Genomic DNA, 56,395 nt, shown 5'->3' on the forward strand with positions numbered 1-56,395 from the left:
AAAATGGATGCTTCTTCCTCCCATATCGAGAGTTGTCATGCAGAGTAAAAAGCCCGACGCGGCAAGACTGGACAAGATCGTGGCCGAAGCGCGCCGCGCCGCCGACCAGCGCGAGAGCGGCTACCGCGAGCGCTCGCTGAAGATGTATCCGTGGGTCTGCGGCCGCTGCATGCGCGAATTTACGCGTGCCAACGTGCAGCAACTGACGGTGCACCACCGCGACCACAATCACGACAACAATCCGCCCGACGGCAGCAACTGGGAGTTGCTGTGCCTGTATTGCCACGACAATGAGCACTCGCGCTACCTGGAAGCGGACCGTGGCGCCGGCCTGCTGTCGGCCGAGGTGGCGCCCGCCACGCACAATCCGTTTGCCGCGCTGGCCGGCCTGATCAAGAAGAAGGACTGAGCGGACCGCGCCGCTTCCTCATGCGCATCCTGCTGACCGAAGACGACCCGCAGCTGGGCCGCGCCACGCAGATCGGCCTGGAACAGGGCGGCCATGCCGTCGACTGGGTCACGAGCGCCGAACAGGCGCACACGGCCGTGCGCCTGCACGACTACGGCTGCATCCTGCTCGACCTGGGTTTGCCGGGGCAGGACGGCATGCAGGCGCTGGGCGCGCTGCGCGACAATGGTTACGGCGGCGCCGTGCTGGTCGTCACGGCGCGCGACCAGGTGGGCGAGCGCATCGCCGGCCTGGACGCGGGTGCCGACGACTTCATCGTCAAACCGTTCGACCTCGACGAACTGGCCGCGCGCATCCGCAGCGCCTGCCGCCGCGCTGCGGGCCGCTTGCGCGAGTACCTCGTGCATGGCGACCTGGCGCTCGATATCGCGGACCGGCAGGTGACGCAAGGGGGCGTGCCCGTGACCTTGACGATGAAGGAGTTCCGCATCCTGCAACTGCTGCTGGAGCATGGCGGCCGCGTGCTGAGCCGGGAACAGCTGGAGAAAAACCTGTACAGCTGGGGCGATGAGGTGGAAAGCAATGCCGTGCAAGTGCATATCCACCACCTGCGCAAGAAGCTGGGGCGGGACTTGATACGCACCGTGCATGCGGTCGGTTATTGCATCGACAAGCCCAAAGCGGGCTGAGGAAGGCGACCGGGAGGCCGCCCCCTTGATCAGAAATCGACGGTGGCCGACAGCCACAGGCGGCGTCCATCGAGGCTGTTGACATAGCGGTTAGCGTAGGTCAATGCCGGGCCTGATCCCGTACGGTAAGGCTGGTAGTCGATGAAGTCCTTGTTGAGCAGGTTGTACACGGCCGCATTCAGGGTCACGCGCTTGCTCAGCTGGTAGCTGGTTCCCAAGTGCAGCATGGTGTAGCCCTGGTAGTCGCCCAGCGCGGCCTTGGCGGCGCGCGTGGCGGTCGAGGTGCCCGGATCGCGGAAGCGCTCGCTGCGGTATTCGGCGCGCAGCCAGCCGTTCCATTCGCGCGAGATATCCCACGACAGGCGCGCGTTGACGGCGTGCTTGGGCGTGTCGCTCAGCGGCTTGCCCGCATTGCTGCCGCTCTTCTGTTCGCTTTCCGTGTACGTGTAGTTGGCGCTGGCCGACAAGGTCTTGCCCAGCGGGAAGCGCGTGTTCAGCTCGACGCCGCGCGTAACGGCCTCATCCACGTTGACGGACTGGCCAAACGCATCGACGTTGGGCCAGTTGCCGAAGCTGACGCAGCCGGGACGGTTCGGCGATGGACGATAATCGCAGTTGACGAGTCCGGTGCCCGTCGTGATCTTGTCCTTGAATGCATTGTTGAACAGCGAACCGCTGGCGGTCCAGCCCGCCAGGTTGTCGAAGTAGGCACCGATTTCCGTCGTCGTGCTCGTTTCCGGCTTCAGGTCCGGGCTGCCGACGAGGGGGATCGTGCCCTGGCCGCCGAAACCGTTGATGCCTGGCGACAATTGTTCCACGCGCGGCGTCTTGTAGCCCTTGCTGACGCCGCCCTTGACGGTCCAGCTCGGCGTCGCGTTCCACACGGCATAGGCGCGGGGACTGGTCTGGCCGCCGAAGATGCTGTGGTCGTCATAACGGGCGCCGAAGGTCAGCGCGACGTTCTCCAGCACCTGCCATTCGTCTTCCACGAACAGGGCTTTTTGCGTGAATTCGAATTTCTTTGGCGCCACGCCGTCCGTCATGTCCGCTTTCCACCATTGCGCGCCGACGGTGGCCATGTGCTTGCCCAGCGGCATGACCAATTTGGTGTCGAAGACCTGGCTTTCCACTTCCAGGGTGCGCGCGCTGCCGGCCACGGCGCCTGGCGTGCCCGGCGGAATCGTGCGGCCCAGGGTTTCCGTCTTGTTCACCATGTAGCTGCTGTCGAGGGTGCCGAAGCCGAAGCGGCCCGTGTGCGACAGGGTCCACTGGTCGCGCTGGTATTTCTGCTTGGGACCGTAGCCTCCCTGCAAACCGACGGTGCCCAGCTGCTGTTTCGAATTGTCGTAGGTCTGGCGGCCCGCGTCCGCGTCGAGGATGACGGTGTGGTGGCGGTTTGGCGTAAAGGCCAGGCGCGCGCCGAAGTTGGCTATGTCCGCGCGCACGGGATTGGCGCCCATGTTCGGGGTGACCTCCGTACCGGCCGCGTTGCTGTAGCGGATGTCGGCCGCATCGCGGCGCTGCTTGCTGCCGCGCAGGGACAAGCCCAGCAGGTCGGCGGCGATGGGCCCGCTCAGGTAGAAGCGGCCGCTTTTCACGTCGCCGAAGTCCGATTCCTGCTGCACGGTGTAGTCGGCCGAGACGGAACCCATCCACTGCTTGCCCACCTTGCGCGTGATGATGTTGATCACGCCGCCCATGGCGTCCGAGCCGTACAGGGTCGACATGGGGCCGCGGATGATCTCGATGCGCTCGATGGCGGCCAGCGGCGGCATGAAGCTCGTCTGCGTGCCGCCGAAACCGTTCGGCGTGACATTGCCGGCCGCGTTCTGGCGCCGCCCGTCGATCAGCACCAGGGTGTAGTCGCTGGGCATGCCACGGATACTGATGTTCATGCCGCCCGTCTTGTCGCCGGCCGCGCCCACGTCGATGCCTTCCACGCTTTCCAGCGCCTGCGTCAGGTTGCCGAAACGCTCCTTCGACAACTCTTCGCGCGTGAGCACGGTGATCGACGCGGGCGCCTGTTTGATGTCCTGCTCGAAACCGGAGGCGGAGACCACCACTTCCGGCATGCTGGCCGGCGTGCCTGTCTGGGCGTGAGCCGGCAGGCAGGACAGGGCGGCGAGCGCCAGGGCCAGGGTGGTGGGACGCGGCAGGGGCGCGCGGCGGGTGCTGTTGGACATGCAAACTCCTGGGATGAGTTAATTATTGGCTTGTGTTTTCGAGGGAATGGGAATCATGAGGACAATAAGAATCATTTACAATTGCGGTCATGGCTACCCAGAAAATATTTCGCTTCGGATCTTGCGCAGAAGTTCTTAAGAGATTCTTAACGGCAGGCGGCGGCGTGCAAACCTGGTCGCTGCGGCGCACTCTGCTGACGGTCCTGCTGGGCCTGACCCTGGCCTTGTGGGTGGGCAGCGCCGCCATCGTGTACGTGGAAGCGCGCCGCGAAAGCCAGGAATTGTTCGACCAGTCGCTGACCGAGACGGGACATCTGCTGCTGTCGCTGGTGGCAAAGGAGGCGCGCGAACACGGCTTGACGGGGCCCATCGACCTGCCGTTGCGCGGCCAGCCGAATCCCCACCATTATTTGCTGTTCAAGGTGCGCGACGCGCAGCAGCGCGTGCTGTACCGTAACGATGCAGCGTCCGACATCGCCCTGTCGCGCAGCGCGCCCGATGGCCTGTCGTGGACCACGATAGCGGGCCAGCGCTGGCGTCTGTTTTCGCTGTGGGACCCGCAGCGCAGCCTGCAGCTGCTGGTGGCCGAGCCGACCAGCCACCGCGACGACATCAGCCGCGGCTTCTTTTACCGTATCGCGCTGTTCGGCCTGCTGCTGGTGGCGCTGGCCACCCTCGCCATCTGGTGGAGCATCCACCGCGTGTTTCGCGTGCTGCAGGCGTCGGCCGATGAAGTGTCGGCGCGCACGCCCGATGAACTGGCCGACGTCAGGCTGGCTGGCGCGCCGGACGAACTGCATCCACTGCTGCTGGAAATTAACCGCCTGTTCGGCAGGGTGCGGCACAGCCGCGACAACGAGCAGCGCTTCACGGCCGATGCGGCGCACGAACTGCGCACGCCGCTGGCCGCCATCAAGACGAATCTGCAAGTGCTGCAGCGGGCGCGCAGCGCGGACGAGCGCGAGGAATTCATCGCCGCCCTGGGCGCCAGCGTGGAGCGCGCCACGCGGCTCGTCAACCAGTTGCTGGCGCTGGCCCGGCTCGACCCGCAGGCCCAGGAGACGGCGCTGGCGCCGGGCGACCTTGCGCAGCTGCTGGCGCAGCAGGCCGCGCAGTGGCAGGCGCTGGCCGCGCCGTACCGGCTGTCGCTGGCCGTGAACGTGGCCCTGGCGCCGTGCGCGCTGCATGCGGACAGCCTGCAGATGCTGCTGCGTAACCTGGTCGAGAATGCGCTGCGCTACACGCCGGCACCGGGCGCCGTCGAGATCAGCTGCGGCGTGGAAGCGGGACGCAGCTACCTTTGCGTGGCCGATACGGGACCGGGTATCGCCGAGGAATGGCACGAACGCGTGTTCGAGCGCTTTGTACGCCTGGTGCGCCTGGACGGCGCGCAGCTGCCCGGCAGCGGGCTGGGACTGTCCATCGTGCGCCGCATCGCCGAGCGGCATGGTGCGGACATTGTCCTGGGCGCCGGCTTGCAGGGCAGGGGGCTGGCGGTGACGCTGGTGTTTCCCGCCGCGTAGCGTGGCTGCCGGCTGCGCGATCCGATAGCGATAAAACGCACAAGGCGCGTCCGGAATGCGGTATCTTTCTGTTATGCACAGACCTGACAAACACCCGCCTTCCGACCTCCCCCCGCTATCGCTGGCCGCCGCGCGCGCCCTGCACCTGGCCGCGCAAGGCTTGCTGCAGGCGCGGCGTAAAAAAGCCGTGAAGGCCGACGTGCTGGCCGCCATCCGCCAGATGGGCGTGCTGCAGATCGACACCATCCACGTGGTGGCGCGCAGCCCCTACCTGGTGCTGTGGAGCCGGCTGGGCGACTATCCGCAGCCGTGGCTGGAGCAGTTGCTGGCCGAGGGCGCGCTGTTCGAATACTGGGCGCATGAAGCCTGCTTCGTGCCCATCGAAGACTATGGCTTGTACCGCCACCGCATGCTGGACCCGGCCGCCATGGGCTGGAAGTATTCAGTCAAATGGATGGCCGAGCAGGGCGAGGCCGTCGCTTCGGTGCTCGACCATATCCGCGCCAACGGCGCCGCGCGCTCGGCCGACTTCGAGCGCACGGATGGTCAGGCGGGCGGCTGGTGGAGCTGGAAGCCGGAAAAGCGCTCGCTCGAAGTGCTGTTTACATCGGGCGTGCTGATGATCGCCAGGCGGCACAATTTCCAGCGTTATTACGACCTGGCCGAACGGGTGCTGCCGGGCTGGCACGACGGCTTGCTGCCGCCCGAAGACCAGGTGCGCCGCCGCCTGCTGCTGGCCAGCGTGAAGGCGCTGGGCCTGGCGCGGGCCAGCTGGATCAGCGATTATTTTCGCACCAAACAGCCGCGCGCCAGCCTGACGCACGATCTGCAGGCGCTGGTGGACGAGGGCGCGCTGCTGCGCTGCGCGGTGGCCGGCTGGATGGACGCCGTCTACGTGCATGCGGAGCATGGGGAGTTGCTGCGCGCGGCGGCCGCCGGCAAGCTGGCGCCCACCTTGACGACGATATTGTCGCCGTTCGACCCCGTCGTCTGGGACCGGCGCCGCGCGCTGGAACTGTTCGATTTCGACTACCGGCTCGAGTGCTACACGCCCGCCGAGAAGCGCCGCTATGGCTATTTCACGCTGCCGATCCTGCGGCGCGGCGCGCTCGTGGGACGGCTGGACGCCAAGGCGCACCGCGCACAGGGGCGCTTCGAAATCAAGTCGCTGGCGCTGGAAGAGGGCGTGCGCGTCAGCCCCCGCCTGGTGCAGGACGTGGCCGGCGCCGTGCGGCGCCTGGCCGGCTGGCATGCGTGCCCGGATATTGATATTGCGCAAGCGCAACCGGCAGCCTTCGGTGCGCAGCTGGCCGAGGCGCTGCAGGACGGTGCTCACGGGGAAAGGCGGGCCGCATGACGCTGCCACCGGCCCCATCCGCGCTGCTCGACGCCGACGGCCAACCCCGTTTCGGCCGCTACACGGGGCAGCTGGACGCTTACGACTGGGCCGCGCTGGCGCCGCCCTACGCGCGCGGCGCCCTCTGGCGCCTGTTCCACCACAAGCGCTGGCATTACGTGGCCCTGTCGACACCGGCCGTATTCTGCGGCGTGGCCATCGTCGACCTGGGCTGGACCAGCACCGCGTTCGCGTATGCCTTCGACCGCCACAAGGGCAAGATCGTGGCGAGCTTTTCGCAGGATGGCATTCCGGGCCTGTGCGCCACGCTGGCGCCGCATGCGGGTGCTTCCAGCCGTTTCCGTTTTTTGTCGCAGAAAATCAGCATCGAGGCGCAGCCGCAGCAGCGCTACCGCTTGCGGCTCGATTGCGGCCATTTCGGCATCGATGCGGAGTTCGGCCCGCCCGTGGCGCCCACCTTGCTGGCCATCGGCCCCGTGGGCGAGGGCGGCAGCGCGCATGCGACGCAAAAGTCGGGCGGCCTGCCCTTGTGGGGCAGCGTGCGCTGCGGCGCCGTCGGCTACAGCCTGGACGACGGCGTGGCCAGCTTCGATTATTCGAACGGCTTGCTGGCGCGCGAGACGGAATGGCGCTGGGCCTCGGCCCACAGCCTGGACCTCGGTTTCAACCTGCAGGCCGGCTATTTCGGCGCGCATGAAAATGCGCTGTGGCTCGATGGCCAGCTGTATCGGCTGGGCCGCGCGCATTTCGACTTCAATCCCGACAACCCGCTGGCGCCGTGGCACGTGTGGACGGACGACGATTTGCTGGACCTGCACTTCAAGCCGGAAGGGGCGCGGCGCGAGGATAAAAACCTGTGGATCGCCGCCAGCCGCTACATTCAGCCCATCGGCACGTTCAGCGGCTGGGTGCGTACCAGCGCGGACTCGCCCAAGCGCATCGTGGCGCAGCTGGCGGGCGTGACGGAAAGCCACCGTTCGCGCTGGTAGGCGCCCGTTTTTTTGCGAAACGCGCGACAAGGTCAAATTTTTTTGGCAAGGCATCCGATACACTGGGGGAGTACCTTTAGCCACTCCGGCAAACCATGAGGCCAGAACATGAGTATCCGTAATCTCGACAAGCTGTTCAAGCCGGCCTCGGTGGCCCTGATCGGCGCCACGGCGCGCGAACGCAAGCTGGGCGCCATCGCCCTGTACAACCTGCTGGGCGGCGGCTACCAGGGAGACATCTGGCCCGTCAATCCCAAGTACGACGAGCTGATGGGCCTGAAATGCTACCGCAAGCTGGCGCACCTGCCCAAGGCGCCCGACCTGGCCATCATCTGCACGCCGCCCGCCACCATCACGGCGCTGATCCGCGAACTGGGCGCGCTGGGTACGCGCGCCGCCATCGTCATGACCTCGGGCCTGGACCCTGTGCGCGAGCAGTCGCTGCGCCTGGCCATGCTGAAGGCGGCCAAGCCGCATTTGCTGCGCATCCTCGGCCCCAACAGCATGGGGCTGCTGGTGCCCAAACTGGGCTTGAACGCCAGCTTCGCCCATGTCGGCGCGACGAGCGGCAAGATCGCCTTCGTGTCGCAATCGGGCGCGCTGGTGTCGGGTGTGCTCGACTGGGCCAACGCGCATGGCGTGGGCTTTTCCAAGTTCATTTCGCTCGGCGCCAGCTACGACATCGATTTCGGCGACCTGCTCGACTACCTGGCCGGCGACATCGACACGGCCGCCATCCTGCTGTACATGGAAGATATCCAGGCGGCGCGCAAATTCATGTCGGCGGCGCGGGCCGCCGCGCGCAGCAAGCCCGTGATCGTGCTGAAGGCGGGGCGCGAGGCGGAAGGCGCGGCCATGGCGGCCTGGCATACGGGCGCGCTGGCCGGTTCCGACGCCGTCTACGACGCGGCCATCCGCCGCGCCGGCATGCTGCGCGTGTATTCGGCCGAAGAACTGTTCGACGCCGTGGAAACGCTCACGCACATCCGCTCGCAGCGCGGCGAGCGCCTGGCGATCCTGTGCAACGGCGGCGGCCTGGGCGTGATGGCCACCGATGCGCTGGTGGGCAGCGGCGGCAAGCTGGCCGAACTGTCGCCGGACACCGTGATCGCGCTGGAAAAGGCGCTGCCGCGGGGCTGGTCGCACGACAATCCCGTCGGCTTGCCCGGCGACGCGGCCGTGCAGCGCTATGCCGACGCCATCAAGCCGCTGCTCGACGAGCCGCAGGCGGATGCCTTGCTGCTGCTGCACGCGCCCACGGCCATGGTCTCGTCGATCGACATCGCCGAAGCCGTCACGCCGCTGATCAAGGCCACCTCGCGCACGGTGCTGTCGTGCCTGCTGGGCGGCACCACCGTGGCGCCCGCGCGCCAGGTTTTTAATCGCGCCGGCATACCCACCTACGACACGCCGGAAAAGGCCGTGCATGGCTTCATGCAGATCGTGCAGTACCGGCGCAACCAGGAAACCCTGATGCAGGTGCCGGCGCAGCTGCCCATGTCGGCCACGCCGCGTCGCGCGCGCGTGCGCGAAATCGTCGCCGCCGCGCTGGCCGCCGGCCAGACGGTGCTGGGCGAATGCCGCTCGAAGGAGATCCTGGCCGCCTACGGCATTCCCGTCGCCACCACGCGCATGGCGGCCGACGTGGAAGAGGCGCTGGCCGTGGCGGCGGACATCGGCTATCCCGTCGCGCTGAAAATCCATTCGCCCGACATCGCCCACAAATCCGACGTGGGCGGCGTGGCGCTCGACCTCGACACGCCCGACATCCTGCGCACGGCCGCCGCCGCCATGCTCAAGCGCGTGCGCCGCATGCGGCCCGACGCGCTGATCGACGGTTTTACGGTGCAGCAGATGGCGCGCCGGCCGCAATCGCATGAATTGATCGTCGGCGTCACGACCGACGCCGCCTTCGGCCCCGTGATCCTGGTGGGGCAGGGCGGCATCGCCGTGGAAGTAACGGCCGACCATGCGATCGGCCTGCCGCCGCTGAACATGGTGCTGGCGCGCGACATGCTGGCGCGCACGCGCGTGTCGAAGCTGCTGGCCGGCTACCGCAACCAGCCGCCGGCCGACATCGACGCCATCTGCTATACCCTGATCCAGGTGGCCGAACTGGTGGCCGACATCGGCGAGCTGGCCGAACTCGACATCAACCCGCTGGTGGCCGACGCCCACGGCGTGATCGCCCTCGATGCGCGCATCCGTTTGCAGCCGGGCCAGCAGCGCGACCGCCTGGCCATCCGCCCGTATCCGCAGGAACTGGAAGAGCAGGTGACGTGGATGGATCAATCGATCCTGCTGCGCCCCATCCGCCCCGAGGATGCGCCGCAGCACATGGATCTGTTCCACGCGCTGGACCCGGACGACGTGCGCCTGCGCTTTTTTACCTCCATGCGCGAGCTGCCCGTGTCGCAGCTGGCGCGCCTGACGCAGATCGATTACGACCGCGCCATGGCCTTCATCGCCACCCACACGGGGCCGGACGGCAAGCCGGAAACCCTGGGCGTGGTGCGCGCCGTGGCCGACCCGGACAATATCCACGCCGATTTCGCCATCGCCGTGCGCTCGGCCCTGAAGGGCAAGGGACTCGGCCACATCCTCTTCGAGAAGCTGGTCGACTACTTCCGCAGCCGGGGGACGGAAGCGCTGGTGGGCGAGGCGATGGCGCGCAACAAGGGCATGCAGCGGCTGGTGAAAAGCTTTGGCGGCGAGGTCACGCCATCGGAAGAGCCCGGCGTCGTCAACCTGCATATCGGCCTGCGCGCGCCGTAAAAGAAAGCGCGGCTGGCCCGCTGCGGGTTTGTGCAGGATCAAACCCATCGCTGTCGGTAGTCTTTACACTTTCACTTCCAGGATCAGACATCCAGCGCGTTTTCGGGAGTGAGTGCATGCTTACGGCAACATATATATTGGTTTCCCTGTCGGTGGAACAGGCCAGCATCCGCATGAGCCTGCTGGCCTTTCAGAAGTACATGCATGTGCAGCTGCGCCAGCAAAGCAGGCTCAGCCTGGCGCAGCTGCAGTACGCGGGCGACTGGCTGAACCGGTTGTACCAGGGCGGCTACTGGCGCAAGGTGGAAATGTATCTGGTGCCCGCCATCCGCCAGGCCGCACCGCATGCCGACGGTTTGCTCGACGGTTTGCTCAATGAGATCAATGGCTTGAACCACGTGGCGCTGGAAAGCATCAATGTGGTGCAGCAATGCGCGGGCGCCGCCATCGACCATTCCGAATTGCAGGCCGAGCAGCTGTGCGCGGCCATCGACGCCTTTTGCGCAGCCTTGCTGCAGCGCCTCGAAAAAGAGGAGCGCGAACTGTTCGCGCTGGCGCGCAAGGTCATCGTCGGCGAAGCGTGGTTTGCCATCGCCTACCAGTTCCTCGCCCACGATGCGCGCGCACAGGAAGCGCGCCGCGGCAAGGCGCAGGTGCTGCCCTTTGTCTTGCCAGCGCCTGTGCCAACAGCGTTGCCGGCACCCGGCGGCAGCGCTGAAACGGCAGCCGAGGTCGGCACGCCCGCGTTGCCCGTACCGGCACAGCCGCTGCGTGCACAGGCTTGAACGGGTAGCGAGCGCACACCCCGGCAAGCGGAGTCTGCTGGAGGTGCTTTTGTCATGGTGACTGGCCAGCTGTCATAGGGCAAAAATATACGGAAAAGATTCGCTTTATTCATTTGATAACTTGTTCAGTCCTGTCCGATGCAATACCCCGGGCTTTGTTATGATGGTGGTTTTGATCCACGCGAAACCCGTCATGTTCGAATTTCTCTTCAAGCGTTCTGCCAGCAAGACTGCCGTCCCCGATCCTGTCGTGGCAGAACAGGCCGCCGCCTCGGCGCAGAGCGCATCGCGCCGCGCCGAACAGGTTGCGCGTGCCCATGCCGTGGCGGGCGACGAAGCCGCCGCCTGTGAATTCATCCTGTCCAGCGAATTTGCCGATGCCCGCTTGATCGCGGCCGAACACGTCCATAGCTTGCCCCTGCTGGAAAAAATCCACCACGCCATGCGCAACACGGACCGCCGCGTTGCCAAGCTGATGCAGGGCCGCATCGACCTGATCCGTCATCAGGCTGCCGAGACGCAACGCGCCCAGGCCAGCATCGAGACGGCGCAGCGCCTGTTGAACGATGAAAAGCTGAGTCCGAACCAGGTAGCCGAGCTGGACCGCCAATGGCAAGTCATCAAGGCCACGCCCGAGCTGGAGAGCGCCTTTGCCGCCGCGCGCGCCGCGCTGGCCGCCCGCCTGGAAGCGCAAGTGGTGCTGCAGCGCGCCGTGATCGACGCCGTCGCCGCCGCGCGCGCCGTGGCGAGCAATGGCCAGTCCGCCGGCGAGCTGGCGCAGGCGCTGGCCCGCCTGGACGCGGAACATGCGCAGCATGCGCAATCGCCCGAGCGCGCTTCCTTGCCGAAACACCTGGAAAGCGATTTCACGCAGGCGCGCGAGCAGGCGCAGTCCGCCTTGCAGGCGCTGCAGCAGCACCAGGCCGTGTTCGACGCGCGCCAGCTTGCTCTGGCCGCATGGCAGGCGCAGGATGCCGCCACCCTGGACGCCGATGTGCTGAAACGTAGTTGGCAAGCCTTGCCGCGCCTGCCGGAATCGCCATTGTCCGACAGCCTGCAGCAGCAATTTGCGGCCCTGCTGGCCAGCGCGCCAGCGCCGGTCGTCGCTGCCGCAGCCGTGGACACGCCAGCGCATGCGGAACCGGCGCCGCGCAAGCCGCGCCAGGAACACGCGCCCGTGTCGAAGGAAGCGACGGAGCAGTTCTTCAAGACGCTCGACGCCATGGAAGCGGCCCTGCAGGAAGGCTTGTTGCACGTGGCTTCCGAGCACGACAAGACCTTGCGCGATAGCAAGCACGGCCGCTTGACGCCCGCGCAAGCGGACCGCCTGGCCCATGTGCGTGCGCAATTCAAGCAATTGGCCGACTGGGCGCGCTGGGGCGGCAACGTGTCGCGCGAGGAACTGGTCAAGGCGGGCGAGGAATTGCCGGCGCAACAATTGCCGATGGCCGAGCTGGCCAAGAAAGTGGGCAGCTTGCGCGAGCGCTGGAAGTCGCTCGACACCTTGTCCGGCCCCGCACCGAAATCGCTGTGGGAGCGTTTCGACGCCGCCTGCAGCGTGGCGTATGCGCCCGCGGCCCAGCATTTCAAGCAACTGGCGGAAGAGCGCCACGGCAATGCGGCCAAGGCCCAGGAACTGATCGCGGAAACGGCGGCCCTGGCGGCCGAAGAGAGTACCGACTGGAAACATGTTGCTTCCGCCTCGCAGCGTTTGCGCCAGGCGTGGACGCGCCTGGGCACCATCGACCGCAAGGAAAAGAAGCGCCTGGACGCGGAATTCGGCGCCGCGCTGGACGCCCTGTCCAAGCCGCTGGACACGCAGCGCCAGATCGAGACGGCCCGCCGCGAGCAATTGATCGTGGAAGTGGGCTTGCTCAAGCCATCGGAGCGCAACACGGTCGACATGCTCAAAGCCTTGCAGGACAAGTGGCAGGAGCTGGCCAAGGCCCTGCCGCTGGAACGTCGCGCGGAACAGGCGCTGTGGCAGCGTTTCCGCGCCGCCTGCGACGATATCTTCGCCAGGCGCAAGGAAACGGCCCACGCGGCCGACCACGAGCGCCGCGAACACCTGCATGCGCGCGAAGCGCTGTGCGCCGCGCTGGAAACGGCCGTCGTGCCCGAAGGCGACGACAAGGCCCGCACGGCCTTCATCAATCACTTGCTGCGCGACACGCGCGCCGCCTGGAACGCCACGGGTCCCGTGCCGCGCGCCAGCGAAGCGAAGATCGAGCAGCGCTACCAGGCGGCGCTCGCCGGTGTGCAGGCGCAGGCGGATGCCATCGCCGAACGCGCTGGCGCGGCGCAGGCCAACGCCCTGCGCGACAAGTTGCGCCTGGTGCAATCGCTGGAAGCCGCACTGGCCGATGGCGGCGACGGCGCCGACGCGCAAGCGTGGTCCGAACGCTGGAGCGCCTTGCCGCCGCTGGACGCCCAGTACGAACGCAGCCTGCAGCAGCGCTTTGCCGCCGCCCAGGCCGCGCTGGGCGAGGGCGCTGCCTCCTACGTGCGGCAATTGCAGGCCAACCAGGAGCGCTTGCTCGCTGAAGTGTTGCGCCTGGAAATCGTCGCCGGCGTCGACAGCGGCGCCGAATTTGCCCGCGACCGCCTGAAGATGCAGGTGGAAGTGCTGCAATCGTCGCTCAAATCGGGCCAGAAGCCGCTCACGCAAGTGTCGCAGCTGATGCAGCTGTGCGCGATTGCCGCCGCCACCGATGCGCGCACGGCCAGCCGCATCGAAACTCTGCTGCGCCGCATTGGAGGTAACGTCAAATGAGTACCAGCGTCCGCATCCAGCAAGCCGATTTTGACTTGAGTCAAGAAATTGCACAATTGCGTGCAGGCAACCCCAAGGTGGGCGCCGTCGTCGGCTTCGTCGGCACGGTGCGCGACATGAACGAGGGGCTGGACGTGGCCGCCATGGAGCTCGAGCACTATCCGGGCATGACGGAAAAGTCCATTGTAGCCATCATCGAGCAGGCGCGGGCGCGCTGGCCCCTGTCCGGCGCGCTGGTGATCCACCGCGTGGGGCCCTTGCTACCGCAGGAGCAGATCGTGCTGGTGGCGGTCTCGTCCGCCCACCGGGGCGAGGCGTTTGCCGCCTGCGAATTCATCATCGATTACCTGAAGACGGAAGCGCCGTTCTGGAAGAAGGAAGACACGCCAGAAGGGGCGCGCTGGGTCGATGCGCGCGACAGCGACGAGACGGCCCTGGACAAATGGGCGACAAACGCAAGCCCGATTTGAAGCGAACGCGTCCCGCACAGTAGCATTTGCCAAAATGCATCAGTTTTCTGCTTTGTGTATGCTTGAAAAGTACTGCCTCACCCCAATTTGGTTAACAACTAATTAACCGGGAGCGCTTTTCATGCGACAAGATAAACTGACTACCAAGTTACAGGAAGCCCTGGCCGATGCGCAAAGCTTGGCCGTGGGCAACGACAACCCCTATATCGAACCAGTCCACCTGCTGACGGCCCTGTTGAACCAGGACGACGGCGGCGCCCGCTCGCTCTTGCAGCGGGCCGGCGTCAACGTGGGCGGCCTGTCCAAGGCCTTGGGCGCGTCCATCGAACGCTTGCCGAAGGTGTCCGGCACGGGCGGCGACGTGCAGGTGAGCCGCGAATTCGTGGCCTTGCTGAACCTGGCCGACAAGGAATCGCAAAAGGCGGGCGACCAGTTCGTGTCCAGCGAAATGGTCTTGCTGGCCATGACGGACGACAAGTCCGACTGCGGCAAGCTGGCGCGCGAAAACGGCCTGACCCGCAAGGCTTTGGCGTCGGCCATCGACGCAGTTCGCGGCGGCAACAAGGTCGATACACAAGAAGCCGAAGGCCAGCGCGAAGCCTTGAAAAAATACACCTTGGACCTGACGGAGCGGGCGCGCAAGGGCAAGCTCGACCCCGTGATCGGCCGCGACGATGAAATCCGCCGCACCATCCAGATCCTGCAGCGCCGCAGCAAGAACAACCCCGTGCTGATCGGCGAGCCGGGCGTGGGCAAGACGGCCATCGTCGAAGGCCTGGCGCAGCGCATCGTCAATGGCGAAGTGCCCGAGTCGCTGAAAGGCAAGCGCGTGCTGGCGCTGGACATGGCCGCCCTGGTTGCCGGTGCCAAGTTCCGCGGCGAGTTCGAAGAGCGCCTGAAGTCCGTGCTCAAGGAACTGGCCATGGATGAAGGGCAAACCATCGTCTTCATCGACGAGATGCACACCATGGTGGGCGCGGGCAAGGCCGACGGCGCGATGGATGCCGGCAATATGCTCAAACCGGCGCTGGCGCGCGGCGAACTGCACTGCGTGGGGGCCACCACCCTCGACGAGTACCGCAAATACATCGAGAAGGATGCGGCGCTGGAACGCCGCTTCCAGAAAGTGCTCGTCGACGAACCGACCGTGGAGGCGACGATCGCCATCCTGCGCGGCTTGCAGGATAAGTACGCGCTGCACCACAAGGTGGAGATCACGGACGCGGCCATCATCGCGGCCGCCGAGCTGTCGCACCGCTACATCACGGACCGTTTCCTGCCCGACAAGGCGATCGACCTGATCGACGAGGCGGCGGCGAAGATCAAGATCGAGATCGACTCGAAGCCGGAAGTGATGGACAAGCTGGAACGCCGTCTGATCCAGCTGAAAATCGAGCGCGAAGCCGTCAAGAAGGAAAAAGACGAAGCGTCGCTGCGCCGCCTGGGCCTGATCGAGGAAGAAATCCTCAAGCTGCAGCGCGAATACAACGACTTCGAGGAAATCCTGAAGGCGGAAAAAGCCGTGGTGCAGGGCAGCACGCACATCAAGGAAGAAATCGAACAGGTCAAGCTGCAGATGGAGCAGGCCACGCGCGAAAGCAACTGGCAGAAAGTGTCGGAACTGCAGTATGGCAAGCTGCCGCAGCTGGAAGCCCAGCTCAAGCAGGCTGACAGCGGCATCCCGAAACTCGATCCCGACCAGCCGAAATTGCTGCGCACGGAAGTGGGCGCCGAGGAAATCGCCGAAGTGGTGTCGCGCGCGACGGGGATTCCCGTGTCGCGCATGATGCAGGGCGAGCGCGACAAGCTGCTGCACATCGAAGAGAAGCTGCATGAGCGCGTCGTGGGCCAGGATGAAGCCATCACGGCCGTGGCTGACGCCATCCGCCGCTCGCGCGCCGGCCTCTCCGACCCGAACCGTCCCTATGGTTCCTTCATGTTCCTGGGGCCGACGGGCGTGGGTAAGACCGAGCTGAGCAAGGCGCTGGCGACCTTCCTGTTCGATACGGAAGAATCGATGATCCGCATCGACATGAGCGAGTTCATGGAGAAGCATTCCGTGGCCCGTCTGATCGGCGCGCCACCGGGCTACGTGGGCTACGACGAAGGCGGCTACCTGACGGAAGCCGTGCGCCGCAAGCCGTACAGCGTGATCCTGCTCGACGAAGTGGAAAAGGCGCATGCCGACGTCTTCAACGTGCTGCTGCAAGTGCTCGACGACGGACGCATGACGGACGGCCAGGGCCGTACGGTGGATTTCAAGAATACCGTCATCATCATGACCTCGAACCTGGGTTCGCATAAGATCCAGGCGATGGAAAGCGATGATCCCGGTGTCGTGAAGCTGGCCGTGATGGCCGAGGTACGCTCGCACTTCCGTCCCGAGTTCGTCAACCGTATCGACGAAATCGTCGTATTCCACGGCCTCGACGAGAAAAACATCGGCGCGATCGCGAAGATCCAGCTGAAGATCCTCGAAGAACGCCTGGCGCGCATGGACATGCAGCTGAGCTTGACGGACGCCGCACTGCAGCAGATCGCCGAAGCGGGCTACGATCCGGTGTATGGCGCCCGTCCGCTGAAACGGGCGATCCAGCAGCAGATCGAAAATCCGCTGTCGAAGCTGATCCTCGAAGGCCGCTTTGGCCCGAAAGACGAGATCCGCATCGACGCCCAGAACGGCAACCTGGTGTTTACGGGTGCACAGGTGGGGCTGGACAAGGTGTAATGCTGGCAGGTCAGTCCCTGCGGGATTGGAAGCTATTCCATTTGGGGTAGCTTCCCCCGTCGGGTCTGCCCCCAGTTTCACGGCATTTGCTGTGACGACGATTTGCGACGTCTGACAGGGCGGTATCAGGCTAGACCTGATGCCGCCCTTCTTGCTATCATCGTCACTATTTTCTGACTAATTTTCGGAGGCGGTACGATGGCAAACACATGGCAAGCAGGGCGGCGCATTGGACTGGGACTGACCTTGGCGGCGGCCGTGCTGGCCTTGTCTGGCCAAGCGCAGGCTCAGGAAGAGAAGGTCCTGAACATCTATAACTGGTCGGACTATATCGGCGACGATACGATCAAGAATTTTGAGAAGGAAACGGGCATCAAGGTACGCTACGACGTTTTCGACAATAACGAAATCCTCAATGCGAAACTGGTGGCGGGCAAGTCCGGCTACGACATCGTCGTGCCGACGGCCCAGTGGGCGCGTCTGCAGATCGATGCGGGCCTGCTGCGCAAGCTCGACAAGAGCAAGCTGACCAACCTGGGCAACCTCGACCCGAACCTGCAGGCCAAGCTGTCGAAGATCGACCCGAACAACGATTACCTGGTCGACTGGCTGTGGGGCTACACGACGGTGGGCATCAACGTCAACAAGGTCAAGGCCGCGCTGGGCGGCATGCCCATGCCCGACAATGCCTGGGACCTGGTCTTCGACCCGAAATACGCGGCCAAGCTGAAATCGTGCGGCGTATCCTTCCTCGACTCGCCGTCGGAAGTGCTGCCGGCCGCCCTGCAGTACCTGGGCAAGCCCGCGTACTCGAAAACGGCCGCCGACTACCAGGAAGCGGGCAAGGTGCTGCAGGCGATCCGTCCCTACGTAACCCTGTTCAGCTCGTCCGGCTATATCAATGACATGGCCAACGGCTCCGTCTGCGTCGCGCTGGGCTGGTCGGGCGACATCAACATCGCGCGCCAGCGCGCCATCGATGCGAAGAATGGCAATGTGATCCAGGTGCTGGTGCCGAAGACGGCCGCCCTGATGTTCGACACCATGGCCATTCCCGCCGATGCGCCGCACCCGAACAATGCGCACCTGTTCATCAACTACATCCTGCGCCCGCAAGTGCATGCCAGCCTGAGCAACAAGGTCTTCTACGCGAATCCGAATCCGGCCAGCATCAAGTATGTGCGCAAGGACATCGGCGAAAACAAGGCCATCTTCCTGCCGGACGCCGACAAGCAGCGCATGGCGGCGCCAGAAGCGACCACGGCCGATATCCGCCGCCTGATGACGCGCATCTATACGAAGTTCAAGACGGGAGTTTGAGGCTGGAGCGTAAATACAAGGATGGCGCGAGAGACGGGCCGGTAGGCCGTCGCTGGCGCCATGCGATAGTGCCGAGGTGAGCGCTACTCGTGGTAGCGGTCCATCAGCTTGTGGTGGCTGCCGCGCATTTCTTCGACCAGTTCAAAGGCGACAAAGCCGATGATGGCGGCGAAGATGGCGATGAAGAGAAAAACGAGGAAGGTGATTAACATGGTCTTTCAGCCGCCGTTGGACGGCCGTCCGCTGGGTTGCTCAATGTGCGGGAGCAGCGCTCCAGCACGTAGTTGATGCAATTAAACTCTAGCAGATCGGCAGCGCTTTACAAGGCTGCCGAGTTGTAATTCCTACCAGTATTTGTCCCAGCGCACTTTTTGCGCATTTTCTGCTTCAGCCCCCTTATTTCACCACCCTCATTTCACTACCAAGTCATGCGCCATCACGGCTTTTAAGTAGACGCTGATCGGGTCGCCCGGTTCGCGCTGCGAGAACCACCATGCGCTGGCCTTGCGCATTTCCCATTCCTGCTCTTCGCCCGTCAGCAGCAGGGCGGCTGCCTGGCCCAGGGTGGGCTGGTGGCCGACGATGAGCACGGTTTCCTTGCCGCCGGGCCAGTTGGCCGCCTTCAGGATGTCTTCCGCCTCGGCGCCGGGCGCCAGTTCCGGCATCAGCTTGAACTTGCGTCCCAGCGCTTCCGCCGTTTGCAAGGTGCGCAGGGCGGGGCTGACGAGGATGCGGCAATTTTCCGGTAATTGCGAGGCCAGCCATTCCCCCATGCGGCGCGCCTGTTTCTGGCCTTTGACGGTCAGGGCGCGTTCGAGGTCGGGGACGCCCGGCTCGGCTTCTGCGTGTCGCCACAAGATGAGATCCATGCTGTGCTCCTGTGTGTAGAGTTGCCTATTCGCCGACCTCCGCGCCCGGCGTGCCCAGTGTATGCATCAGGTATTGCTGGGCGCTGAACGGCGTCTGCTTGCCGCGCGGCTTGCGGCGCGCGTAATGGCCCGTCGGCTCCAGTTCCCATGCATTAGTATTATCCTTCAAATACGGATTCAAGCCCTCGGCGATCACGCGCCGTTTCAGCGCCCGGTCCAGCACGGGGAAGGCCACTTCCACTCTGCGGAATAGGTTGCGGCTCATCCAGTCGGCGCTGGCCAGGTAGACATCGTGCGCCAGGTCGTTGCGGAAGTAGTAAATGCGGCTGTGTTCGAGGAAACGGCCGATCACGGACCGTACCTTGATGTTTTCCGACAAGCCCGGCACGCCCGGCTTGAGGGTGCAGGCGCCGCGCACGATCAGGTCGATCTTTACGCCATCGGTCGAGGCCGCATACAGGGCGCGGATCACGGATTCGTCGACCAGCGCATTGACTTTCACGATGATGCGACCGCGCCGGCCCGAACGGGCGATCTTCGCCTCGTTGCGGATGGCCTTGATGATTTCGCTTTGCAGGCCGAACGGCGCCAGCCACAAGTGGTTCAGGTTGTGCGGCTTGGTCAGGCTGGTCAGGTGGATGAAGACTTCGTTCACTTCCACGGCCAGGTCCTGGTTCGCCGTCAGCAAACCGAAGTCCGTGTACAGCTTGGTGGTCGTGGGGTGGTAGTTGCCGGTGCCCAAGTGGGCATAGAAGCGCAACGCGCCTTCTTCGCGGCGGATGACGAGCGCCACCTTGGCGTGGGTTTTCAGTCCCACCACGCCGTACACCACCTGTGCACCTGCCTGTTCCAGCTTGTCGGCCCAGTTGATATTGGCTTCTTCGTCGAAACGCGCCATCAATTCCACGATGACGGTCACTTCCTTGCCCATCTTCGCCGCCGTAATGAGCGACTCCATCAGGTCCGAATTCATGCCCGTGCGGTAGATCGTCTGCTTGATGGCGACGACGGACGGATCGTAGGCGGCGCTGCGGATGAAGTCGATCACCGTCTGGAACGATTGATACGGGTGGTGCAGCAGGATGTCGTGCTTGGTCAGCGCGGCAAAGATGTCGTTGCCGATGGCTTTGTGCGCGAGGCCGGGGAAGAACGGCGGGAAGCGCAGCTCGGGCTGCTTGACGTGGTCGATCATTTCCGACAGGCGCACCAGGTTGACGGGGCCGTTGACGCGGTAGAGCCGGCTTTGATCCAGATTAAACTGGTCGAGCAGGAATTGCGACAATTCTGGCGGGCAATTGCGCGCCACTTCCAGGCGCACCGAGGTGCCGAACTGGCGCCCCACGAGTTCGCCTTTTAAGGCCTGGCGCAGATTCTTGACTTCATCCTCATCCACCCACAGGTCGCTGTCGCGCGTGACGCGGAATTGCGAATAGGCAATGACTTCGCGCCCGGCGAACAAATCCGAGATATGCGCATGGATGACGGACGATAACAGGCAGAAGGACACGCCGTCGCCGGAAATGTCGTCCGGCAGCTTGATGACGCGCGGCAAGACACGTGGCGCCTTGACGATGGCGATGGCCGTGCCGCGGCCGAACGCATCCTTGCCGCTCAGCGAGACGATGAAATTGAGACTCTTGTTGACTACCTGCGGGAACGGGTGGGCCGGGTCCAGGCCGATAGGGGTCAGCAGGGGGCGCACTTCGCGGTCGAAATACTGCTTGACCCAGGCGCGCTGCGCATCGTTGCGGTCGTTGTCGCGCAACAGGTGCACGCCCGCTTCGCGCAGGGCCGGCAAGACTTCGCTATTTAATATCTCGTACTGGCGTTCCACCAGCGCGTGGCATTCCTTGCCGATGCGCTCCAGATTGGCCGCCAGGGCAGGGTGGCCGGCCAGCGAACCGCCGATGCTGCCGGCCGCCAGCAGGCTGGCCACGCGCACTTCGAAGAACTCATCCATGTTGCTGCTGACGATGCACAGGTAGCGCAGGCGCTCGAGCAGCGGAATGTTCGGGTCTTCCGCCTGGGCCATCACGCGCCGGTTGAAAGTCAGTTGCGACAGTTCGCGGTCAAGCAGGATGCCCGATTTGGTCACTTCCGTGTGCAGTTCAGGTTTCATATTCTTTTGTCTTTGCAGATAGTTAATTCTAGCCGTATTTCATCATGTATGACGCGTTGTGAGTGTAATCATGAAATATGACGTAAGCGTGACATAAGCTGTCATAAAGCGTCGCCCATCCTGTCATTTTTCGCGTCCAAAAGGGCAATTCCCGGGGCGTAGGCAATTATTTCAGGATTTTTTGACCATGTCATAAAGCTGTCATATTCGCTTGCTAGACTGCGCAGCATTCAACCGGGACTTTGAGCCCTAACAACCCTGAGGACTTGATATGCAAATGAAGCAAATGTTCAAATTTATCGTCGTGGGTGCTTCGGCAGCGATGGCATTTTCTTCCGCTTCCGTCATGGCGGCAGATATGACAGGTGCTGGTGCAACCTTCCCGTACCCGATCTACGCCAAATGGGCTGAGACGTACAAAGCCAACACGGGCAACGGCCTGAACTACCAGTCCGTCGGTTCCGGCGCCGGTATCAAGCAAATCAAGGCCAAGACTGTTGAATTCGGCGCTTCGGACATGCCTTTGAAGGCGGAAGAGCTGGAAGAAGCGGGCCTGATGCAATTCCCGGCCATCATGGGCGGCGTGGTCACCATCGTCAACCTCGACGGCGTGGCCCCGGGCCAGCTGAAAATGACGGGCAAGATCGTCGGCGACATCTACCTGGGCAAGATCACCAAGTGGAGCGCTCCTGAAATCGCCGCCGTGAACCAGGGCGTCAAGCTGCCGGACACGGAAATCACCGTGGTGCACCGCGCCGACGGTTCGGGCACGTCCTTCCTGTTCACCGACTTCCTGTCGAAAACCAACCCGGAATTCAAATCGAAAATCGGCGCTGGCTCGGCTGTGAAATGGGCCGTGGGCGTGGGCGGCAAGGGTAACGAAGGCGTCGCCGCCAACGTACAGCGCATCAAGGGTTCGATCGGCTACGTCGAGTGGGCTTACGCCAAGAAAAACAAGATGTCGCACACCCAGCTGCAAAACAAGGACGGCAACTTCCTGCAGCCTGACGACGACAACTTCAAGGCAGCAGCCGCTTCGGCACCTTGGACGCAAACCCCAGGCTTCGGCGTGGTCCTGACCGACCAGGCTGGCAAGAACAGCTGGCCTATCACGGGCGTGTCGTTCATCCTGATGCACAAAGTCCAGCCTGACGCAGCCAAGGCAAAAGAAGTCCTGAAATTCTTCGACTGGGCCTACAAGAACGGTGGCGCCGCTGCTGCTGAACTGGACTACGTGCCAATGCCGGCATCGGTCGTGAAACTGGTGCAGGAATCGTGGAAAGCTAATTTGAAAGATGCATCGGGCAAAGCCATCTATTAATTTGATAGCCTGACCATGTAAGTACCGATCCTTGTCCCCGCCAGCAGCACGGCGGGGCAGGGAGTTAGCCAGGACCGCCCGCAAGCCCTTGCAGACGGTCCTGGCTAAAGAAGCAACAATAAAACAAGAGTTCAAAATAGCGACACCGGCAGTACCACCCACATCTGGCACAATATGAGCGCACAATCTACCTCCTCCACGATCCCCATGCCAGGCGGCAACATGACCGATTCCATCAGTCACGCGCAAATGCTTTCCACCATGCGCAAGCAGCGCTTCCAGGATTTCCTGTTCCACAAGGTGACGATGCTGTTCGCCCTGTCGGTGCTGATCGTCCTGGTGGGCATCATCATTTCGCTGATCATGGAATCGATACCGGCCTTCAAGACCTTCGGCCTGCATTTCATCGTGTCCGCGGAATGGGACCCCGTCAATGACCAGTACGGCGCCCTGATCCCCATCATCGGCACCCTGGTGACGTCCGTCATCGCCTTGCTGATCGCCTTCCCCGTCAGCTTCGGCATCGCCTTGTTTCTCACGGAAATCTGCCCGGCCTGGCTGCGCCGCCCGCTGGGCACGGCTGTCGAGCTGCTGGCCGGCGTGCCATCGATCATCTACGGCATCTGGGGCCTGTTCGTCTTCGCCCCTCTGTTCGCCGACCACGTCCAGCCCCTGCTGAAAGCCACCCTGGGCAACGTCCCCGTCATCGGCCAGCTGTTCAGCGGCCCCATGATGGGCATCGGCCTGCTGACGGCCGGCCTGGTGCTGGCCATCATGATCATCCCCTTCATCGCTTCCGTGATGCGCGACGTGTTTGAAATCGTCCCTGCCGTGCTGAAGGAATCCGCCTACGGCCTGGGCTGCACGCGCTGGGAAGTGGTGCGCAAGATCGTCTTGCCATACACCAAGACCGGCGTCGTCGGCGGCGTCATGCTGGGCCTGGGCCGCGCGCTCGGCGAAACGATGGCCGTGACCTTCGTCATCGGCAACGCGAATAAACTGTCGTGGTCGCTGTTTGCCGCCGGTAACAGCATCACCTCGCTGCTGGCGAACGAATTCGGCGAAGCGCAATCGGCGCTGCACGTATCGTCGCTGTTCTCGCTGGCCCTGATCCTGTTTGTCATCACCTTTATCGTCTTATCCGCCGCCAAGCTGATGCTGGCTGGCATGTCCCGCAAGGAAGGCACGAAATGAGCCAGCTCAGCCAAGTTAGCACCCTCGACGTTCCGGCCAAGCCGGCCATGAACCCCGTCTACCGCAAGCGTTTGCTGATGCACCGCGTCGGCATCGCCCTGTCGGTGGCCGCCATGGCCCTGGGCCTGGCCGTGCTCGTGTGGATTTTGTTCACCCTGGTGATCAAGGGCTTCGGCGCGCTGTCCATCGACCTGTTCACGCAAACGACGCCGGCTCCCGGCAGCGAAGGCGGCGGCTTGATCAATGCCATCGTCGGCAGCGCCCTGATGGTGGGCCTGGCCACCGTCGTCAGTACCCCGATCGGCATCCTGGCCGGTATCTACCTGGCCGAATACGGCGAAGAAAACAGGTTGGCGCAAGTGACGCGTTTCGTCACCGACATCATGCTGTCGGCCCCATCCATCGTCATCGGCCTGTTCGTGTATGCGCTGTACGTGGCGCACGTCAAACACTTCTCCGGCTACGCGGGCGCCATCGCCCTGTCGCTGATCGCCGTGCCCGTGGTGGTGCGCACGACCGACAATATGCTGCGCCTGGTGCCGAACAGCCTGCTGGAAGCCGCATTTGCCCTGGGCGCGCCGCGCTGGAAGGTCGCCACCCTGGTGCGCTTGCGCGCTGTAAAAGCTGGCGTGATCACCGGCGTCCTGCTGGCCTTGGCCCGCATCGCCGGCGAAACGGCACCGCTGCTGTTCACGGCCCTGAATAACCAGTTCCAAAGCTTTAACATGAATGCGCCGATGGCCAACTTGCCGTCCGTCATCGCATCGTTTGCAATGAGCCCGTACGACAACTGGCGCTCGCTGGCCTGGGGCGGCGCACTGCTGATCACCTTCAGCGTGCTGGCCCTGAATATCCTGTCGCGCACCGTGTTCAGCCAAAAAGTCCCACATTAAACAGATACCGAGCGAAGCGAACCCATATGAATACGCAAATGAATCCAGCCCAAGACTTGGCACCAAAGAAAAAAACCATCGAGATTTCGGGCCTGAACTTTTTTTACGGCAAAACGCAAAGCTTGCATAACGTCAACCTGGACATCCACGAGAAGAAGGTCACGGCCTTCATCGGCCCGTCCGGTTGCGGCAAGTCGACCCTGCTGCGCACCCTGAACCGCATGTACGACCTGTATCCGGGCCAGCGCGCGGAAGGCTCCATCCTGTACCGCGGCCGCAACGTGCTCGACGCCGACCAGGACGTCAACATGCTGCGCGCCAAGGTCGGCATGGTGTTCCAGAAGCCCACGCCGTTCCCCATGTCCGTCTACGACAACATCGCTTTCGGCGTGCGCCTGTATGAAGACCTGTCGAAGGGCGAAATGGACGAGCGCGTCGAGTGGGCTTTGAAAAAGGCCGCGCTGTGGGGCGAAGTCAAGGACAAGCTGACCAAGAGCGGCCTGTCGCTGTCGGGCGGCCAGCAGCAGCGTTTGTGCATCGCGCGCGGCGTGGCCGTGAAGCCGGACGTCTTGCTGCTCGACGAGCCGACCTCTGCGCTGGACCCGATCTCGACCTCGAAGGTGGAAGAGCTGATCAGCGAACTGAAACAGGATTACACGATCGCCATCGTGACGCACAATATGCAGCAGGCGGCGCGCTGCTCCGACTACACGGCGTATATGTATCTGGGCGAGCTGGTGGAATTCGGCGAAACGGACCAGATTTTCATGAATCCGGCCCGCAAGGAAACGCAGGATTACATCACGGGCCGCTTCGGCTGATCCGCCCAGAATAACGATATACAAGACAACTGAATACGGAGAGACAGCATGATAGGCGAACATTCATCCAAGCAATACGACAACGAACTCGAAGCGATCCGCTCGAAAGTGCTCCTGATGGGCGGCATCGTTGAAACCCAGTTCCTCGACGCGATGACATGCTTTCGCATCGGCAACCCGGAACGCGCCGACCGCGTGATGCGCGAAGACGACGTCGTCAACCAGCTGGAAGTGTCGCTGGACGATGCCTGCAGCCATCTGATCGTGCGCCGCCAGCCGGCCGCCAACGATCTGCGCACCATCATGGCCACCATCAAGGTGATTACCGACCTCGAGCGCGTAGGCGACGAGGCGACCAAAATCGCCCGCGTGGCGAAGAACTTGCACAAGCGGGGCAACGCCGTCGTCAACCATTACGAGATGGTGCGCGGCATCGCCAACACGGCCACCGACATGCTGCACGACGCGCTGGACGCCTTCGCGCGCAACGATGGCAAGCAGGCCTTACAATTAATTGCACAAGATGCCATCATCGACCATGAGTTTCGGTCTATCATGCGCAACTTGATCACCTTTATGATGGAAGACCCGCGCACGATTTCGGCGGCGCTCGATACCCTGTGGGTGGCCAAGGCCATCGAACGGATCGGCGACCATGCGAAAAACATCGCCGAATACGTGATTTACGTGGTTGAAGGCAAGGACATCCGCCACACCAAGGTGGCTGCTCCCGCCATTTCCGAGGAGCTCCCTGAGTAAGCTTTATGGCATCTGATAAAACCACGGTATTGATTGTTGAAGATGAGCCGGCCATCGTTGAACTGGTGACCTATTCGCTGCGCGAATCCGGCTGGAATTGCTGTTCCGTACAAAACGTCGCCGATGCCTGGGAATTCATCCAGCACCGCACGCCGCATCTGATCCTGCTGGACTGGATGCTGCCGGACCAGACGGGCTTGCGCCTGCTGTCGCGCATCCGCGCCGACCGCAATTTCGCCGCCATCCCCGTCATCATGCTCACCGCCAAGAGCATGGAAGAAGACAAGCTGGCCGGACTGAACAGCGGGGCCGACGATTACGTCACCAAGCCGTTCTCGCCGCGCGAGCTGCTGGCCCGCGCCAAGGCGCTGTTGCGACGCAAGAGTCCGGAACACGCGCAGGCGCCCATGCGCGCCGGCAACGTGGCCCTGGACCCCGTCAGCTGCACCGTCATGATGGATGAACAGAAGATCGATATCGGCCATGCCGAATACAAGCTGCTGAAATTCCTGCTGGCGCATCCTGAGCGCGTGTTTTCGCGCAGCCAGCTGCTCGACAAGGTGTGGGGCGACCATGTGGTGATCGAGGAACGCACGGTCGATGTCCACGTATTGCGCTTGCGCAAAGCCTTGAAAGAGGCGGAAAGCCTGATCAAGACCGTGCGCAGCGTCGGCTACATGTTGTCTGAAAAGTAAAGCCTCACTCTATGAATCCGAAATTGCTGTTCTGGGTACCGGCCGCCTTGCGCATGGTGCTGGCGCTGCTGGGCGTGGCCGTCGTCTGGTATCTGTTCGGCGCCACGTATGCGCTGGGCATCGCCTTCGTGCTGATGGCCATGATGGTGTTCGTGCAGCTGTCGTATCTGTTCCAGCTGAGTAACTGGCTGGACAATCCGCAAAGCGCCAAGCTGCCCGACGGCTGGGGTGCCTGGACCAGCATTTTCGCGCGCCTGTACCGCATGCGCCGCGACGACGAGAAAAACCAGGCCGAGCTGACGGAATGGCTGGCGCGTTTCCGCCAGGCCATGCATCTGTTGCCCGATGGCGTGGTCATCATGGATGACGTGCTGTTCCTCGAATGGTGCAATCCTGCCGCCGAGAAACACCTGGGCCTCACGCACGAGCGCGACAAAGGCATGCGCGTGACGAATTTGATCCGCAGCCCCGAGTTCATGGATTACATCATCCTGGGCCGCTATGACCAGCCGCTGACGATCACCTTCCGCAACCGCAAGCTGATCGTGCAGATCATTCCGTTCGAGAACCGCCGCCAGATCCTCGTCACGCACGATGTGACGGAGACGGAACGCATCGAAATGATGCGCCGCGACTTCATCGCCAACGCCTCGCACGAATTGCGCACGCCGCTCACCGTCATCGTCGGCTTCCTGGAAATCGCTTCCGCCGAGCTGGACCTCGATGCCTGCACGCGTGCGGCCCACCTCAAGCTGATGACGGAGCAGGGCCACCGCATGCAGCATCTGATCGAGGACATGCTGACCTTGTCGCGCCTGGAATCGGTCGATTATCCGCTGCGCCCCGAGCCCGTGGACATCAAAAAGCTCATGCAGCAAGTCTTGCGCGACGCCAAGGGCTTGTCGGCCGGCAAGCATGAAGTGACCATGGAATGCGACGGGCCCGACGTGCTGGGCAGCTACGATGAACTGTACAGCGCCTTCGGCAACCTGGCCTCGAACGCCGTGCGCTACACGCCGGCGGGCGGCACCATCACCCTGCGCTGGCAGGACGGTCCGGCCGGACCGCAATTCATCGCGCAAGACACGGGCATCGGCATCAGCCCGGAACATATTTCGCGCCTGACGGAACGTTTCTACCGCGTCGACAAGAGCCGCTCGCGCGAAACGCAAGGCACGGGCCTGGGCCTAGCCATCGTCAAGCACGTGCTGCTGCGCCACGGCGGCACCCTGGCCATCCAGTCCGTGGCCGACAAGGGCAGCAGCTTCATCGTCAGCATGCCCAAATCCGTCGTCACGCCGCTGCAGGGCGAGTTGCTGGTCAAGTAGGCGGGGAGGGGAGTATTCCCTTCCTGTTTCCTGTGCGACTAGTGCAAGGTTGGCATAAGTCGTTACAATCTGGCTATGACTTTAATCAACGCCTCTTTTCGCCATGCCGGCGCGCAGCAACTGGCCCAGTCGCTGCAGGCCGCGCGCCAGGATACCCTTTCCCTGTTCGATTGTTACGTCACTGCCGGCCTGGACGTGGTGGCGGGCCTGCCCCGTCATCCGCGCCTCAATCCGCCTTTATGGCAACTGGCGCAGATCGCCTGGTTTGCCGAGTGGTTCATCCTGCGCGAAGCGGCGTCCAGCCATCCGGCCGACGCCATTTATAACTCCCTGCTAACGCGCGGCGACGACTTGTTCGACGCCAACATGGTGGAACACCGCGCGCGCTGGAAGCTGGAACTGCCCAGCCCCGGCGCCGTCAAAACGTATTGCAATGAAGTGCTCGACAGGGTCCTCGATAAACTGTCGCGCGAAGCCAATGTCGACAGCGCCCTGGCGCCGTACCGGCTGGCCCTGGCGCATGAAGACATGTGTGGCGAGGAAATGCTGGCCGGCTTGCAATGGCTGGGCCTGGAAGCGCCGGAATCCCTGGCCGCCAGCCCGGCCTTGCCGCCCGGGGCGGGGCAGATCGCTTTTCCTGGCGGCACCATCGCAATGGGCTCGCCGCGCGGTGCCGGTTTTGCCTTCGACAATGAATCGCCGCCCCATAGCTGCTACGTGGCGCCGTTTTCCATCGATGCCTGCGCCGTATCCAATGCCCAGTTTGCCGATTTTGTCGCCGACGGCGGCTACCAGAACCGCCAGTTCTGGAGCGCGGCCGGCAGCGCCTGGCTGATGCAGCAGGAGCGCTCGTCGCCCCTGTACTGGCTGCGCGAAGCGACGCAGTGGCGCACCATGCGTTTCGGGCAGCGCACGACCTTGCCGCCGAATGAAGCCGTGCGCCACATCAATCTGTATGAAGCGCAGGCGTATTGCGCCTGGGCGGGGCGCCGCCTGGCGACCGAGGCGGAATGGGAGTATGCTGCGCTGTCCGGCCACCCGCGCTTTCACTGGGGCCAGGTGTGGGAGTGGACGGCGACGCCGTTCGAACCGTATCCGGGCTTTGCGGTGGATGCCTGGCGCGAGTATTCGGCGCCATATTTCATGCAGTACCAGGTGCTGCGCGGCGCCGCCTTCGCCACGCCGCCGCGCCTGCATTCGGCCTGCATGCGTGCCTTCCATGCGCCCGAACGGGGCGACATCTTTGCCGGCCTGCGCACCTGCGCCTGGTAGCGCGCCAGAACAGACATCATTTCAGGATACCCTTGAGTACAGATAACGCCCCGCAGTTCATTCCCAAACGCATCACGCCCACGCCGGAGCAGGTCGCCATCCAGACGGCGCAAAAGAAAGTGGTCTTGATCGACGCCAATGCCGGCGCGGCCAAGACGACGACCCTGGCCCTGCGCCTGGCCGAAGCCTTGCACCGGGGCCGCGCGCCCGAACGCATGCTGGCCCTCGTCTTCACGGAAGCGGCGCGCGTGGCCCTGCGCCAGCGCCTGCTGGAAGTGGGCGTGCCGCTCGGTGTCGTCAAGCGCCTGACCGTCGATACCTTCGACGCCTTTGCCGCCAAGGTGCTGTTGCAGCTGGAGAACATGCAGATAGCAATCATGCGCAGCGATGAAGAGCTGCGCCCGATTGCCTGGGAAGCGCTGGAAGTGGTCTCCGAGAAGTATGCCGACCGTTACCCGCTGGAAATCAATACGACGAACGGGGCCATCGCCGAATTCCTGAAGTTGCAGTTGCGCACCAAGGCGCGCCTGGATTTCCAGAATCCTGACTTCGAGAGCAATTCCCTCGATGACAACCTGGAAATGCTGGGCATGTCGCGCACGCATTATCTGTGGCTGCGCGAATACGAGGGCTTGCGCGGCGCCGACACAGGCGATATCCAGTTCCGCGCCCCATTCGACGCCACCTACGACCTCGTGCGCATGCTCGATGGCGACGAGCCCCTGCGCCAGCAATTGCCGGCCTTCCAGATCATCGTGGCCGATGAATTACACGACTTGAACGAAGCGTCGTTCCGCCTGCTGACCATGTTGATACGCCGTGGCAACGCCTTTTTCTGCGGCGCCGGCGACAAGGATCAGGTGATTTACACGTGGTCGGGCGCCGACCACCGCTTCCTGCGCCAGCGCTTCGAACAGGAATTTCCCGCCTTGCAGCGCCTGCCGCTGACGGCATCCTACCGCTACGGCCCGCAGCTGGCGCAGGCCGTGGGCGTGCTGAAGAACAAGGCCAGCGTGTCGGCCCTGTCGCGCGCCACCCACATCGAGCTGCTCGAGTATGACCATGCGCAGCCGCAAGCGTGCAGTGCCCAGTTGATCGCCGCGCTCGAACACGCGCATGCGGGCACGACGGCCATCTTGCTGCGCGACCGCGACCAGGCCATCCGCGTGGAAACGGCGCTGTTCCAGAGCGGCATCGCGTATGGCCTGGTGGACATGAACAGCTATCTGCTGAGCCTGGAAGTGCTGATGCTGCGCGGCATGGTCGCCATCGCCCGCAAGGATTTGCATGCGATCAAGAGCGGCCCGCGCCGCGGCGAGATTCTCGAAGCCCTGGTGGCCTTCGCGGAAATCCCGTTTACGCGCACGGAATTGCAGCAAGCCAAGGCCGATGTGGCCAATTACCCGGATTTGCTGGAAGGCTTCTTGACGAACCAGCTGGCCAAGTCGCACAACCAGGACAAGGCGGCGCTGACCCTGGCCGCCGTCGACTACCTGCGCGCGCTGCCTCCCGACGCCTTGGCCGGCGACGCGCTGCAGCACATCTTTGGCCTGATGCAGCTGGAACAGACGGCGCGCCGCATCTATGTCGATCCGGCCCAGGCGCGGGTCGTCGCCCGTTCCCTGCATGGCTTCATTGCCGTGTGCCGCGAAGCGGGCGTGGCGCTGGGCGGCTTTGCCGGCTGGCTGGGCGAGATGGAAGAGGCCGTGACGGTCTCGACCGGCAAGGCCAAGCTGGTCATCGCCTGTATCGACCAGATCAAGGGCCTCGAGTACAACCACGTGATCCTGCCTTACCTGGCCGTCGACGAATTCCCGCGCAGCAAGACCGACCCGCTGGAAGAAGAGAACCGTTTTTATGTGGCCGCCACGCGCGCGCGCGACAGGCTCACCTTGCTGACGCCCGAAGATCCCGCCTACCGGAGCCGCTACATCGCCGCCCTGCAGCTGAAAAACAAGACTGTTGCGCCCAAGTCATAGATCTTTTGCCGTGCGGCCGCTTTTTGCGAAAGACGAAAGCGGGCATACTGAGTTGGTGTGATTGACAGCAATCTAACCAGACAGGGAGCAAGATATGAAGGTGTTTTTGACAGGTGCGGCAGGTTTCATCGGCAGTTCCATCGCGGCGGGCCTCGTGCGTGCCGGCCATCAGGTGACGGGCCTCGTGCGCAAGCCGGAGCAGGTGGCCGAGCTGGCCACTATCGGCGTGCAGGGCATCGTCGGCACCTTGAATGACCGCGAGCTGATCATCGAACAGGCGAAGGCGGCGGATGCCGTCATCAATGCCGCCAGCAGCGACCACCGGGGCGCCGTGGAAGCCATCATTGAAGCGCTGGCCGGCAGCAACAAGCCTTTCCTCCACACCAGCGGCTCGTCCATCGTGGGCGACGCCTCGGGCGGCGAGGGCACCGAGCAGGTTTATTACGAAGACAAGCTGCCGGCGCCGACGGCCGACAAGGCGGCACGGGTCGCCATCGATGAGCTGGTGCTGGCGAGCGCAGGCCAGGGCGTGCGCGCCAGCGTGCTGTGCAACACCTTGATCTACGGCCACGGTGCCTTGCCGCGCGACAGCGTGCAATTGCCCCGTTTATTGAAACAGGCGCGCAAGAGCGGCATCGTGCGCCACGTGGGTCCGGGCCGCAATATCTGGTCCAACGTGCACATCGACGACGTCGTCAGCCTGTATCTGCTGGCGCTGGAAAAGTCGCCTCCCGGCACGTTTTATTTTGTCGAATCGGGCGAAGCGGCCTTCCGCGACATGACGGCCGCCATCGCCCAGGCACTGGACCTGGGGCCCGCGCAGGACTGGCCGCTGCCGGAAGCCATTGCCGAATGGGGCTACGAGATGGCGTCGTACGGCCTCGGGTCCAACAGCCGCGTGCGCGGGGAACGGTCGCGCAAGCTGCTGGGCTGGCAGCCGCAGGGGCCGTCCGTACTGGCATGGATCGAGAACGACATGCTGCGTTCGCCGCACGCCACGGCTGTTTGATGCAGCTCAGTAAAGCAGCATCTGTGTGCGCTAGCGAACGGTGCTTTTGCCCGAACGGGAGTATGATGGCTTTGCTTGGTTGAGACGCACTGCCGTGAAGTTGGCGGCATGTTCGATCTTCCAGCAGGTCAGCCGGTCGCCTCAAGGATCGGCACCAGATTTACGCTGCCTGCGCGCTTGCGCCAGGCGGCTGTGCACTGCAACTCCAGGTCGCGGTGTGTACTGCGAACCCCTTCAAGGCCGGCGCTAGCCGGTCTTTTTTTGCCTGTCGTTCCTTCCGCTGCGCCATTCACCGCCACCTGTCCGCCATTCGCCGAAGCGCAGTTTTCGTGCGGCCCAAATCCGCGTATCTTTACGATCAATTCACTTCAAGGGACGACCGTGAAACCTGAACCCGCTTATTACCGCCGTACCCAGCTGCTGTGGGGCGTGCTGCTGATCGCCATCGGCGCCGTCATCCTGCTGGACCGGCTCGATGTGATCTATCTCCATGATTACTATGCACTATGGCATTATTGGCCCCTGATACTGGTCGTCTTCGGCCTCAACAAGCTGGTCGCGCCTGTGTCCGCCAAGCAGGTATTGAGCGGCTTGTGGCTGATCTTTTTTGCCGCCTGGTGGTATGTATCGTATGAAGAACTGTGGAACTTGAATTTCTACAATAGCTGGCCAGCCTTGCTGATCGCCTGGGGCGTGGGCCTCGTGCTGGAACCGCTGCTGAACAAACATTTTATTGCCTATCGGGAGTCCGAGCATGAAAAATAGACCGCCGCTGCACTCGCCATCGCAGATCGTGCTGGGCGTCATCGTCATCGGCCTGGGGCTGCTGTTCCTGCTCGATAACCTAGGCTTCATCAACGTGCGCTACACCTTCCGCTTCTGGCCCACCATCCTCATCATTTTCGGCTTGCTGAAGATATCGCAAAGCCATAACCGCTCCGGCTACATTCTCGGCGGCGTGATGGTCTTGCTGGGCCTGAGCTGGACCCTGAAAGCCATGGGCTTGTTCTATATTAACTGGAGCATGCTGTGGCCGCTGCTCATCATCGCTGCCGGCGTGGCCGTGGTGTCGAAATCCTTGCCTGGCGGACAGCAGCGGCAGCGCCGCCGGCACTTTGCCGCGCCGCCCGATGGCAGCGCTGCGCCCGACGCCTTCGGCCAGGCCAGGAATGGCGCCGTATCGCTCGACAAGGAACCCGCCGATGCCACTGCAGCGCCTGGCGCCAGCGCCCAGGCGGACGACGACAGCATCATCGAAGTGACGGCCATTCTCGGCGGCTACGTGCGGCGCGTGTCGTCGCAGCGCTTCAGGGGCGGCGATATCAACGTCATCATGGCCGGCTGCGAAATCGACTTGCGCCAGGCCTCGATCGAAGGCGAAGCCGTGCTCAACGTGTTCGCCCTGTGCGGCGGCGTCACGATCAAGATTCCGCCCGACTGGAGCGTCGTGCTGCAAGGCACGCCCATCCTCGGCGGCTTCGAGGAAAAGACCATCGTGCCGCCGAACCAGAACAAGCGCCTGTACGTGACGGGTTACGCCATCATGGGCGGCCTGGAAATCCGCAACTAGACGCGCATGTCCGGACCCTTGTCGAAGCGGCGCGGCGCCGTGGTGGTGTTCCTGGTGTGCATTGCGCTGGGCCTGGCCCTGGCCTCCATCCTGGCCAGGGTGGCCCATGCGCCGTGGCTCAATGCGACCCTGCTGGTGGTGCCCGCCACGCTCGTGTATGCGATCGGCTCGGGGTTTTCCGCGTTTTACCTGTGCCGCGCCTACCCCTTGCACGCGCGCCATCCGCTCGCCATTGCCGGCGTGATGGGCGTGGCGGCCCTGTTCGCGGGCTTGCTGTGGGCCACCCTGCTGCAATTTCTGAACAGCGTCAGTCTGTTGCTGGAGCAGCACTGGCTGGGCGTGGACCTGACGCCATCGCTGCTGGCCCTGTTCTTCGGCCTGGGCGTGCTGCTGTATTGCCTGGCCGCCGCCGTGCATTATCTGCTGCTGGAATTCGTGCGCGCCAGGATGGCCGAGCAGCGGGGCCTGGAAGCGCAGCTGATGGCGCAGGAAGCGCAACTGCGCATGCTGCGCACGCAGATCGATCCGCATTTCCTGTTCAATAGCCTGAACTCCATCAGCGCCCTGACGTCTATCGATGCGGCGGGCGCGCGCCAGATGACGGTGCAGCTGGCCAGTTTCTTTCGCCAGAGCCTGAGCCTGGAAGCGCACAAGCACATCACCGTGCAAGAGGAACTGGTGCTGATCCGCCACTTTCTCGCCATCGAACAAGTGCGCTTCGGCGAACGCCTGCAAGTGGCGGAAAGCATCGATACTGCCGCGCTGGCGTGTTTGCTGCCGCCCATGCTGATACAGCCGCTGGTGGAAAATGCCGTCAAGCACGGCATCTGCGGCTTGACGGAGGGCGGCCTGATCGCCATCGAGGTCCGGCGCGCGGGCAGCCAGTTGCAGATTGCCGTGCGCAACCCGGTTGATGCGGATCAGGGGCCAGCGCGTGGCAATGGCGTGGGGCTGGAAAATGTGCGCCAGCGCCTGGCCGGCGCGTATGGCCACGAAGCGGGCGTGCACTGGGCGCGGCACGGCGCGACGTTTGAAGTGACGCTATCGTTGCCGGCGCACACCGGCGGCACGGAGGAAGCATGATGCAGGCAAGAATGCGGGTGGTCATCGTCGATGACGAAGCGCTGGCGCGCGGCGTGTTGCGCGAATACCTGGCGCGCCACGACGATATCGACATCGTGGCCGAATGCGCCAACGGCTTCGACGCCGTCAAGGCCATCGCGGAACTGGCGCCGGAACTGGTGTTTCTCGACATCCAGATGCCGCGCCTGGACGGTTTCGAGGTGGCCGAGCTGATCGGCGCGAAGACAAGGCTGATCTTTGTCACGGCCTACGACCAGTACGCCTTGAAGGCGTTCGACTGCCATGCGCTCGATTATCTGCTGAAACCGTTCAGCGAACAGCGTTTCGAGCAGGCGCTGGCCCATGCGCGCACCAACCGCAGCACGTCGGACACTGTGCAAACGCTGGCGCGCGAGGCGGCCACGCGCGCCGCGCCGCTGGACCGCGTGCTGATACGCGACGGCGCCAAGGTCCACGTCATCGCCAGCGCGCGTATCGATTACATCGAGGCGCAGGACGATTACATCAGCATCCGTTCCGAGGGCAAGTCCTACCTGAAAAGCCAGACCCTGGCGGAGCTGGAAACCCAGCTCGACCCGGCCAAGTTCCTGCGCGTGCACAGGTCCTACCTGCTCAATATCGACGGCATCCGCCGCATCGAGGCGGCCACCAAGGACAGCCACGTGGCCATTTTGCGCGACGAGACGAGGATACCCGTGAGCAAGGCGGGGTATCAAAAGCTCAGATTGCTGGTGGGCTAGCAGGCCAGCTGCACATCCCACCACGTGGGCAAGAGTTGCCGTATTTCCGGCCGTGAAAAACGGTCGTCGATCAGGTACACGACGCCCTTGTCCGACTGGGTACGGATGACCCTGCCGGCCGCCTGCACTACCTTTTGCATGCCCGGATACAGATACGTGTAGTCGTAACCGGCGCCGAAGATGTCGCCCATGCGCTGGCGGATCTGCTCGTTGACGGGATTGATCTGCGGCAAGCCAAGGGTGGCGATGAAGGCGCCGATCAGGCGCGCGCCGGGCAAGTCGATGCCTTCGCCGAAGGCGCCACCGAGCACGGCAAAGCCGATGCCGCGCGTGTCCAGGCCGAAGCGGCCCAAGAATTGTGCGCGGGCACCGTCATCCATGCGGCGCGGCTGCTGCCAGATGGGCACGTTCGGATAATGCTGGGCAAACAGGGTAGCCGTCTTTTCCAGGTAATCGAAGCTGCTGAAGAAGGCCAGGTAGTTGCCCGGTGTTTCCGTGTATTGCTTTGCCATCAATTGGGCGATGGGCAGCAGCGAGGCGGCGCGGTGCTGGTAACGCGTGGAAATGGTGTCGGCCACGCGCACGGACAATTGTTCCGCCTGGAACGGCGATTCCACGTCGACCCAGGCCGTATCGGCCGGCATGCCCAGGGTATCGCTGTAGTAATTCCACGGGCTCAGGGTGGCCGAAAACAGGGCCGTGCTGTGGCTGGCCGCGAAGCGCTCTTTCAAAAAGGGGGCCGGCACGATGTTGCGGATGCAGACGGTGGAACCCGTGTCCGTTTTGCTGACATCGAACAGCGAGTGCTCGCCGAAACTCTCCGCCAGGCGGTTGATCAGCAGCACGTCGAAATAAAAGCGCTGCAAATCCTCGTCCAGGGCCGTGGCATGCTCGGCCATGTAGTCGCCGATGGCTGTCGCCACGCCTTGCAGGGCGTCAAAGAATTTGTCGGGCAGGGCCGCATGGACATGGTAATCGCCATCCTGCTCCTTGAGCAGGGCCGTCCACTGGCGCGAGAGGCGGTCCAGCGGCTTTTTCAGTCCCTCGGGGGCGAACTTGCGCAGCATTTTCAGGTCGATCTGCGCCAGTTCGGCCGAATACATGCTGCGCGCGCGCGACACCATATTGTGCGCTTCGTCGACCAGCACATTGACTTTCCAGTCGTGGGCCAATGTCATGCCGTACAGCATGGCGCTGAGGTCGAAATAATAATTGTAGTCGCCGATGACGACGTCGCTCCAGCGCGCCAGTTCCATGCCCAGGTAATACGGGCAAATACCCTGCTGCAAGGCGACGGCGCGCACGGCTTCCTTGTCGAGGATCAAACCGCTGGCCAGCGCCACCTCGCGCGCCAGCGGCAGGCGGTCGTAAAAACCCTTGGCCAGCGGACACGATTCGCCGTGACAAGCCTTGTCGGGATGTTCGCAGGCGCTGGTCTTGGCGCTCAGTTCCAGCACGCGCAAGGGCAGCAGCGGAGCGCTCTCCTTGAGGATGGCGCAGGCGTCGAGCGCCATCTGGCGGCCCGGCACCTTGGCGGCCAGGAAAAACAGTTTATCGAGGCCATGCGCGGCCGTCGCTTTCAACATGGGGAACAGGCTGCCCACCGTCTTGCCGATACCGGTGGGCGCCTGCGCCAGCAAACCGCAGCCGCGGCTGCTGGCCTTGTACATGGCTTCGGCCAGCTGGCGCTGTCCCGGGCGGAAGTCCGCGTGGGGAAAGGCCATGGCCGTGAGCTGCGCGTCGCGGCTGGCGCGGTGCGCCATTTCCTGCTCGGCCCAGTCGAGGAACAGCGCGCAATGCTGCTCGAAGAACAGGCGCAGCGCCTCGGCCGTGCATTCCTCGTGCATGACCGTTTCCTTCTGGCTGGCGATGTCGAAATACACGAGCGCCACGCGCAACATGGGCAAGTTCAGCTGCTGGCACAGCAAGTGGCCGTAGATGCGCGCCTGCGCCCAGTGCAACTGGCGGTGGTTGGCGGGCATGGCGTCCAGCTCGCCCCGGTAGGTCTTGATTTCTTCCAGCTGCCGGCGCGCCGGGTCGTAGCCATCGGCGCGGCCCCGCACGTGCAGGGGCCCGAAGTCGCCGCACAGGCTGATTTCTCGCTGGTAATCGTCATCGCGCCGGCCAGTGACGGTGGCGTGGCCGGCCATGCCTTCCTGCGCCGTGGGCGAGGGCGTGAAACGCAAGTCCAGGTCGCCCACCTTGGCCGTGAATTCGCACAGGGCGCGCACGGCAATCGTGTATTTCATGCACCCTCCCATTGCAGGTAGCACACGCTGACGGGCATGGCGTGTTCGGCGCAATACGCGATCCAGCGCAGCTGGTTGTCTTGCAGGCGGTCGCCCGGACCCTTGACTTCGATCATGCGATAGCGCCGTTCCGCCGGCCAGAACTGGATCAGATCGGGCAAGCCGCTGCGGTTGCTTTTGATATCGAGCAAGATGCGCTCGAACGCCTTCTTCAGATGAAAGGCCGGGATGCAGGCCAGCGTCAGGTCCAGCAAGCCGTCGTCCAGCGCCTCCCAGTTGACGAAGGGCGAGACGATGCCATGCTTGGCGGCAAAGGTGGCGCGGATGGCGGCGTGGTAGCTGCCGTCGTCCAGCTGCGCCAGGCAGGCGGCGAAGTCGATGCTGCGGCGCTGGTAAAAATCGGCGCTGTGCAAGTCGGCCGGGCCACGGTGGAACGGGTGGAAGAAGGCACCCGGCATGGCCTTAAAGATGGCGGGCCAGCACAGCAGGCCGAACAGCGAGTTGATCAGGGTGTTTTCCACGTAGTACACGGGTGCGTCGTGCTGCATCAGGTGCTGCTGCACCACGCTTTCCACGTAGCACGCTTGTTCAGGATACGGCAGCAGCAGGTCGATGCGCTCGACGGCGGCGGGGGCGCTGGCCGCCTGCTTCGCGTGGCCCAGCTTGCGCCGCAAGCGCGGCGCCATGCGCAGCAGCAATTGCTGTTCCGCCTCGCTTTCCGGCGCGGCCAGCGCGATTGTCAGGCGTTCGTAGGCCGCTTGCGGCTGCTCGTCTTTTTCCAGCACGCGGATGGCGCGGCCCCGGGCGCCCGGATAGCGGCAATCGGCATAGGCGCGGTAGGCGGCCGGCCAGTCCTGGCATTTTTCCAGGTGCTGGGCGATCTGGAAGCGCAGCTTGTCGCGCCGGCTGGCCAGCCAGGTATTATCCTCCGGCAATGGCAGCGCCGCCAGTTCCTGCAGCACTTCGTCCGCCGGCGCGCTGTCGTTGTAGCGCTCGCGGCACTGGTGCAGCACTTCATAGTGCTCGATATCCTGGCGCGTGCGAAAACCGCGCGACTCGGGCGAGAATTCCACTTTTTCATATTGATACACGCCCAGGTCGGAGAGCACGAATTCCGACCAGTCCTGGTGATAGTTGCCAAAGTAAATCAGGCGCAAGCGGTCGCACAGGGGCTGCAAACCGATGCGGTACAGCACGTCATCGGAGGCCGGATGCCAGGCGGAAAACGGTCTGTTTTCCGCATGCTGCCCGCGCAAGGCTTCCAGCTGCTCGGCCTTGCGCGCCGCCTTCAGGGGCGCGGCGAGACCGAAAGCCTGGGCGATTTCCGCTTTCAGCAGTTGATCGAACAGTTCTTCGAGCGCAATGACGGGATCGGCTTCCACCCATGCCAGGGCCAGCAAGGGCAGGGCGGCCGCGCGCGTGTCGCCGATTTCCGGATAATTGAGCTTGCTGGCGCGAAACAGGCAGCCCTTTCGCATGACGAGGCGCACGAACAGGGCGCGCGACGGCTGCGGCAGCTGGCCGAAGTCGGCGATGAAGCGCGTTTCTTCAGCACTCAGCAGATCGGCGTAACGCGCGCTGATCCAGCTCAGCACGTCCTGGAAATTATCCAGATAGTACAGGGGATTTTCCAGGACTCTCAACATGGTGGGGCAATAGGGCAAAGATGCAAGGTGACGGATTTTACTGTGTTTATATACAGTTTAAACCTTCATCCGCCGCTTGCCCAGCGATTTATGCTCAGCCAGCCGTGCTGTAGGCAAAACAGCTGTTGAACTTTTCGTAGGGAATCAGTTCCTCGCGCAGGCGGGCCAGTTCGATATCGGTCAGCAAGCCCCGGTGCGCTTCCTTGCGTCCCTTCGGCAACGCCACCTCGTAATCGAGGATGTCCCTGGCCAGCAAGGCTTGCAGCACTTCGGCTTGCCGCGCCGTCAGGTAGCGTGCATGCGTGCCCAGGGTGTTGGCCAGTTGCTCCCTGAATGCCTCGTCGCTGACCTCGTTATAGGTATCCTGATCGGCCATGCTGTTCAACAACATGTGGAACACGAAATCCTGCAGGTTTTTCGCCAGGTACTGCGCTTCATTCTGGTCGTGCCACAGCAGCACGATGGGCATGTCGCCATCGTGCTGGCCAGAAACGAAAAAACAGTAGTGGTCGCCCGCGCCCGTTTGCGCGAACGGGATGAAGCGGAAGGCGGGATCGATCTGCCGGTAATCGTCCGCATCCAGCAAGGTGTCCGCTGCTTCGGCCACGGCCTTGATATTGAGCAATTCGAAGTCGTCGGCATGCAGCAGCAGGGTGGGGCGCTCCGTCAAGGTGGGATAGACCAGCTTGTACCAGTCGGGCCCATATTCGCCCACGGCCAGCATGCCGTCGCGTTCCAGCTGCCGGTACAGCGCAGGATAGGTGAAGCCGTGTTTGCTTTCAATTTCTGACAGTGTCATGTTTGTCCTGTTCAACGTGGGTTATGGACGCATGATAGCCGAGGCCTTGTCTGGCACGCTTCACGGCGGCAATGATGAACATAATTAATAAACATTGAAGTTTGCTTGTGTGGCATGGTCAACGTATGCTTGCCAGACTAAAATTCGCCGAGCCCGCATGAAAAACATCATCCTGATTTCCGCCGCTTGCCTGCTGGCGCTGCTGTCGACCATCGGCGCCTCCTTGCCATACCCGATCCTGCCGCCGCTGTTCGCGGCTGAGGCGCCGAATGCCTTCAATAATTTCCTCGGCTTGCCATCCAAGCTGCTGTTCGGCCTGGCGCTGACGATCAATCCGCTGGGTTTGCTGATCGGTTCGGCCCTGCTGGGCCCCTTGTCCGACCGCTACGGCCGCCGTCCCTTGCTGATGCGCACGGCCGTGGGCGCCGCCATCGGCCATGCCATCACGGCCTGGGCCCTGGTGATCCAGTCCTATCCGCTGTTCATCGTCGCCCGTTTCATAACGGGTTTGCTGGAAGGTAACGGCGCCGTGGCGCGCGCCATGCTGGCCGACCAGCTGACGGGACCGCTGCGCCTGCGCGCCATGTCGTGGCTGAACGGCGCGTTCTACCTGGGCTGGCTGGTCGGGCCGATTTTGGCGGGCGCGACCCTGCATTGGGGCGTGACGGTGCCGTTCTGGATCGCCGCCGCCGCGCTGATGCTCGTCGCCGTGCTGGTGGCTGTCGGCTTGCCGCGCGAAACGCCCTCGCTATTGACGACGTCGTGGTGGCAAGTGGCGCGCGACCGCCATTCGCTCAATTTGCTGCGCCATGAGGAGCTGCGCACCCTGTTCATCGTGCAACTGGCGTTTACCTGCGGCGTGGCCAGTTTCTACGAGTTCTATCCGCTGTGGCTGGTCGAGACGGCCAATTACCATGCGCAGGCGATTGCCTGGGTGAATGTGGGCCTGTGCGGCACGATGACGGTCACGTCCTTGCTGGCGGGCGGTCCCAGCCGCCATGCGCCACTGTTGCGCGCCAGCTGGTATGCCTGCGGCGTGGCGCTGGCCGTCGGGATTTTGGCGCTGGGCAACATCTGGGTGGGCATCGCCGCCATCGTGCTGTTCGGCATTCCGAATGCGCTGTACAACACGGTGATACAGGGCTGGTGCGCCGAGCGCTTCAGCGCGCACGGGCAGGGCGCCGTGATGGGCTTGCTGGCCACCACCTTTTGCATCGCCAACATCGTCGTGGCCTTGAGCGGCTCCGTGCTGACCCTGATCGACACGCGCCTGATCCTCGTCGCGGGCGCCTTGTCCGCCGCCTGGGCCGCATGGCGCATGGCGGCCTGGCGCCGCCAGCTGGCCGGAACCGTCGAGGCGAAGGCTTGCCAGGATTTCTGCAGTTAGGCGCTGGCCATCTTTCGGCGGGTATGGGGGGCGACTATCTGCTGGAGGGGAGGTGGTGCGTGTACCGGCTCGTGCCGGTGGATGCGTCGTCGGCCGGGTTGTAGGTCGGGTTAGCGCTGCGCGCGTAACCCGACATCACCATTGGCGCCAACAATGTGTCGGATTACGCGCGGCGTTGCCGCGCTAATCCGACCTGCATCGTTACTTCTTGGCAGCCTTCGGCTTGGCGGCAGGCGCCGCCTTTTCAGCTGCGGCAGTGGCGCCGCTCGTCGCCTTTTCCGTGGCCTGCGCCACTTGCGCGCTGGCCTTGGCGATCTGCTCTTCCACGGTCTTCACGGCCTGTTTCGTGGCCTTGGTCACTTGCTCGTAGCCGAGGAAGGCGTTGTCGATGGCGGCCTTGACGATGGCGACGGCGTTTTCCGAGCCTGGCGGCACGTTCTTCGTGACGTCGTAGATCAGGGCGCTCAGATTGCTTTTCGCCTCGGCCACGTGGGCTTCGGCGGCCGTGGTGAATTCCGTGTGGATTTCCTTGATGATGTCGTCGAGTTGCTGTTTATACGCCTTCGCGCCGGCCACGCCCGGTTGCAGCTGGGCAGCGGCGGCGGCCATGGCGGCCTTCGGATCCTTGGCCTGGCTGATTTCCTTGCCGGCGGCAAGGCCATCCTCGATGCCGGACTTGGCGGTGGCCATGTTCAGCGCCAGCACCTGTTCCACGCCTTGCACGGCCTTGGAGGTGAGGGTGTTGAAGGTCATCAGCTGGAATTCAAACAGGGCCTTGGTGGCCGATGCGAATTGTTCGGGATTCGTAAACATGTGGTCTCCTCGGTTTGAATAGATACGTTCTTATCGTTCCATACTCTTTCGACGCCGCATTGCCATCGCTTGATCTCAAGCCGGTGCCCCGTGTGGTCATGGCCCCATTATTTAGCAAGCGCCGGTTTTTCGCAACGGCTATCTTTGTATGGTCCCGAGGCCAGTTCCCAGCCAAATCCCAGGGTGGACTGGGCGCATGACAGGGTGCCGTCGATCTTGCTGCGCCATTTGTACCAGGGGGCCGGTCCGGCCGAGGCGTACGCGCAGGCGGCCAGCAGGGCTGTGGCGATCAGGTATTTCATAGGTGCTCCGAAAGAAAAGCTTGCGGGTATTGTAGCGCGCCTGCCGGTCAGGGCGCGGGCGATTGCGGCGCTGCGGCGGGCAGTTGCAGGGTGAAGGTGGTGCCGCTGGCCTCGCCAGTGTTGCTTATGGCGTCGATATGGCCGCCCAGCACGCCCGTGACGATGTTGTGCGCCACATGCAGGCCCAGGCCCGAGCCGCCCGAACCGAGCTTGGTCGTGAAGAAGGGGTCGTAGACATGCACGAGATCGTCGGCGGCGATGCCCACGCCCGTGTCGGCGATGGACAGGGTGATCGTCTGTCCGTCGTCGCTGCCGCGCGCCGTGATGGCGATGGTGCCGCCGCTGCGGCCCTCGAAGGCATGGCGCAGGCAGTTCTCCACCAGGTTGCTCAGCACCTGGCCCAGCGGGCCGGGATAGCTGTCCATGGCCAGATCGTCCGGCACGTCCTGCGTCAGGCTCAGGCCGGCGGCCTTGAGCGGCGTGGACAGGGGCAGCATCAGCTCGGCCACGAACTGGCGCAGCAGGAAATGGCGGCGCTGCGAACTGGCGCGGTCGACGGCGATCTGCTTGAAGCTCGACACGAGGTCGGCGGCGCGCTGCAGGTTGCGCAGCATGATGGCGTCCGCCTCGCTGGCCTGGGTCAGGTAGGCGCCCAGTTCGGAGCGGCGCAGGCCGTCGAGGAAGCTGGCCTGGATTTCGCGCGTGCGTTCGGCCATCGTGGTGGCCACCACCAGGCCGTTGCCGATTGGTGTATTGAGTTCATGCGCGATGCCGGCCACCAGCGCACCGAGTGCGGCCAGCTTGTCGCGGCGCACCAGTTCTTCTTGCGTGATGGACAGGTTTTCCAGCGCGGCGGCCAGTTCGAGGTTCGTTTGCTCCGAGTGTTCCTTGGCCTGCGTCAGGGCCGCCGTGCGTTCGGCCACCAGCTCTTCCAGGTGGGCGCGGTGGCGCTGCAGCTCGCGTTCGTGGCGCATGCGGCCAATCGCGATGCCGGCCAGGTCGGTCGCCGTGTCGATCAGTTCCAGGTCGCGCGCATCGGGCTGGCGCACTTCGCGGTAGTACATGGCGAAGGAGCCGAGCACGGCGCCATCCTGGCCGAAGATGGGGCGCGACCAGCAGGCGCGCAAGCCGAACGGCGCGGCCAGCTCGCGGTAGGGTGCCCACAGCGGGTCCAGCATGATGTCGCTGACCACCACCGGTTCGCGCAGGAACATGGCCGTGCCGCACGAGCCCACGCCGGGTCCGATGGCCGCGCCTTCGAGCAGGGCCATGTAGTCGGGCGGCAGGCTGGGGCCGGCCGCGCTGTGCATGTGGACGCCGTCGTCGTCGAGCAGCATGATGGAACACAGCACGCCGCGCGACTGGCCCTCGATCAGCAGCAGCAGCTGGTTCAGCGTGGGGATCAGGGGCGCGCCCTTGGCGACCATTTCCAGCAGGGCGCTCTGGCCCGAGCGCATCGCTTCGGCGAGGTTGCGTTCGGTCAAGTCGATGATGCGCGCATGCACGAGCTGGCGGCCCGGCACGGACAGGCGCATCAGGCGGATTTCGCAGGCGATCGGGTGGCCGTCGCGGTGGCAGCAGCTGGCGCGGAAGACGACGATCTTGCCTTGCAGGGTATCGCGGATCTTTTCTGCCAGCAGTTGCGGCGAGGCGCGGCCATCGCTCTGATGCTTGGGGAACAGCGGTTCCATGCCGCCTTGCAGCAGTGCGGCCAGCGGCAGGCCGAACAGGTCTTCGGCCAGGTGGTTGGCGTCGATCAGCAGGTTGTTGTCGATATCGAACAGCAGCACGGCGTCGGGCGAGCCGGCCAGGATCGAGTGGTAATTGACTTCCAGCGTTTGCGGATGCACGGGGCGAGGCGGCGCGGCGGGCGTGGCGAAGGGCCTGGCGGCGGGCGCCTCGGCCTTGTGCAGCGCCAGTTCCATGAGGATCTTTTCCGCCACGTCGCGCGCATTGAAGGGCATCTTGATGTAGTCGGAAGCGCCGGCACCCACGCTGCGGCCCTGTTCCTCGGCGCTGGGCGTGGCCGACATCAGCAGCAGGGGCACGCTGTGGCGTCCGCCCGCATTGCGCAGGCGCATGCAGGTGGCACCGATATTCGAGCCCGCCAGGGCCGCGTCGAGCAGGATCAGGTCCGTGCCGCCGGCCGCCAGTTCCACGCCTTCGTCGATATCGCCCGCCAGCCCCGTGCCCAGGTTATGCCGGTCCAGCACATACAGCAGTTCGCGCACATCGTTCGGCGAATTGCTGACCAGCAGCACATTGGCCCGGTCGGTGATGGAAGAAATCAACTGGTTCATGGTGTCGCGCCCTTACGCGGTTCATGGGCCTAGTATTACATCAAGGCAAGTAGGAGTAAACGATAATTCTTGATGACTAAAAGCAAGAGCCGCAGCGTCCGTTCAGGCGGCGTTTTGCGCGTCGGGCGCCATGGCCAGGTCGGCGCGCGCCTGTTCGATGCGCGGGTAATTATCCTCGATCCAGTCGACCAGCACGGCCAGGCGTTCGGCCGCCTCGCGTCCCAGCGGCGTGAGGCTGTATTCCACCTTGGGCGGGATCACCAGATACGCCTGGCGCAGCACGAAGCCGTCGCCCGCCAGCGCTTCCAGGGTTTGCGCCAGCATTTTTTCGCTGACGCCGCCCACTTCGCGGCGCAGTTCGCTGAAGCGCCGGGTGCCGCTCAGCAGCAGCACCAGCACCAGCACGGCCCAGCGGCTGGTCAGGTGGCTGAGCACGGCACGCGAGGGGCAGGCGGCCGCCAGCAGCTGCGCGCCCTGGTTCTGGCGGGCGAGGGCGGCGCGCAGGCTGGCACCGGGAGTGTCTGTGGACATGATAGTTGGCCTTCAATGTGAGGTCATTCATACTTACCAAAAGGTACGTACTTACAATAAGTAAGTAATAGTCCTATTATAGGGTTTTACGACCCACCTTCCAAGGAGAAATCATGATCGTCATTACCGGCGCCACAGGCAACCTGGGCCAGCACGTCATCGCCAATCTGCTCAAATCCGTCCCCGCAGCCAACATCATTGCCGCCGTGCGCAACCCGGCCAAGGCCGCCGGCCTCGCCGCCAAGGGTGTGCAAGTGCGCCAGGCCGATTACAACGATGGCGCCAGCCTCGATGCGGCATTCAAGGGCGCGACGAAGATCTTGCTGATCTCGTCGAGCGAAGTGGGCCAGCGCGCGCAGCAGCACCAGAACGTCATCGATGCGGCCAGGCGCGCCGGCGTGTCACTGCTGGCCTATACCAGCGTCTTGCGCGCCGACACCTCGCCGCTGGGCCTGGCCGCCGAGCATGTGATCACGGAAGCGGCCATCCGCGCGTCCGGCCTGCCGTACACATTCCTGCGCAACGGCTGGTACCTGGAAAACCATACGGAACACCTGGCACCCGTGCTCGAGCATGGCGTCGTGCTGGGCGCGGCGCAAAACGGCCGTTTCTCGTCCGCCGCGCGCGCTGATTATGCGGCGGCCGCCGCTGCCGTGCTGACGGCGGCCCAGCCGCAAGCCATCTATGAACTGGCCGGCGACCATGGCTTTACCCTGGCCGAGTATGCGGCCGAAGTGGCGCGCCAGTCGGGCAAGACGATCGTCTATAAAGACTTGCCGCAGGCGGATTTCAAGGCGGCGCTGGTGAGCGTGGGCGTGCCGGAAGGCTTTGCGGACCTGCTGGCCGATTCCGATGCGGGCGCGGCCAAGGGCGCCCTGGAAGACCACGGCAAGCAATTGAGCGCGCTGATTGGCCGTCCGACGACGACCTTGCTTGACGCCGTGAAGGCGGCGCTGGCCAAGTAAGGGGAGGGTGCCGCAGGTTGGGAATACCGCGCGGCATTCTGGAATGAAAAAAGCCGCAAACTCGTGAAAGTTTGCGGCTTTTTTGCGAATTAGGTAATGGTGCCCACGAAGGGACTCGAACCCCTACACCCGAAGGCACATGGACCTGAACCATGCGCGTCTACCAATTCCGCCACGTGGGCACTGATGTTGCTTGTTGCTTACTGCGATATCTCACTACTGTACTGCGGATTACAACGAAAACGACTCGTTGCTGGTGGTGCCCACGAAGGGACTCGAACCCCTACACCCGAAGGCACATGGACCTGAACCATGCGCGTCTACCAATTCCGCCACGTGGGCATTGTGCTGCTTTTGCTGCTTGCTTGCTGTCTGCTGCGTGTTCTGCAGCGACGGACAAAATAATAAGGGTTGGCGGCGATTCGGTCAATGAACATTTTGCTCTTTTCTTCAAGAAACCCCCTTTTCCGCTGAAAAAAGGGTTTTCCCTATGAGAAATGGCTGAAAACTGCCTGTTTTTTCAGCGTATTCAGCGTCGTTGCTGCAGTGCCAGCAGCATCAGTGCCAGGCATAGCAGCGGGAAGGTGCCCGGCGCCGGGATCGCGTTCGGGGCGATATCCCAGCCGATGGCGTCGAGAGCGATCAAGTCGTTCCAGCGCAGGCGCAGCAATTCGCCGTACGCCACCGTCGGGTCCATAATGCCCAGGTGTAAGTTGTCGCGCCAGTGGCTGGCCTGGTCGCCATCGCCGTGATAGCTGCCGTTGGCAAACAGGGGGCCGCGCGTCGCGCCGCCGTCGAGCGAGAAATATTTGTCGCGGTTGTCGGCCGTCCAGTCGATCACGCCGGCCGCGGCGCTCTCGGCCGAATAGCGGAACAGGTCCAGTCCCGAGACGTAGGTAAATTCCGTGTCGTCATACGGGCCGCCCAGCGGCGGCGAATTGTAGTCGAGGATGTCCACGCCGCTGATAAAGCCCAGTGCGTGGCCGATTTCATGCATGGCCACGCCGATGAAGTCGATGCTGTGGGCGTCGATGCCATTGCCGGGATCGAAATCGAAGTTGAAATCGCTGTTGAACTGGATGAAGCCATCGCAATTGCCGATGCAGCCATCCAGCGATTGGGCTGGCGGCGCCAGGCCGACGGCCTTGGCTTCGGCATTGCTCAGGGATAGATACTGATTGTTGGCGTCGCCATTGTTGTCGACATAGGGCAGGGCGCTGCCGGGGCCGTTGGGGTTGTTGGCCGTGCGGTTGATCAGCATGCCGACGCTGTCGCCCGTTGGCAGGTGCGCCAGCGCCCGCTGGTCGATGGTGGATGTGGCGTCGGCGGCGAGGGCGCCGCGAAAGTCGCTGTAGCGGTAAAACGCTTCCGACGAGCCCGTTTGTCCCAGGATATTGCCGCCCAGCGAATTGAATCCCACCGTCAGGTCGATGGTGACATTGTCTTTCAGTACGCGCGACCAGCGCGCGGCGGCCGCCTGGAATCCCTGCTGCGCCTGCAGCGAAGTGCCGGGCACGTATTGCAGATGGAACAGGGGCGAGGCGATGGCGCTGGCGGGCAAGATCAGGGCGAGGACGGCGACGAGGCTTTTCATGGCGGCGCTCCGGAATGGCGATGCCATCCTGCAGGCAAGAAGCATGCTCGGCTTTAAAATCAGGGACTTGGCGTGTACGCGGTGGGCAACTGTCAAGAATGGCGACAGGATGTGCCGGGACTGGAAATGAAAAAAGCCGCAAACTCGTGAAAGTTTGCGGCTCTTTTGCGAATTTTGGTAATGGTGCCCACGAAGGGACTCGAACCCCTACACCCGAAGGCACATGGACCTGAACCATGCGCGTCTACCAATTCCGCCACGTGGGCACTGATGCTGCTTTGCTGCTTTCTTTGCGTGTTCTGCAGAGAAGGCAGGATCATAGAGGCTGCCAGCCTGGCGGTCAATGAAAAAATACGCAAAACGTGAAATAAATGCGGGACGGCCGCTGGCAGGGGAGCCGCCATGAAAAAAGCCGCAAACTCGTGAAAGTTTGCGGCTTTTTTGCGAATTAGGTAATGGTGCCCACGAAGGGACTCGAACCCCTACACCCGAAGGCACATGGACCTGAACCATGCGCGTCTACCAATTCCGCCACGTGGGCACTGATGCTGCTGTGACTTACTACTTTTACTGCTCGAGTACTTGTTGCAAAATAACTTTACAGCAATTCTGCTATTATAGCGACTTGAAGAGTTTTGCGCCAGATGAGCTTTCGCTCCATACTGCACATCAACCCTGTACCGCTTTCCTGCAACTGCATTCCCGTGAAGGTTTGTCGCTGCAAGAGACCGAGATTATAGAGCAATATTTGCCGAAGTCAAATGCATTGCGCAGCTTTTCTCCTTTTTTTCATCGGCGGGGCACTTGTTCGGTTTCCGCTACGCTGTCCGTTAGGCAAACCAAGGCGTCCTCCGGTACACTACCGGACATCACCGTGTCAATATTGACGGTGATGTCATCGGTCTTTGTCTTCCGTTTGATCACTGTCAATAACAACTATAGAAATACTTTTGAGCCAAAATACCCACACCATCCCCAGCCGGGAGGACATTCTCGGCATATTCCGCAGCGTCAACGCGCCTCTCGACCCGCAGTCTCTCGGGAAAACGCTGCAAGTGCATGCCGATTCCATGGATGTCCTGGTCCGTCGCCTGAAGGCGATGGAGCGCGACGGCCAGCTCAAGTCTGACGCCAGCGGTGTTTTCAGCCTGGCCGACCAGAGCGCGCTTGTCGCCGGTCGCGTCATGAGCCACCGCGACGGCTTCGGCTTCGTCATTCCCGACGACGCCAGCGCCGACCTGTTCCTGCCCGAGAAAGAAATGCAGAAAGTACTGCATGGCGACAAGGTCATGGCCCGCATCGTCGGCACGGACCGCCGCGGCCGCCCGGAAGGCACGATCGTCGAAGTCACGCAGCGCGCCAATACCCACGTCATCGGCCGCCTGATCCAGGAAAACGGCACCTGGGTCGTGGCGCCGGAAGACCAGCGCATCGGCCAGGACATTCTCGTCACCGGTTCGGTGGGCAAGGCGAAGGCCGGCCAGATCGTCAGCGTCGAGCTGACCGAGCAACCGATGCGCTTCAAGCAGCCGGTCGGCAAGATCGTCGAAGTGCTCGGTGCCCTGGATGATCCCGGCATGGAAATCGAGATTGCCGTGCGCAAATTCAATGTGCCGCACATCTTCTCCGCCGCCGCCTTGAAACAGGCGGAAAAACTGCCGTTCGAAGTGCGCGCCGCCGACCTGAAAGACCGCGTCGACCTGCGCGACGTGCCGCTCGTCACCATCGATGGCGAGGACGCGCGCGATTTCGACGATGCCGTGTATTGCGAACCCGTCAAGGTCGGCCGCGCCAACTGCTTCCGCCTGATCGTGGCGATTGCCGACGTCAGCCATTACGTGAAACCGAACGACGCGCTCGATATCGACGCGCTCGAACGCAGCACGTCCGTCTACTTCCCGCGCCGCGTGATTCCGATGCTGCCGGAAAAGCTGTCGAACGGCCTGTGCTCGCTGAACCCGGCCGTCGACCGTTTGACCCTCGTCTGTGACGCCGTCGTCAGCGACAAGGGCGAACTGAAGGCTTACCAGTTCTACCCGGCCGTGATTCACTCGGCCGCGCGCCTCACGTATGACGAAGTCGCCGCCGTGCTGGGCAACACCAAGGGACCCGAAGCGGCACGCCGCGCGGACATCCTGCCGCACCTGCAAAACCTGGAAGCCGTCTACCGCGCCTTGCTGAAAGCACGCACGGAGCGGGGCGCCATCGACTTCGAGACGACGGAAACGTATATCGTCTGCAATAGCGCGGGCAAGATCGAAAAAATCATCCCCCGCACGCGCAACGAAGCGCACAAGATCATCGAAGAGTGCATGCTGGCGGCCAACGTCTGCGCAGCCGATTTGTTGCTGCGTAACAAGCACCCCGGCACCTACCGCATCCACGCCAGCCCGACCAAGGAAAAGCTCACGCAAGTGCGTACTTTCCTGAAACAGGTTGGCTTGAACCTGACGGGCGGCGACACGCCATCGGCATCCGATTACCAGACTTTGATGCAGCAGATCAAGCAGCGTCCAGACGCGGCCCTGCTGCAAACGATGCTGCTGCGCTCGATGCAGCAAGCCGTCTACAGCCCGGACAATATCGGTCACTTCGGCCTGGCCTACGAGGCGTATGCCCACTTCACCAGCCCGATCCGCCGCTATCCGGACCTGCTGACGCACCGCGCCATCAAGGCCATCCTGCAAGGCAAGAAATACGAGCCGAAACTGTCCGACAAGGTCGTGCTGAACACGAACGTGTCGAACGCCACGCGCAAGCAGCAGGCGAAGGACAAGGCCGACGGCAAGCCGAAGAAGACGGACCTGACCATCTGGGATGCGCTGGGCGTGCATTGCTCGGCCAACGAGCGCCGCGCCGATGAAGCGTCGCGCGACGTGGAAGCGTGGCTCAAGTGCTACTTCATGCAGGATAAATTGGGCGAGGAATTCACCGGCACGATCACCGGCGTGACCACCTTCGGCGTGTTCGTCCAGCTCGACACCCTGTTTGTCGAAGGCCTGGTGCACGTCACCGAGCTGGGCACCGATTACTTCCAGTACGACGATGCGCGCCATGAATTGCGCGGCGAACGCACGGGCAAGCGCTACCAGCTGACCGACCGTTTGACGGTGCAAGTGGCGCGTGTCGACCTGGAAACGCGCAAGATCGACCTGCGCCTGGTCACCGATGCGGAACTGGCGGGCGACGAAGCGCCGGCCAAACAGTCTGGCGGCAAGCGCAAGGGCGAAAAGAAATCGATGGTCAAGCCCGGTCCTGCGACCGAGCAGCGCCATGAGATCAAAGCCAGCGGCAACAATGGCGGCAAACCGGGCAATGGTTCCGGCGGCCGTTCCAACGGCGCCAAGGCGCAAGCCAAGGAAGCCCCCAAGGCCGCCGCACCGAAGCGCAGCAAGAAACCAGCCGCGGCAGCCGCTGCGGCGGCACCACGAGCAGCAAAAACTGTATCAAAATCAAGCAAGAACAAGCGATAAAAGAAACGATAACAAATGAAGAATAAAATGATTTTCGGCTTCCACGCCGTCACCTCGCGTCTGCGTCATGAAGCGTCGTCCGTGGAAGAAATTTTCGTCGATGCCAGCCGCGTCGACGGCCGCATGAAGGACATGATCGCCGCCGCCAAGGCGGCCAACGTGCGCGTCATGCCCGTCGACTCGTCGCGTCTCGATAAAATCGTCGGCACGCGCCGCCACCAGGGCGTGATCGCGTTTGCCTCGCAATTGTCGCTGGCGCGCAATCTCGATGAGCTGCTGGACGCCATCGACGGCCCGCCGCTGCTGTTGATTCTCGACGGTATCACCGACCCGCACAACCTGGGTGCCTGCCTGCGCGTGGCCGACGGCGTCGGCGCCCATGCCGTCATCGTGCCGAAGGACCGTGCCGTGGGCTTGAATGCCACGGCCGCCAAGGTCGCCAGCGGCGCCGCCGAAACCGTCCCGTACATCACCGTGACGAACCTGGCGCGCACCATGCGCGAACTGAAAGAGCGCGGCATCTGGCTGATCGGCACGTCGGATGACGGCGAAAAAGGCTTGTACGAAGCCGATTTCACGGGCCCGACGGCCCTGGTCATGGGTTCCGAAGGCGAAGGCATGCGCCGCTTGACGCGCGACACCTGCGACATCCTCGTCAGCATCCCGATGTTCGGCTCCGTCGAGAGTCTGAACGTGTCGGTCGCCTCCGGCGTGTGCCTCTACGAAGCCCGCCGCCAGCGTATCGCGAAAGAAGGCTAAAAAACGTCCAGGGCGGCGTTGCATTGCCTCGCCGTACTTTTGTACTGTCTTCGGCAATGCGCCTTGCCCTGAACGTTTTGTAGCGCTTCTTTGATATGCCGCCGCCCTTGAGGCGGCGGTTGTTTATCTGCCCCTCCGGCAGCACGCCGCCGAATACGCTACCATTTGCATTCCACCTTATCCATTTTCATTATGTTCCACCACCTGCGCGAAGATATCAACAGCATCATTGAACGTGACCCCGCCGCCCGCAACGGCTGGGAGGTGCTGACCTGTTATGCCGGCCTGCACGCCATCGTCATGCACGGCTGGGCGCACTGGTGCTGGACGCGGCACATGAAGTGGGTAGGGCGCTTCATTTCGTATATCGCCCGTATCATCACGGGCATCGAAATCCATCCTGGCGCCGTCATCGGTCGGCGCGTCTTCATCGACCATGGCTTCGGCGTGGTGATCGGCGAGACGGCCGTCGTCGGCGACGACTGCACCATCTACCAGGGGGTCACTTTGGGCGGCACCTCGCTGCACAGCGGCGCCAAGCGCCATCCGACCCTGGAGCGCGGCGTCATCGTCGGCGCCGGCGCGCAGGTGCTGGGCAGCTTCACGGTGGGCGAGTACGCCAAGGTGGGCTCGAACGCCGTGCTGCTCAAACCCGTGCCGTCCGGCGCAACGGCCGTTGGCAACCCCGCGCACATCGTGCAAAAGGATGTCAGCGCGCTGCGCGAAGGCAGCACGGCGCATCTGTTTGCCGCGTATGGCGTCACGCCCAACGGCGACGACCCGCTGTCGAAAGCCCTGCAAGGCCTGATCACGCACGCCGTGGCGCAGGAACAGCGCATCGAAACCATCCTCGCCACCCTGAAGGCGGCGGGCATCTGCTGCCAGGGCGTGCCCGAGTGTGATAAATTCGATTCCGAGCAAATGAACAAGCTGGTTGATTAAGGATACAGGCATGAATACTGATGTGACGGCAGGCGAAAAAAGCAATGACAATCCGAATCTGCTCGACCCCTTCGAGATCCGCGTGCTGGCCGTGCTGGCCGAAAAGGAAGCGCTGACGCCGGACAGCTATCCGCTGTCCCTGAATGCGCTGACGAACGGCTGCAACCAGTTGTCGAGCCGCGACCCCGTCATGGCCTTGTCCGAGGAAACCGTCTATGACGTGCTGCAGCGCCTGATGCAGCGCAAATTCGTCAACGGCATCACGCAGGCGGGCGCGCGGGTCGCCAAGTACGAGCACCGCATGCGCATCAAGTGGTCGCTGGAGCAAGATAAACTGGCCATCCTGACGATCCTGATGCTGCGCGGCCTGCAGACGGCGGGCGAGATCCGCAGCCGCAGCGGCCGCGTGCATGAATTCAAGTCGGTGGCGGAAGTGGAATCGGGCCTGCAATTCTTGATCGACAAATACCCGCCGCTGGTGGCCAGGCTGGCCGTCGCGCCCGGCGCCAAGGAGCCGCGCTACGGCCATCTGCTGGGCGGCGAGGAAGCGCTGGCGCAGAGCGAGACGGCGGCAGGTTTTGCGGGCGCCGTCAGCGCGCCGCAGCAGGGCAGCCGTGTCGCCCAGCTGGAACAGGAAGTGCTGCAATTGCGCAGCGATTTCGACGGCCTGGCGGCGCAGTTCGAGGCGTTCCGCAAGCAGTTCGATTAATCTTCCGGGCGCGCGCCTATTGGGCCTGCGGGTCGAAATAAGCGGTCCAGGTCAGGCTGGAAGGGGCAAGGCCCTGCGCCTTGCCAAATTGCGCAATGGCCTTGCGCGGTTTTGCCAGGCCCGCCAGGGCCACCCCCAGGTTGTAATGGGTATGGCTGTCCGCCGAGCCCAGCTTGAGCGCCGTTTCCAGTACGATGACGGCTTCCTTGTACTTGCCCTGGTCACACAGTACGGCACCGAGGCAGGTGATCAGGGCCGTGTCTTGCGGGGCGGCCTGCAAGGCGCTGCGCAGCACGGCTTCAGCTGCCGCCATGTGCGCTTCCCAGCGCCCGGCATCGCCTTCGGCCAGCCGGATATGCGCCTTGCTTGCGGCGATGGCGTCCATTGCGCCTTAGCCAGGCCAGGCGGCGGCATTGCTTCCGGTTTCATCATCGACGCTGTCGAAGCCCTTGATGTCCTTGACGGGCAGCCGGGCGAGCGCTTCGGTCAATGGTTCCACTGCGGCATCGGCGTCGCCGTCTTCCAGGGCTTCACGGTCGACTTTCTCCATCAGCTGCCAAAATTTTTCTTCGTTCATGGTGCATTCCAGGTAAATGGTCCATCGATACTGAAAGAGCTCAGGCATGCAATGCCGGTGGCGCGATGCGTCCCGTCTGTGCATTCTGAGCTTGTTTAGAATATCATCTTGCCCGAATGCCAAGCGCACAGTTTCCCCAAGTAACTTTTTGCATTCGACACCACAGACAATTCGCATAGGCGGCCTCCACGCATGACTTTTTCCTTCCTGTGCCGCAGCTGCGGCGAGATCCACACGGGCATGCCCAGCTTCGGCGCCGACGCGCCGTGGCTGTACGAGCAGATGGCGCCCGCCGAGCGCGCAGCGCGCTGCCAGCTCGACAGCGATGCCTGCATCGTCGACGAAACGTACTGCTTCGTACGCGCCACCATCGACATCCCCGTGCATGGCTTTGACGAGCCGTTCAGCTGGGGCGTGTGGGTGTCGCTCAGCGGCGAGAGCTTCGATGCATGGGATGCCTGCTTCCACGACGCCAAGCGCGTACACGTCGGGCCCTTTTTCGGCTGGCTCAGCACGCAGCTGCCCGTGTATCCCGACACCCTGAACCTGAAAACCCGCGTGCACCTGCGCGACGACGGCCTGCGGCCCTACCTCGAGCTGGAGCCGACGGACCATCCGCTGGCCGTGGAGCAGCGCGACGGCATCACGGGGGAGCGGGTGGCCGAGCTGTATGCGCGGCTGGCGCATGGCGCGTGACAAGCCCGCCTCGTGCCGCCATCACAAACTGTCATTCTTATGCGGCGCGCATATGGCGTATCCATCCTCATTCAAAGGAAATTCATGAAATTTGCAATCCGAATCGTACTGGGTCTATCGCTGATCTGTGTCGCCCCCGCATTTGCCGCTGCCACGGCGCCCGCGGCGCAGTCCGGGGTATCCAGCCCGGCACACCTTAAAGCCGTGCAGGATCTGCTTGGCGCGATGCAGATTGAAAAGGTGCTGAAGGGCGTCGCCGCCCGTAGCCGCTACCCTGCCGAAAGCCAGAAGCAGGCAGTGCTGGCCAAGCTGGACAAGATTCCGCCTGCGGAGATTTACCAGCGCCTAGCGCCGGCGCTGACGCGCGCCATCTCCGTCGATACGGCGATCGAGATGCAGCGCTTTTATAGCACCCCCTACGGCAAGCAGGTGATCTACAAGAAGTACAACTCCGGTGCGCAGCTCATCATGCCGGGCATGACGCCGGCAGTGCCGCCGGAAGAAAAGAAGGAGCGCAAGCGCGCCGCCTATGTCCGGGCCAGCAAGGAGCTTGCGGAGGCTGAGCCGGCGATCGAGCACGAAGCGTTCAAGCTTCTGCAGCTGATCAATAAGGAAAAACGCTGAGCTGCCGGGCAATCCGCCTGCCGCCCGTGGGCCTCCGTAAGCGATAGCGGATGCGCGCGCGGCTGAATGTTTTCATCTCGGCATAGAGGAAAAATATGCAAGTCATGCGTATCGTTGCCAATTTTCCCGCGCCGGAACCGGCGCGGGCACGCACCTTTTACGAGGACGTGCTGGGGCTAAGCCTGTTAATGGACCATGGCTGGATCATGACGTACGGTTCGCAAACCCAGATGGGCGTTCAGGTGAGCTTCGCCACGGAAGGCGGCTCGAACACTGCAGTGCCAGACCTTTCCATTGAAGTCGATGACGTGGATACGGCATTTGAAAGAATGGCCGCAGCAGGGTTTCCCATCGAGTATGGGCCTGCCGATGAACC

At 63.3% G+C, this 56,395-nt stretch carries 48 protein-coding genes and 4 tRNA genes (1 of these 52 running past the window's edge); 34 read left to right on the plus strand and 18 right to left on the minus strand.

Going from position 1 to position 56,395, the window contains the following annotated elements; all coding sequences use genetic code 11:
• Positions 1-37: 37 nt before the first annotated feature.
• Together ACQ4WQ_RS19465 and ACQ4WQ_RS19470 are read left to right on the plus strand one after the other, a co-directional pair.
• Complete coding sequence (locus tag ACQ4WQ_RS19465; RefSeq protein ID WP_034755042.1) at positions 38-409, plus strand: YajD family HNH nuclease; 372 nt, start codon at positions 38-40, stop codon at positions 407-409.
• 20 nt (positions 410-429) lie between these two features.
• Positions 430-1,098, plus strand: a complete 669-nt coding sequence (locus ACQ4WQ_RS19470; RefSeq protein WP_436499308.1) for a response regulator — start codon at positions 430-432, stop codon at positions 1,096-1,098.
• A gap of 29 nt (positions 1,099-1,127) precedes the next feature.
• Here ACQ4WQ_RS19470 and ACQ4WQ_RS19475 read toward each other — a convergent pair whose 3' ends face one another.
• Positions 1,128-3,281: a TonB-dependent receptor domain-containing protein gene (locus tag ACQ4WQ_RS19475; protein WP_436499310.1), complete on the minus strand. Its 2,154-nt coding sequence runs from the start codon at positions 3,279-3,281 to the stop codon at positions 1,128-1,130.
• Positions 3,282-3,445: 164 nt separating this feature from the next.
• Here ACQ4WQ_RS19475 and ACQ4WQ_RS19480 point away from each other — a divergent pair, with 164 nt between their 5' ends.
• The 9 genes from ACQ4WQ_RS19480 to ACQ4WQ_RS19520 all read left to right on the plus strand — a co-directional run bounded on the left by ACQ4WQ_RS19480 (position 3,446) and on the right by ACQ4WQ_RS19520 (position 18,001).
• Complete coding sequence (locus ACQ4WQ_RS19480) at positions 3,446-4,804, plus strand: sensor histidine kinase (protein ID WP_436499312.1); 1,359 nt, start codon at positions 3,446-3,448, stop codon at positions 4,802-4,804.
• Positions 4,805-4,877: 73 nt separating this feature from the next.
• The gene (locus ACQ4WQ_RS19485) at positions 4,878-6,161 is read left to right on the plus strand and encodes a winged helix-turn-helix domain-containing protein (protein WP_436499314.1); all 1,284 of its coding nucleotides are present in this window, start codon (positions 4,878-4,880) and stop codon (positions 6,159-6,161) included.
• Entirely contained in the window at positions 6,158-7,150 is a 993-nt protein-coding gene (locus tag ACQ4WQ_RS19490; protein WP_436499316.1) for a DUF2804 domain-containing protein, read from the plus strand. Before ACQ4WQ_RS19485 ends, ACQ4WQ_RS19490 begins: the two co-directional genes overlap by 4 nt.
• Before the next feature lie 108 nt (positions 7,151-7,258).
• The gene (locus tag ACQ4WQ_RS19495) at positions 7,259-9,925 is read left to right on the plus strand and encodes a bifunctional acetate--CoA ligase family protein/GNAT family N-acetyltransferase (protein ID WP_326459371.1); all 2,667 of its coding nucleotides are present in this window, start codon (positions 7,259-7,261) and stop codon (positions 9,923-9,925) included.
• A 116-nt stretch (positions 9,926-10,041) separates the two neighbouring features.
• A complete protein-coding gene (locus ACQ4WQ_RS19500; protein ID WP_436499318.1) occupies positions 10,042-10,710 on the plus strand; it encodes a hypothetical protein in 669 nt (222 codons plus the stop codon).
• 193 nt (positions 10,711-10,903) lie between these two features.
• Complete coding sequence (locus tag ACQ4WQ_RS19505; RefSeq protein ID WP_436499320.1) at positions 10,904-13,483, plus strand: DUF349 domain-containing protein; 2,580 nt, start codon at positions 10,904-10,906, stop codon at positions 13,481-13,483.
• Complete coding sequence (moaE, locus tag ACQ4WQ_RS19510; RefSeq protein WP_436499322.1) at positions 13,480-13,953, plus strand: molybdopterin synthase catalytic subunit MoaE; 474 nt, start codon at positions 13,480-13,482, stop codon at positions 13,951-13,953. The genes ACQ4WQ_RS19505 and moaE overlap by 4 nt, the downstream gene beginning before the upstream one ends.
• Before the next feature lie 121 nt (positions 13,954-14,074).
• The gene (gene clpB / locus ACQ4WQ_RS19515; RefSeq protein WP_326459375.1) at positions 14,075-16,681 is read left to right on the plus strand and encodes an ATP-dependent chaperone ClpB; all 2,607 of its coding nucleotides are present in this window, start codon (positions 14,075-14,077) and stop codon (positions 16,679-16,681) included.
• A gap of 198 nt (positions 16,682-16,879) precedes the next feature.
• Complete coding sequence (locus ACQ4WQ_RS19520) at positions 16,880-18,001, plus strand: polyamine ABC transporter substrate-binding protein (protein WP_436499324.1); 1,122 nt, start codon at positions 16,880-16,882, stop codon at positions 17,999-18,001.
• Positions 18,002-18,084: 83 nt separating this feature from the next.
• Here the strand turns inward: ACQ4WQ_RS19520 and ACQ4WQ_RS19525 are convergent, their stop codons facing one another.
• The 3 genes from ACQ4WQ_RS19525 to ppk1 form a co-directional block, all read right to left on the minus strand.
• Positions 18,085-18,213 (minus strand): hypothetical protein, encoded by a 129-nt coding sequence (locus ACQ4WQ_RS19525; protein WP_256267160.1) that lies wholly within the window; start codon positions 18,211-18,213, stop codon positions 18,085-18,087.
• A 198-nt stretch (positions 18,214-18,411) separates the two neighbouring features.
• Complete coding sequence (gene sixA, locus ACQ4WQ_RS19530; RefSeq protein WP_035817346.1) at positions 18,412-18,870, minus strand: phosphohistidine phosphatase SixA; 459 nt, start codon at positions 18,868-18,870, stop codon at positions 18,412-18,414.
• Between the two features lie 25 nt (positions 18,871-18,895).
• The gene (gene ppk1 / locus ACQ4WQ_RS19535) at positions 18,896-20,989 is read right to left on the minus strand and encodes a polyphosphate kinase 1 (protein WP_326459377.1); all 2,094 of its coding nucleotides are present in this window, start codon (positions 20,987-20,989) and stop codon (positions 18,896-18,898) included.
• Between the two features lie 271 nt (positions 20,990-21,260).
• On the opposite strand from ppk1, the gene pstS reads away from it, so the two are divergent.
• From pstS to ACQ4WQ_RS19605, 14 genes are all read left to right on the plus strand, one after another.
• Positions 21,261-22,310 carry a phosphate ABC transporter substrate-binding protein PstS gene (gene pstS, locus ACQ4WQ_RS19540; RefSeq protein ID WP_326459378.1) on the plus strand — a complete coding sequence of 350 codons (1,050 nt, stop codon included), beginning with the start codon at positions 21,261-21,263 and terminating at the stop codon, positions 22,308-22,310.
• A 222-nt stretch (positions 22,311-22,532) separates the two neighbouring features.
• On the plus strand, positions 22,533-23,504 hold the full coding sequence (gene pstC, locus ACQ4WQ_RS19545) for a phosphate ABC transporter permease subunit PstC (protein ID WP_326459379.1): 972 nt from the start codon (positions 22,533-22,535) through the stop codon (positions 23,502-23,504).
• A complete protein-coding gene (gene pstA / locus ACQ4WQ_RS19550) occupies positions 23,501-24,397 on the plus strand; it encodes a phosphate ABC transporter permease PstA (RefSeq protein WP_070290772.1) in 897 nt (298 codons plus the stop codon). The genes pstC and pstA overlap by 4 nt, the downstream gene beginning before the upstream one ends.
• Positions 24,398-24,435: 38 nt before the next feature.
• Positions 24,436-25,218 carry a phosphate ABC transporter ATP-binding protein PstB gene (pstB, locus tag ACQ4WQ_RS19555; RefSeq protein ID WP_373631409.1) on the plus strand — a complete coding sequence of 261 codons (783 nt, stop codon included), beginning with the start codon at positions 24,436-24,438 and terminating at the stop codon, positions 25,216-25,218.
• A 48-nt stretch (positions 25,219-25,266) separates the two neighbouring features.
• Complete coding sequence (phoU, locus tag ACQ4WQ_RS19560) at positions 25,267-25,977, plus strand: phosphate signaling complex protein PhoU (protein ID WP_070218051.1); 711 nt, start codon at positions 25,267-25,269, stop codon at positions 25,975-25,977.
• A 5-nt stretch (positions 25,978-25,982) separates the two neighbouring features.
• Positions 25,983-26,672, plus strand: coding sequence for a response regulator (locus ACQ4WQ_RS19565; RefSeq protein WP_034755074.1), 690 nt, complete (start codon positions 25,983-25,985; stop codon positions 26,670-26,672).
• Between the two features lie 11 nt (positions 26,673-26,683).
• The gene (phoR, locus tag ACQ4WQ_RS19570) at positions 26,684-28,000 is read left to right on the plus strand and encodes a phosphate regulon sensor histidine kinase PhoR (RefSeq protein WP_326459381.1); all 1,317 of its coding nucleotides are present in this window, start codon (positions 26,684-26,686) and stop codon (positions 27,998-28,000) included.
• Positions 28,001-28,075: 75 nt separating this feature from the next.
• Entirely contained in the window at positions 28,076-29,272 is a 1,197-nt protein-coding gene (senA, locus tag ACQ4WQ_RS19575) for a selenoneine synthase SenA (RefSeq protein ID WP_326459382.1), read from the plus strand.
• 32 nt (positions 29,273-29,304) lie between these two features.
• Entirely contained in the window at positions 29,305-31,251 is a 1,947-nt protein-coding gene (locus ACQ4WQ_RS19580; RefSeq protein ID WP_436499328.1) for a UvrD-helicase domain-containing protein, read from the plus strand.
• Positions 31,252-31,345: 94 nt separating this feature from the next.
• Positions 31,346-32,260, plus strand: coding sequence for an NAD-dependent epimerase/dehydratase family protein (locus tag ACQ4WQ_RS19585; RefSeq protein WP_436499330.1), 915 nt, complete (start codon positions 31,346-31,348; stop codon positions 32,258-32,260).
• Positions 32,261-32,641: 381 nt separating this feature from the next.
• Entirely contained in the window at positions 32,642-33,025 is a 384-nt protein-coding gene (locus tag ACQ4WQ_RS19590) for a LiaF transmembrane domain-containing protein (RefSeq protein WP_326459385.1), read from the plus strand.
• Positions 33,015-33,830: a LiaI-LiaF-like domain-containing protein gene (locus tag ACQ4WQ_RS19595; RefSeq protein ID WP_326459386.1), complete on the plus strand. Its 816-nt coding sequence runs from the start codon at positions 33,015-33,017 to the stop codon at positions 33,828-33,830. The genes ACQ4WQ_RS19590 and ACQ4WQ_RS19595 overlap by 11 nt, the downstream gene beginning before the upstream one ends.
• Positions 33,831-33,836: 6 nt before the next feature.
• Positions 33,837-34,913, plus strand: coding sequence for a sensor histidine kinase (locus ACQ4WQ_RS19600; protein ID WP_436499332.1), 1,077 nt, complete (start codon positions 33,837-33,839; stop codon positions 34,911-34,913).
• An 11-nt stretch (positions 34,914-34,924) separates the two neighbouring features.
• Positions 34,925-35,653 carry a LytR/AlgR family response regulator transcription factor gene (locus tag ACQ4WQ_RS19605; protein WP_436499742.1) on the plus strand — a complete coding sequence of 243 codons (729 nt, stop codon included), beginning with the start codon at positions 34,925-34,927 and terminating at the stop codon, positions 35,651-35,653.
• Here the strand turns inward: ACQ4WQ_RS19605 and ACQ4WQ_RS19610 are convergent.
• The 3 genes from ACQ4WQ_RS19610 to ACQ4WQ_RS19620 all read right to left on the minus strand — a co-directional run bounded on the left by ACQ4WQ_RS19610 (position 35,650) and on the right by ACQ4WQ_RS19620 (position 40,347).
• Positions 35,650-37,902, minus strand: coding sequence for an ATP-dependent DNA helicase (locus ACQ4WQ_RS19610; RefSeq protein ID WP_436499334.1), 2,253 nt, complete (start codon positions 37,900-37,902; stop codon positions 35,650-35,652). The two genes, ACQ4WQ_RS19605 and ACQ4WQ_RS19610, sit on opposite strands and share 4 nt — an antisense overlap.
• Complete coding sequence (locus tag ACQ4WQ_RS19615; RefSeq protein ID WP_436499336.1) at positions 37,899-39,548, minus strand: VRR-NUC domain-containing protein; 1,650 nt, start codon at positions 39,546-39,548, stop codon at positions 37,899-37,901. The genes ACQ4WQ_RS19610 and ACQ4WQ_RS19615 overlap by 4 nt, the downstream gene beginning before the upstream one ends.
• Before the next feature lie 94 nt (positions 39,549-39,642).
• Complete coding sequence (locus tag ACQ4WQ_RS19620; RefSeq protein ID WP_326459390.1) at positions 39,643-40,347, minus strand: SMI1/KNR4 family protein; 705 nt, start codon at positions 40,345-40,347, stop codon at positions 39,643-39,645.
• Positions 40,348-40,504: 157 nt separating this feature from the next.
• Here ACQ4WQ_RS19620 and ACQ4WQ_RS19625 point away from each other — a divergent pair, with 157 nt between their 5' ends.
• Positions 40,505-41,734 (plus strand): MFS transporter, encoded by a 1,230-nt coding sequence (locus tag ACQ4WQ_RS19625; RefSeq protein WP_326459391.1) that lies wholly within the window; start codon positions 40,505-40,507, stop codon positions 41,732-41,734.
• 201 nt (positions 41,735-41,935) lie between these two features.
• Here ACQ4WQ_RS19625 and phaP read toward each other — a convergent pair whose 3' ends face one another.
• The 4 genes from phaP to ACQ4WQ_RS19645 form a co-directional block, all read right to left on the minus strand.
• On the minus strand, positions 41,936-42,547 hold the full coding sequence (gene phaP / locus ACQ4WQ_RS19630; protein WP_326459392.1) for a TIGR01841 family phasin: 612 nt from the start codon (positions 42,545-42,547) through the stop codon (positions 41,936-41,938).
• A 107-nt stretch (positions 42,548-42,654) separates the two neighbouring features.
• Entirely contained in the window at positions 42,655-42,849 is a 195-nt protein-coding gene (locus ACQ4WQ_RS19635; protein ID WP_070290785.1) for a hypothetical protein, read from the minus strand.
• Between the two features lie 47 nt (positions 42,850-42,896).
• Positions 42,897-45,149 carry an ATP-binding protein gene (locus ACQ4WQ_RS19640; protein ID WP_436499339.1) on the minus strand — a complete coding sequence of 751 codons (2,253 nt, stop codon included), beginning with the start codon at positions 45,147-45,149 and terminating at the stop codon, positions 42,897-42,899.
• Positions 45,150-45,251: 102 nt separating this feature from the next.
• Positions 45,252-45,680, minus strand: a complete 429-nt coding sequence (locus ACQ4WQ_RS19645) for a winged helix-turn-helix transcriptional regulator (protein ID WP_436499341.1) — start codon at positions 45,678-45,680, stop codon at positions 45,252-45,254.
• Between the two features lie 113 nt (positions 45,681-45,793).
• Here ACQ4WQ_RS19645 and ACQ4WQ_RS19650 point away from each other — a divergent pair, with 113 nt between their 5' ends.
• Complete coding sequence (locus tag ACQ4WQ_RS19650) at positions 45,794-46,645, plus strand: SDR family oxidoreductase (protein ID WP_436499343.1); 852 nt, start codon at positions 45,794-45,796, stop codon at positions 46,643-46,645.
• A 97-nt stretch (positions 46,646-46,742) separates the two neighbouring features.
• Here ACQ4WQ_RS19650 and ACQ4WQ_RS19655 read toward each other — a convergent pair.
• The 5 genes from ACQ4WQ_RS19655 to ACQ4WQ_RS19675 form a co-directional block, all read right to left on the minus strand.
• Positions 46,743-46,827, minus strand: a tRNA-Leu gene (locus tag ACQ4WQ_RS19655).
• 75 nt (positions 46,828-46,902) lie between these two features.
• Positions 46,903-46,987 (minus strand) — tRNA-Leu (locus tag ACQ4WQ_RS19660).
• Positions 46,988-47,174: 187 nt separating this feature from the next.
• Positions 47,175-48,239, minus strand: a complete 1,065-nt coding sequence (locus ACQ4WQ_RS19665; protein WP_436499345.1) for an NF038122 family metalloprotease — start codon at positions 48,237-48,239, stop codon at positions 47,175-47,177.
• Between the two features lie 181 nt (positions 48,240-48,420).
• A tRNA-Leu gene (locus ACQ4WQ_RS19670) sits at positions 48,421-48,505 on the minus strand.
• Positions 48,506-48,695: 190 nt separating this feature from the next.
• A tRNA-Leu gene (locus tag ACQ4WQ_RS19675) sits at positions 48,696-48,780 on the minus strand.
• A 409-nt stretch (positions 48,781-49,189) separates the two neighbouring features.
• Between ACQ4WQ_RS19675 and rnr the strand changes: the two genes are divergently transcribed.
• The 4 genes from rnr (at position 49,190) to ACQ4WQ_RS19695 (ending at position 54,122) form a co-directional block, all read left to right on the plus strand.
• Positions 49,190-51,712, plus strand: coding sequence for a ribonuclease R (gene rnr, locus ACQ4WQ_RS19680; RefSeq protein ID WP_436499347.1), 2,523 nt, complete (start codon positions 49,190-49,192; stop codon positions 51,710-51,712).
• Between the two features lie 15 nt (positions 51,713-51,727).
• Complete coding sequence (rlmB, locus tag ACQ4WQ_RS19685; protein ID WP_034784003.1) at positions 51,728-52,471, plus strand: 23S rRNA (guanosine(2251)-2'-O)-methyltransferase RlmB; 744 nt, start codon at positions 51,728-51,730, stop codon at positions 52,469-52,471.
• Positions 52,472-52,663: 192 nt separating this feature from the next.
• On the plus strand, positions 52,664-53,413 hold the full coding sequence (gene cysE, locus ACQ4WQ_RS19690) for a serine O-acetyltransferase (RefSeq protein WP_326459027.1): 750 nt from the start codon (positions 52,664-52,666) through the stop codon (positions 53,411-53,413).
• A gap of 10 nt (positions 53,414-53,423) precedes the next feature.
• Positions 53,424-54,122 carry a YceH family protein gene (locus tag ACQ4WQ_RS19695; protein WP_436499349.1) on the plus strand — a complete coding sequence of 233 codons (699 nt, stop codon included), beginning with the start codon at positions 53,424-53,426 and terminating at the stop codon, positions 54,120-54,122.
• A 16-nt stretch (positions 54,123-54,138) separates the two neighbouring features.
• Here the strand turns inward: ACQ4WQ_RS19695 and ACQ4WQ_RS19700 are convergent, their stop codons facing one another.
• Entirely contained in the window at positions 54,139-54,507 is a 369-nt protein-coding gene (locus ACQ4WQ_RS19700) for a tetratricopeptide repeat protein (protein ID WP_436499351.1), read from the minus strand.
• 6 nt (positions 54,508-54,513) lie between these two features.
• Positions 54,514-54,699 (minus strand): DUF4240 domain-containing protein, encoded by a 186-nt coding sequence (locus tag ACQ4WQ_RS19705; RefSeq protein ID WP_436499353.1) that lies wholly within the window; start codon positions 54,697-54,699, stop codon positions 54,514-54,516.
• A 192-nt stretch (positions 54,700-54,891) separates the two neighbouring features.
• Between ACQ4WQ_RS19705 and ACQ4WQ_RS19710 the strand changes: the two genes are divergently transcribed.
• The 3 genes from ACQ4WQ_RS19710 to ACQ4WQ_RS19720 form a co-directional block, all read left to right on the plus strand.
• A complete protein-coding gene (locus tag ACQ4WQ_RS19710; protein WP_436499354.1) occupies positions 54,892-55,395 on the plus strand; it encodes a DUF2199 domain-containing protein in 504 nt (167 codons plus the stop codon).
• Between the two features lie 84 nt (positions 55,396-55,479).
• Complete coding sequence (locus ACQ4WQ_RS19715; protein WP_436499356.1) at positions 55,480-56,019, plus strand: hypothetical protein; 540 nt, start codon at positions 55,480-55,482, stop codon at positions 56,017-56,019.
• Between the two features lie 95 nt (positions 56,020-56,114).
• Positions 56,115-56,395: the 5' portion of a VOC family protein gene (locus tag ACQ4WQ_RS19720; RefSeq protein WP_436499358.1), read on the plus strand. The gene runs 70 nt beyond the window's last position; 281 of the gene's 351 nt are visible here — the first part of the coding sequence; it begins with the start codon at positions 56,115-56,117; its stop codon lies off the right edge, out of view.

The sequence above is a fragment of the Janthinobacterium goodfellowi genome (assembly GCF_051380695.1).
Classification (GTDB): Bacteria; Pseudomonadota; Gammaproteobacteria; order Burkholderiales; family Burkholderiaceae_D; genus Janthinobacterium.

Excerpts from the sequence above, each read along its gene's own strand:
- ACQ4WQ_RS19640 (WP_436499339.1), bottom strand. The coding sequence starts at position 45,149 with ATGAACCAGTTGATTTCTTCCATCACCGACCGGGCCAATGTGCTGCTG.
- ACQ4WQ_RS19500 (WP_436499318.1), top strand. The coding sequence starts at position 10,042 with ATGCTTACGGCAACATATATATTGGTTTCCCTGTCGGTGGAACAGGCC.
- rlmB (WP_034784003.1), top strand. The coding sequence starts at position 51,728 with ATGAAGAATAAAATGATTTTCGGCTTCCACGCCGTCACCTCGCGTCTG.
- ACQ4WQ_RS19505 (WP_436499320.1), top strand. The coding sequence starts at position 10,904 with ATGTTCGAATTTCTCTTCAAGCGTTCTGCCAGCAAGACTGCCGTCCCC.
- ACQ4WQ_RS19705 (WP_436499353.1), bottom strand. The coding sequence starts at position 54,699 with ATGAACGAAGAAAAATTTTGGCAGCTGATGGAGAAAGTCGACCGTGAA.
- phoR (WP_326459381.1), top strand. The coding sequence starts at position 26,684 with ATGAATCCGAAATTGCTGTTCTGGGTACCGGCCGCCTTGCGCATGGTG.
- ACQ4WQ_RS19605 (WP_436499742.1), top strand. The coding sequence starts at position 34,925 with ATGCGGGTGGTCATCGTCGATGACGAAGCGCTGGCGCGCGGCGTGTTG.
- ACQ4WQ_RS19715 (WP_436499356.1), top strand. The coding sequence starts at position 55,480 with ATGAAATTTGCAATCCGAATCGTACTGGGTCTATCGCTGATCTGTGTC.
- ACQ4WQ_RS19465 (WP_034755042.1), top strand. The coding sequence starts at position 38 with ATGCAGAGTAAAAAGCCCGACGCGGCAAGACTGGACAAGATCGTGGCC.
- ppk1 (WP_326459377.1), bottom strand. The coding sequence starts at position 20,989 with ATGAAACCTGAACTGCACACGGAAGTGACCAAATCGGGCATCCTGCTT.
- senA (WP_326459382.1), top strand. The coding sequence starts at position 28,076 with ATGACTTTAATCAACGCCTCTTTTCGCCATGCCGGCGCGCAGCAACTG.
- ACQ4WQ_RS19610 (WP_436499334.1), bottom strand. The coding sequence starts at position 37,902 with ATGAAATACACGATTGCCGTGCGCGCCCTGTGCGAATTCACGGCCAAG.
- ACQ4WQ_RS19495 (WP_326459371.1), top strand. The coding sequence starts at position 7,259 with ATGAGTATCCGTAATCTCGACAAGCTGTTCAAGCCGGCCTCGGTGGCC.
- phaP (WP_326459392.1), bottom strand. The coding sequence starts at position 42,547 with ATGTTTACGAATCCCGAACAATTCGCATCGGCCACCAAGGCCCTGTTT.
- ACQ4WQ_RS19470 (WP_436499308.1), top strand. The coding sequence starts at position 430 with ATGCGCATCCTGCTGACCGAAGACGACCCGCAGCTGGGCCGCGCCACG.
- ACQ4WQ_RS19485 (WP_436499314.1), top strand. The coding sequence starts at position 4,878 with ATGCACAGACCTGACAAACACCCGCCTTCCGACCTCCCCCCGCTATCG.
- ACQ4WQ_RS19695 (WP_436499349.1), top strand. The coding sequence starts at position 53,424 with ATGAATACTGATGTGACGGCAGGCGAAAAAAGCAATGACAATCCGAAT.
- ACQ4WQ_RS19525 (WP_256267160.1), bottom strand. The coding sequence starts at position 18,213 with ATGTTAATCACCTTCCTCGTTTTTCTCTTCATCGCCATCTTCGCCGCC.
- ACQ4WQ_RS19625 (WP_326459391.1), top strand. The coding sequence starts at position 40,505 with ATGAAAAACATCATCCTGATTTCCGCCGCTTGCCTGCTGGCGCTGCTG.
- ACQ4WQ_RS19645 (WP_436499341.1), bottom strand. The coding sequence starts at position 45,680 with ATGTCCACAGACACTCCCGGTGCCAGCCTGCGCGCCGCCCTCGCCCGC.
- phoU (WP_070218051.1), top strand. The coding sequence starts at position 25,267 with ATGATAGGCGAACATTCATCCAAGCAATACGACAACGAACTCGAAGCG.
- ACQ4WQ_RS19620 (WP_326459390.1), bottom strand. The coding sequence starts at position 40,347 with ATGACACTGTCAGAAATTGAAAGCAAACACGGCTTCACCTATCCTGCG.
- ACQ4WQ_RS19665 (WP_436499345.1), bottom strand. The coding sequence starts at position 48,239 with ATGAAAAGCCTCGTCGCCGTCCTCGCCCTGATCTTGCCCGCCAGCGCC.
- clpB (WP_326459375.1), top strand. The coding sequence starts at position 14,075 with ATGCGACAAGATAAACTGACTACCAAGTTACAGGAAGCCCTGGCCGAT.
- ACQ4WQ_RS19520 (WP_436499324.1), top strand. The coding sequence starts at position 16,880 with ATGGCAAACACATGGCAAGCAGGGCGGCGCATTGGACTGGGACTGACC.
- ACQ4WQ_RS19585 (WP_436499330.1), top strand. The coding sequence starts at position 31,346 with ATGAAGGTGTTTTTGACAGGTGCGGCAGGTTTCATCGGCAGTTCCATC.
- ACQ4WQ_RS19635 (WP_070290785.1), bottom strand. The coding sequence starts at position 42,849 with ATGAAATACCTGATCGCCACAGCCCTGCTGGCCGCCTGCGCGTACGCC.
- pstA (WP_070290772.1), top strand. The coding sequence starts at position 23,501 with ATGAGCCAGCTCAGCCAAGTTAGCACCCTCGACGTTCCGGCCAAGCCG.
- ACQ4WQ_RS19650 (WP_436499343.1), top strand. The coding sequence starts at position 45,794 with ATGATCGTCATTACCGGCGCCACAGGCAACCTGGGCCAGCACGTCATC.
- ACQ4WQ_RS19615 (WP_436499336.1), bottom strand. The coding sequence starts at position 39,548 with ATGTTGAGAGTCCTGGAAAATCCCCTGTACTATCTGGATAATTTCCAG.
- pstB (WP_373631409.1), top strand. The coding sequence starts at position 24,436 with ATGAATCCAGCCCAAGACTTGGCACCAAAGAAAAAAACCATCGAGATT.
- sixA (WP_035817346.1), bottom strand. The coding sequence starts at position 18,870 with ATGGATCTCATCTTGTGGCGACACGCAGAAGCCGAGCCGGGCGTCCCC.
- ACQ4WQ_RS19595 (WP_326459386.1), top strand. The coding sequence starts at position 33,015 with ATGAAAAATAGACCGCCGCTGCACTCGCCATCGCAGATCGTGCTGGGC.
- ACQ4WQ_RS19600 (WP_436499332.1), top strand. The coding sequence starts at position 33,837 with ATGTCCGGACCCTTGTCGAAGCGGCGCGGCGCCGTGGTGGTGTTCCTG.
- ACQ4WQ_RS19475 (WP_436499310.1), bottom strand. The coding sequence starts at position 3,281 with ATGTCCAACAGCACCCGCCGCGCGCCCCTGCCGCGTCCCACCACCCTG.
- ACQ4WQ_RS19700 (WP_436499351.1), bottom strand. The coding sequence starts at position 54,507 with ATGGACGCCATCGCCGCAAGCAAGGCGCATATCCGGCTGGCCGAAGGC.
- pstC (WP_326459379.1), top strand. The coding sequence starts at position 22,533 with ATGACCGATTCCATCAGTCACGCGCAAATGCTTTCCACCATGCGCAAG.
- ACQ4WQ_RS19710 (WP_436499354.1), top strand. The coding sequence starts at position 54,892 with ATGACTTTTTCCTTCCTGTGCCGCAGCTGCGGCGAGATCCACACGGGC.
- ACQ4WQ_RS19565 (WP_034755074.1), top strand. The coding sequence starts at position 25,983 with ATGGCATCTGATAAAACCACGGTATTGATTGTTGAAGATGAGCCGGCC.
- moaE (WP_436499322.1), top strand. The coding sequence starts at position 13,480 with ATGAGTACCAGCGTCCGCATCCAGCAAGCCGATTTTGACTTGAGTCAA.
- cysE (WP_326459027.1), top strand. The coding sequence starts at position 52,664 with ATGTTCCACCACCTGCGCGAAGATATCAACAGCATCATTGAACGTGAC.
- pstS (WP_326459378.1), top strand. The coding sequence starts at position 21,261 with ATGCAAATGAAGCAAATGTTCAAATTTATCGTCGTGGGTGCTTCGGCA.
- ACQ4WQ_RS19490 (WP_436499316.1), top strand. The coding sequence starts at position 6,158 with ATGACGCTGCCACCGGCCCCATCCGCGCTGCTCGACGCCGACGGCCAA.